This is a genomic window from Pedobacter gandavensis, assembly GCF_032677645.1.
In the GTDB taxonomy this organism is placed as follows: domain Bacteria; phylum Bacteroidota; class Bacteroidia; order Sphingobacteriales; family Sphingobacteriaceae; genus Pedobacter; species Pedobacter gandavensis_A.
In genome coordinates this window covers 288,358-346,028 of record NZ_JAVTSB010000008.1, presented here as the reverse complement: position 1 = coordinate 346,028, position 57,671 = coordinate 288,358, and the positions used below count along the sequence as shown (strand labels likewise).

Here is a 57,671-nt window from a genome sequence, read left to right as displayed (position 1 = left end):
CCGGAGATACCGATAGCATTGCCAATGGTGCGGATGATGATGCTTCGGGAACTACTGCGGTCATCGCCCTTGCGAAATATTACAAAAAACTAAATAACAACGAGCGTACCTTGATATTTGTGGCCTTTACTGCGGAAGAGATTGGTGGTTTCGGCGCGAAACATTTCTCAGAAAAACTAAATCCTGATGAGGTGGTTGCGATGTTCAACATTGAGATGATTGGTAAAGACAGCAAGTTTGGTAAGAACACTGCTTTTATCACCGGGTTCGACAAATCAGACTTTGGCAAGATCTTACAGAAAAACCTGGAGGGTACAGAATTTAAGTTCCATCCGGACCCATATCCACAACAAAACCTGTTTTACAGAAGCGACAATGCGACACTAGCGGCATTGGGCGTTCCTGCACATACCATCAGTACCGACCAGATCGACAGTGATAAATTTTACCATACGGTAAAAGATGAATTTGAGACCCTGGATGTGGACAATATTTTATCGACTATTAAAGGGATTGCCAAAAGTGCGAACAGCATTATTAAAGGCACAGATACCCCTACCAGAATCCCCAAATTGAGTAATTAACAATAGATCTTTTTTATGACCTTCCTCAAACCTAACAAACTATCCTTTCTAGCCGCTGCTGCATTATCGGTCACGATGACCCTTGGATTAACCTTCCCTGCACATGCGCAAAAACCAGAAACCCTTTTAATCCGCAGTCCGGCAGCAAGTGCCAATAATTTAGCCTTCGTTTATGGTGGCGACATCTGGATTTCCGACAAAAACGGTGGCAATCCAAGACGCCTGACGGTAAATCCGGCAGTGGAGCAAAATCCGATGTTTTCTCCGGATGGGAAACAGATTGCCTTTACCGGAAATTATGATGGCAACACGGATGTGTATGTGATCCCAATTGAAGGTGGCGACCCGAAGCGGGTTACTTTTCACCCATCGGCAGATGTGCTGAGGGGCTGGCTGGGCAATAATCAGTTGTATTTTACTTCTACCAGAGACTTTCAGTTTGCTTTAAGTCCGAGGTTACACCAGATCAATCTTGATGGCAGCGGAGAAAAAGCCTTAGCTATGCCGGAAGCCGTTCAGGGAAGTCCTTCTGCTGATCAAAGATATTGGGCTTATATTAAAAACACAGACCCTACGGAGCGTTCCAATGTAGCGTTTAAGCGTTACCGTGGTGGTGGTATGCCGCAAATCTGGATTTTTGATACCCAGACTAAAAATATCGAAGTGATTCCAGGTGTAGGTTCCAACAATGTGAAGCCACAATGGATGGGCGATAAAGTATATTTCTTATCCGACAGGGATCTGACGATGAATTTATTCAGCTATGATGTGAAGAATAAGAAAACGGAGAAGCTGACGAATTTCAAGGATTACGATATTAAAACGCTGACTGTTGGTCCGGGCGTTGTTGTTTTTGAACAGGCTGGTAAAGCACATATCTTAGAAACCGCAAATAATAAAGAGCGCAGTGTGGCGATCAGTATTCAGGCAGATGCGCCTTACAAAAGGCCGCATTATGTGGATATGGCTGCTGACATCCGCAATTCGGAGATCTCCCCTACCGGAGTCAGGGCTTTATTTGAAAGTCGCGGGGAAATCTATTCTGTCCCTAAAGAAAAAGGCGATGCGAGAAACTTATCGAACTCACCAGGCAGCTATGAGAAATTCCCGGCATGGTCGCCGGATGGGAAATATATCTCTTACCTGTCGGATAAGAACGGTAGTTACCAATTGGTACTTCTGAATCAGGCGACAAAAGAGGCTCCGATTTATATCCCACTAGGGAAAACAGCATTTTACTACCAGCCGGTATGGTCGCCGGATAGTAAGAAACTTTACTATGGCGATGCCCACTTAAATTTATTTTATATCGACATCAATACCCGCAAGCCAATATTGGTGAAAGCGGATACCCAGAGTTCTTCAGCTGGCCGGTCATTTAGTGCGCTACAGCCTACCTGGTCTCCGGATTCTAAATGGATTTCTTATGTGGCTACTTTACCAAATGCGGTAAGTGCAGCCTATTTATACAATCTGGATACGGAAAGCCATACCCAGGTAACTGATGGCATGAGCGATGTTAATGGTCCGAGTTTCAGTAGAGATGGGAAATATTTATTCTTCCTGGCGAGTACTGATGTCGGTTTAACCAATAGCGGATTACACATGTCTGCTTACCAGCGTCCGGTAAATTACAATGCTTATGCCTTGATTCTTTCTAAGAAAACACCTTCCCTATATAAAACGGAAAGTGATGAAGAGGTGATTAAAGCTGAGGATAGTCCGAAGAAAAAAGAAGAAGCCTCTAAAAAAGAGGATTCAAAAAAGGACAAAAAAGATAAGAAAGGAAAAGAAGAAGAAAAGCCAGCTACTCCTGCGGCAAAGAAAACCATTGAGGTTGATCTTGCTGATTTGAGCGGCCGTATTATTTCGCTTCCTATTCCTGCCGGCGGACTTCAAGGTATTGATGGTAGCGTAGATGGACAGGTGCTTTATTTTAGAAATGGCGAACTAGGTTCCCTGGATTTAAAGAAAATGGAGACCAGCACTTTGATTACCGGTCTTTCCAGTATGAGTGTGAGTGCAGATGGAAAATCTATGCTTTACGGTTCCAGAGGAAATTATTATATCGTTGATGCGGGTAAAAAACCAGGTAGCTCAGAAAGTGGCAAGCTGAAACTGGAGGGCATCAAAGTATTGGTAGACCCTACCGCAGAGTGGAAGCAGATGTTTGATGAGGTCTGGAGCATGGAGAAAGACTTTTTCTATGTAGAAAACATGCATGGTGCGGATTGGCCAGCCATGAAAGTGAAGTATGAGAAATTCCTTCCTTATGTAAACCACCGTTCTGATCTTTCTTATGTTTTCAATGAAATGATGGGCGAGATGGTTGTTGGACACAACTACATTTCCCCTGGTGATGAGCCGGGTAGTCCTTCGGTTTCTGTTGGGATGTTGGGTGCAGATTATGAAATCAACAATGGTTTATATCAGATCAAAAAGATTTTCACGCGTTTAGATTGGAATCCAAGCTTTAAGGCACCATTGGCAGAACCTGGATTAAACATCAAAGAAGGTGATTACATTGTAGCTGTGGACGGTGTTCCGTTGACCTCAAAAACTTCTATTTACAGCCTTTTTGATTTCAAGGTAGGTAAGCAGGTTGCGATAAAAGTGAACAGCAAACCGAGTTTAGATGGCGCCAGAGAAGTGGTAGTGGTTCCGGTTGGTGTTGGACCAGAGTTCGAATTGAGAAAGATGGACTGGGTAGAAAACAACCGTAAGCGCGTTGATAAGTTAAGTGATGGCAAAATCGCTTATGTGTATATGCCGAATACAGGCCCTGATGGCTATTCTTATTTCAACAGGTATTATTTCTCCCAGATGGATAAAAAAGCTTTGTTGCTGGACGAAAGAAACAATGGCGGTGGATGGGTTGCAGATTATGTGATCGATTTATTGAGTCGTGAGTTGATGAGTTACTGGGGCATCAGAGATGGGAAAAGTTTCACTACGCCAGGCAACGGTATTTTTGGTCCGAAAGCCATGTTGATGAATGAGAACGCAGGTTCTGGTGGTGATATGATGCCTTATATGTTTAAGAAAAAAGGTCTGGGTAAATTAGTTGGTCGTACTACGATGGGAATCCTCGTCGGGATCAGCGGTTATCCAAGGTTGCTGGATGGTGGAAGCATCACCTCCCCTAACTTCGGTGTGTATGATACTGATGGGAAGTGGATCATCGAGAATGAAGGTGTGGCACCGGATATTTTCGTAGAGCAGACGCCTAAAGATTTACTGGAAGGCAGAGATCCGCAGCTGGATCGCACGATTAAAGTGTTACAAGACGAAATGAAGACTTATAAATATCCGAATGTAGCGAAACCTAAAGACCCGATACGCGGTCAGTAAGGTTGTAAAATACAACAGCTCCTGAGCTGGAAATTCAATGCCCCCAAATATTTGGGGGCATTTTTTTTTATTATAACTTTTCGCTGATGAACAGCCAGGCGTTATTGAAATCAAAGGTGACAAAGCCATCATTGATCACTACAAAATCTCCGTTTTCTTCTTGTTTCAGGTTACTGGTTTCGAAGTAAGAAAGCACTTCAATGTGGAAGACACTTCCTTTTGGTTTCCATACCGAGAATCCTGATTTTATCGCATACGCTTTTTCCGTTGCGGTGAATACCACGATATTGATTTCATCGATATAACTTCCCAGTTCTCTGAGGGCAGTTTTGGTATCGATCACATTGACTGCCGAATATTTCTCTTTGATCAGGTAATCGAGTACTGCATCCAGTGGTTCTCCTTTTGCAGGAATCACTTTCGTGTTTTCCTGAGAAAACTCCTGGTCCACAGGATTCACTACGATGTCTACTTTTAACCCAAGGCTAATCATTTTCTCATAAAGCGCCGCATTGACGATTAATGTAGGGCTCCACTCCAATAGCTGGCCCAGATATTCCTCATTAAACTCACCCAGATCATGAATATATAATGCTGGTTCTTGTTTTTCTCTAACGATGTGATGTGATGACATAAAGCAAATATATTGTAAATACCCATAAAACAAAGGAAGGCCGGTAAATACCGGCCTTCCTTAATTATTTAATACGATTGTTGTGACTATTCCGGGTTTTGAACCAGTTTAGGGTTAACCGTTAATTCATTCTGAGGAATGTAATAAATCACACGTGGAGAAGTGTAAGGAATCTCCTGAGTAATTTGTCCAGAAGGTAAGTGTGTACCTGGATAGTCTCTAACCATGGTACGTTTGTTTCTGAACACATCGAATTTACGTTGTGCTTCGAAAGCAAATTCTAATCTTCTTTCGTCTAGTACTACATCTAATACATTGGTATATCCCATCATGTTTGAAGCAGAAAACAATTCATTATTTTCTAATCCCGCACGTTCTCTGATGATGTTTACATCATCTAAAGCGGCACCGATGTTACCTCTTACAGCAGAAACTTCAGCTCTGATCAGGTACATTTCTGCAAGACGCAAAATCACTGGAGAACTTAAGGTTTCTACCTTATCCTGGTAAGAATACTTCATCACATAGTAAATCGGATATCCGTTACGGTTGGCTACAATCGGATTACCATTAGCATCGTACTTTATGTTTCCATTTTTATCTTTTTCGTAATTGACACGAACAAAAGCACGACGCAAATCGTTAGGGAATTTATTCAGCAGTTTTCTATAGCTTTCAGAAGCATACATCTCGCCGTAACCCATACCACCAGAAGTAAAGTACATTGATCCGATAGAATCATCGCCACGGTCATCCTTCAATTCATGTTTAATGGCAAAAATTGTTTCCTGAGATGTCTCCGGAGCTGCCCTATAGTAACCTTCAAGGTTTGCGGAACCAACCAAAGCATATCTTTTTGATTTAATCACTTCATCTGCGTATTTATAAGCGTTGTCATAATCGCCCATGTACAGGTATACTCTACTTAAAAGCGCCATTGCCACTTCTTTTGAGGCGAAGATATTAGATTTAGTACTACCCATTAAGTCAATCGATCTTAACAAATCTGAAACGACTAAAGCATAAACGTCTTTCACTTTTGAACGTGCACTCAACTGCTTCACATCGCTGTTTGTTTTGATCACGATCCCTAAAGATTCGCCATTATCGTCTGTATACGGGCGACCGAAGAACTTCACCAAATCAAAATGGATCATTCCTCTCAGGAAATAGTTTTCACCAAGCAATTGATTCATGGTTTTGTTATCACTTTCAGTAACTCTTTCAATCACCACATTGGCACCATAAATTGCCTGGTAGCCTTTGCGCCAAATCTGCTCTGTATTGCCCTGGTTTTTCAGGTGACGGTAATTGTAGGCATAGAATAAGGCATCCGTAGTGGTACCACTTAAGGATACGTTATCACTGGCATACTCAGAAAGCATGTGTAAATTACGTGTGTAATAAGAGTCTTTGATATAGTTATAAGTACCGATAGTTGCTGCCGATAGCCCTTCTTCCGTATTTACAATCTGCTCCGTGGTTAAAGCATTATAGGGCTTTAAATCCAGGTCATCTTTGCAGGATGAAGCAGTCAGTGTCAATAATACTGCTACAGCCAATTTATATTTTTTAATCATCATTGTTCTGTTTAAAATAATTATTAGAAAGTAACATTTACACCAAATAACACCTTCTTACTGATCGGGTATTTAGTACCACTTACACCAACAGAATTACTACCTTCTGAAACCAATGAAACTTCAGGATCCATTCCAGAGAATTTGGTTAGGGTCAATAAGTTGTCACCACTCACAAAGAAGCGAACGTTAGACATCTTTAATTTTTCTGTCAGTTTATCAGATAGCGTATACCCTAAGGTTACGTTACGTAATCTGATGTAAGAACCATCTTCCAGGTATCTTGAACTTGGTTTATTGGAGTTTCTATTTCCATTTGCTACTGCTTTTGGGTGTGTAGCGATATCACCTGGTTGCTCCCAACGGCTCCATCCACTTTTCAGGATCATGCTGTTGTATTGCGGATATGCACCATCAGCATCAAAAAGCTCACGTGCAGAATTATACACAGTACCTCCTGAAACAAAGTTGAAGAAAGCATTCAGCGTAAAGTTTTTGTAAGAGAACTCATTCCCGATACCACCGATAAAATCAGGTGTTGAAGCGCCTACATATTGTCTGTCTGCGTTATCGAAATTGTTTGTCGTTACTCTGGATTCTACCCCATTAGCATCTGTCTTGGTCATGTACCATAGTGGATCTCCATTCTTTGGATCTACACCGGCCCACTCTTCCATATACCATGAATTCAGGTCGCGGCCAACATCTACCCTTTGGTATCCTCTATCGATAGACTGATCTTTGTAAAGGCTCAATACTTTGTTTTTGTTGATACCGATATTGAATGAGGTACTCCATTTGAATTCACCAGTAAGGTTTTTAGTATTCAATTCAATGTCAATACCTCTGTTTCTTACGGATCCGATATTCTCTGTAGAATAGTAGAAACCAGATTCTGAAGCCAATGGCACATCAAGAATTAAGTCTTTATTGGTACGTTGGTAAGCATCAATACTCAAGTCGATTCTGTTGAATAAACCGATATCAATACCTGCATTGATCGTTGTAGGCGTTTCCCAGGTTAAGTTAGGGTTTGGCAAACTACGCGGGAAAGCTCCCGGAACACCACCGTATTGTACGTTGGCCAGGTAAAGATCCAAATGGGCATAATCGCCACCTGGTGTATTTCCTGTTACCCCATAACTACCACGTAATTTTAAGGTATTGATGATTTTAGATTCGAAGAAACTTTCATTAGCAATGTTCCATCCAGCTCCAAAAGAGTAGAATAAACCATATCTGCTATTGGCACCGAATTTTGAAGATCCATCATTTCTCATGGATACGGTTGCAAAATAACGGTTATCATAGTTATAGTCTCCCATGAATAACTCCGAAACGAATCTGCTCATTGATCTGTTACCTGAAAGGCCTTTTGCAATTGCAGTAGCATCCATTGAGCTTAGATCAGGAAGGATTCCTGTTCCGGTACCTGTAAGGCCATCCACATAGTTCTGCTGAAATTCAAATCCGGCAATACCCGATAGGTTATGTTTACCGAATGAATGTGCCGCATTGAACAAGTTAGAGGTAATGAAAGAGTTGGTATAACCGTAACCATTGTACAATTCACCTCTATTTCCTTTTCCTGCTGGTGTACGTGGATCAATTAATCTTTCTGCACGTGAATTGGTTACTGTATAACGGTTAGAGGTTGCAAAATTCAACCAATCCGTGATTTTGTATTCCAGTTTAACATCTGCCGTCAGGTTTTGTCCGCGGGAGTTATCTCTGTTATATTCACTTACATACAAGAAATTGCTTTTATCTCTACCATACCATTGAGAATTGGCATCCACATATTTTGGGGTACCATCAGCATTATATGGGTTATCCCATGGCATGTTGGTATAAGACTGATCTAAAGCACCACTTGGATCATTGTTTGTTTTCGTGAAACCAGCGTTAAGTCTGGCCGTTACTTTAAAACGATCGTTGATTTTATGCTCCAGATTGGTACGGAAGTTAAAGCTTTTATAGTCTGTATTTACTAAAGTACCTTGCTCATCATAATAGTTGGCTCCAACATAAAACTTCGTTTTTTCGTCACCACCAGAAATACTTAATGCCTGATTGTTGGTAATTCCTTGTCTGAAAGCTAAATCTCTCCAGTCTGTATTACCTGGTTCTACCGGCATAAAGCGTCCTAAATAACCAGGAACGTTTAATGGCAGATCCTTTTCTGTCAGGAAGTCATCAATCTGTTGTGGCGTTGGATTAGGAATCGTTTTCTGCAATTCTTTGATGAATGCTGCACGTTTCCCGGTATAGTCATTGGTATACATGTACGCACTATAATCGCGTAACTGTTGTCCGTCCATCACTTTAAAGTTTCCTTCTGAAGCCGTGTTCAGGCCAAAAGCGCCACTATAATCGATTTTCGTTTTACCCGCTTTACCTTGTTTGGTCGTGATTACGATGACACCATTTGCTGCTCTTGAACCATAAAGTCCTGTTGCTGCCGCATCTTTAAGGATACTTACCGATTCGATATCACGAGGATTTGCAGTTCCACCAATCACACCATCTACTACCATTAAAGGTTCAGATCCTGAGCTTAATGTACCTGTACCACGAATACGAATACTTGATGATGCACCAGGTTGTCCGGAAGGAACACTTACGTTTACGCCGGAAGCTTTACCCTGTAACATTGCAGAAGTACTATTGCTGGTTACATCCAATAATTTCTTTGCAGAAACTGTGGACACAGAACTCACCAATTGTGATTTGTTTTTGGTTACATAACCAACTACAACCACTTCATCCATTAAGTTTTGGGTTGGTTTCATGCTGATTTTGAATGGACCTTTTCCTGCAGCGCTGATCTCCTGAGGATCGTAACCCAGGTAAGAGAACTGAAGAATGCCATTGTCATCCACTTTGACACTGAATTTACCATCATTATCTGTCATCGTACCACCGCTGGTGTTTTTGATTTTTACAGATACACCTGGTAAAGGCAGTCCGGTTTCGTCAACCACCGTTCCGGTTTTGACGCTGGTCGTCTGACTCATCCCTGTAAACACAGATAGTGCCACCAGGATTAAAGTCATTACAGATTTCCTGAAGTAAGGAATCCAATTAAATAAGTTGTAATTCTTGGTCATGAATTATTCTGATTAAATGAGTTAGTTGTCTGATTTGCCCAACTTTGACGGCAGGCATTTTTGAGAGTCGAAAGTTAGAGACTAAAAAGACCATGCCTCCGACAGAAAGCTCATTAAATTCACGCAAACGTTTGATATTTACTTAGGAATGGTTTTTATTTGGGAAGTGATTTTCAAATATTTAAAACAAAAATTTGCCTTTATCTTAAAAAGGCGCAATTAAGTGTTTCTATTCCCTGGAAAAACAGCGCAAATTCGCTTAATACCTCCAATTAACTGGAAAATATCAAACGTTTGCGTAATGTTTAAATGGAATAAAGCGGGTTTTTGAGCTTTAGAGAACGTTTATAGAAAATTCGGCTCCTGTGGTCTCATTATCAGTCAGATAAAAAGGGAACTCATGTTTGAGGAGCACATCTTTGATTAAAGTGAGCCCTATGCCCTGTCCGTCCCCTTTTGTACTAAAAAACGGGCTGAATAGGAAGGGAGCGGCTTCTTTAGAGATTCCTTTACCATTGTCGATCACACGGAGTCTTTTCGGCTGGCTCTCTGTATGGAAAGTAATGACTCCCTGCGGCTTGTCTCCAATTGCTTCTATGGCATTTTTAACGATATTGATCAATACCTGCTCCATTTGCAACTGGTCTGCGAAGATGATCAAGGGCATTTGAGCCAGCTTAAATTCGAAGCTTATATTTTTCTCTTTCCTGGTTTCCGACCATAAGGTGGCTACAGAGAAAATCAATTCATGGAGATCCAGGTATTTTTTATCCGGTTCCGGGATCCGAACCAGGTCTGCCAGGTTGCGCATAAAGATATTCAGGTTGTAGTTCCGGTCTATCGCTACCTGCAATGCATTGCCCATGCTGCTGTCTGGTTTCCGTTCCTTTTCCATCCCCAGGGCCGAGTCGAGGATGGAGTTTACCGGTCCGATGGTATTGTTCACCTCATGGGCCATCATGCGGATCACCTTGCCGTAGCTCTGCTTTTCTGCGAGGAGCAGTTCGGTGGTGAGCTCCTGAATGATCACAAAGTTTCTGGAAAAGCCCTGGTCTATAAATTCGGAGACCTGGATTTTATAGGATTCCGCTCCCCCTTTGAGGGTAACCGCTCGTTTTCGTTCCTTTAACAGGATTCTTACTTCATCTATAATGGGATGTGTGATGTCTTTTAGCAGCCAGCCTTCCATCGGAAGGCTATGCATTATTTTTTTAGCCACCGGATTCACCATCTGAATTCTTTGGTCGTGATCCAGGATGATGATGCCTACCGGAGAATGGTCTATGAGCTTATCTAAAAAGAAGTGTTGCTGTTGCTGTAATGTTCTTTCTGTTCTCAATTGATCGATCATCTGGTTGTACACTTCAATCAGCTGATCCATTTCATAGGTGCCGGACTTGACAAACTTGATGGTAAAATCCCTGTCTTTAATCGCATCGGCACCTTGCACCAATAAGTTTAAAGGCCGGATCATTTGATTGTATAATTGCCAGGAGATGAACGCTGAAATGAGAATAACCACCTCTGCCAGGAGGAAATATAACTTATTCTTTTCGAACACAAAATAGCTTAAAAACAGGGCTGTCGCATGTAAAATACAGACGAACAAAAGGTATTTAGTCCGAAGTCTCATCGTAGGGAATGTTAAATTTTTCCAGTCGGCGGTATAAGGCGCTTCTGGTGATCCCCAAAGCCAGTGCGGCTTTAGAAATACGGTTCTGGTGGAATTGTAAAGCGCGTTTGATCATCAATATCTCCGTTTCTTCCAGGGTCATTGCCCCCACATCGGGTAATTTGCTCGCTTGCAGCAAGGGTGTTTTTTCCAGCTGCGCACTAAAATCAGCGATCTCCAGCTGGTTTGTTCTGCTCATCAGGACAGCTCTTTCGATCATGTTTTTCAGCTGGCGGATATTTCCCGGCAAAGGCAGTTGTTTCAGCCACTTGGTTGCCTCAGGACTCAGTTGTAAATCCGGACGGTTATACAGCTGCCTTAAATTGTCCATCATAAAGTCTAACAGCAAGGGAATATCTTTGGTTCTTTCCCTTAATGGCGGAAGTTTCAGGCTGATCAGGTTGATGCGGTATAACAGGTCTTCGCGGAATAATCCTTTTTCTACCATTTCTGCCAGGTTCTTGTTGGTGGCGCAAATCACCCGCACATCTACTGTTTTGGTGCGACTGTTTCCCAGCACTTCATAACTCCGGTCTTGCAATACCCGCAGCAGTTTTACCTGACTACCGGCATCGAGGTCACCGATCTCATCCAGAAATATCGTTCCCTTATTGGCCATTTCGAACCTGCCGATTCTGTCGTTCCTCGCATCGGTAAAGGCTCCTCTGACATGCCCGAACATTTCGCTTTCAAACAGCGAGGTAGAGATTCCGCCAAGATTTACCTTGACAAAAGGCCTGTTTTTACGCAGGCTGTTTTGATGGAGGGCTTCCGCGATCAGTTCTTTCCCTGTACCACTTTCTCCGGTAATCAATACCGAAGCGTCAGTTTTGGCTACTCTGCCGGCAATTTCCAGGAGTTCCAGCATCTGCGGATCTCCGGCTATGATGGACTGAAAATCGTATTCCTTATCGAGTTGCTTTCTACTGAACGGCTTTAGGTGCTCCTGATCCTTTTGATCTTTTAAACTGATCAGCGTTTTTATCGATTGTAAGAGGTGGTCGTTACTCCATGGTTTATTGATGAAGTCATTTGCACCGAGTTTCATGCCCTGAACGGCAAGATCGATGCTTGCCCAGCCGGTGATCAATACCACCGGCAAAGCGGGCTCCAACACCTTTATTTCTTTCAACAAAGCCATTCCTTCCTTACCGGAAGTATCAATTGAAAAGTTAAGATCCAGAATGATCAAAGAAATAGCTTCTTTTTTCAGCATGGCGATACCATCCGCAGCATTGGAGACGGCAGTGACCGGATAATCTTTCTGCTCCAGTAACAGCATCAGCGAAGTACGAACGGCTATATCATCATCAATTATCAGGATCATCGGCTAAATATTTATAAGGCAAATCAAAAATATCTTTATTCTTCATGTAAAGCAACAGCCGGGTAGATAGATGCCGCTTGTTTGCCTGGATATAAAGCACAGATCACCACCAGCAGGTAAATAAACAGGATGGCCAGAAACTGTGCCTGGAGATAAACGGAGGCCGGTAAATCGAAAACTTTCAGTAGCGGGAATTGCACTGCGAAGAAAGATCCGATGATTAAAGAAAAAGTGGCAATCACCAATGCTTCTCCCACCAGCTGTATGGAAACAGACCTTGCCGTTGCACCAATAGCTCTTCTCAATCCAATTTCGGCCCTTCTTTTATTGATGTTGTACCAAAGCACACCAAAAATTCCGAGCGCTACATTGATAATCAGAAAGCCTGCGACAATGAAAAAAATGATCATGGGAATCGTACTTTCCTTATTTTTATCCGCCTTCATGTCCACCAGGTGTTTGATTTCCAGATTTGTGCTTTTTATCGTGGAGGCAATCAGCTTGTACATTTTACCTTCAAAGGCAGCATCCATTCCCGGCGCTAACCGCACCAGCATTTGAGACATCCCCCTGATCCTTCCGGTATCTATTCTTTGATAAACTCCTGCGGTGGCCACTTTAAAATCACTTTGACCCTTTATATTTTCAACCACACCAATCACCTTCATCTTATCATCAAACTGGGTAATCACTTTTCCAATTGCATTTCCAGAACCAAACAACTGTTGTTTAGCCTCCTCATTAATAATGATGGTTGATTTTTCCCGGCCATTGTCTTCCGGAGAAAACCACCTTCCCGAAACTAAGGTTAACCGAAGTACGTCTTTATAACTATCCTCTACACTATAGACATCCGGGTATATATCCTTCTTGTTATAAGTCAGGCCCATGCTAATATAATTATCTGCAAAAGGAACATTCCCATTGGAAAAACTAATGCTTTTTACCTGATGCAGGTCTTTCATGACATTCCTTAAATTCTCATGAACTACGCTTGCCGAATCTTTATGCTTGCTGATATTCATGACGCCCAGGTCAACAGACCATACATCTTCGGCATCAAAACCTGCCGGCAGTTTATAGTTCTGATAATTATAGACCAATAAAGTAAAAACAGCGAAAATGACCATAAAGGAGATCAGGATCTCAGAAATGAGCAGGAAATTTTCCTTCTTTTTATTCCAGATCAGTTTAAATAAGTGCTTTAACATATCTTTTATATTTTAATTATTGGCTTTTAAAGCGGTCACTACGTTTAGTTTCGACATCCTCCAGGCGGGATACACACCTGATATAAAACCGAAAACCAAACAAGCCAACAGGCTATAGCACAATACAGTGAAGTTAATTTTTAGGTCCAGATTGGAGATGACCTCACTGGAGTTGAGGATACTGATGATGGCCAGGGCCATTACCAAACCGATGAATCCACCAATTACCGTCAGGATCAGATTTTCTACCAAAAACTGGCCGACGAGCGTCCTGCTCGATGCCCCAAAGGCTTTCCTGACGCCAATTTCTGAGGATCTTTCCATGATTCGGCTCACATTAATATTCATCAGATTTACGGTTGGCAGTAAGAGAAAAATGAAGATCACCGCAGCCATGACCAGAAAAAACCGATCTCTTCCAGAGCTACCAGACTTGCCAAATACATCACGGGTAAAGCTTTCCAGATAGGTATCTGCATAGCTAGTCAATATATCATGATACTTCTCAGGATGCGGAACTTTTTTCAGCAGCTGCTGATATTCTGCCTGAATTGCGGGAAAATCAGCCGAAGAACGGGCAAGTAAGGTCACTACGTAACCTCCCGTTAACGAGGTTCCCTTCAAAGTATTAGCGGCCAGGGTATAAGGAAGGTAGATGTCCGAATGGACGTAAAATAATGTGGAGGGAACCGTTTTAACCACACCAATCACCCTGTATTTTAAATTATTGACTTCCACCTCTTTTCCAAGAGCAGAGACACCTTCTCCGAAGTATTTATACACCATATCCTCAGAGATCACCACCACCTGTTCCGCATTTTTCAATTGCTGTGCATTAAAAGGTTTGCCTTCCAAAAACTTAAACTGATAAACTTCCCAAAAAGCCAGATCGGAGTACATGAGGTCTACGGATAATTTCCGATCATTCGGATAAGCATTGGTGGTACTTCTGCTGGAATGCATAGTCAACTTTTCCGGAGTTTTCATTTTAGACACAAAATTGTTCACAAAATAGAAGCTTGCCCTACCCTTCATCATGTAACTCCCGTCTTTATTGGTTAGCTCCACAGAATTGATAATCAATTCCCTGTTACGGTTTACATCCGGATAGGTCGGACTCAACAAGACCTCCATAAAGGCAGTCAACACGATCAGGATGGTTAGCGTAAAGCTGATGCCAAATAAACTGATGAAGGTGAAAAACTTCCTTCTTTTCAGGACTGCAATAGCGATTTTAAAGTAATTCTTAAACATAGCTATCCCCCTATTGAACTTGTGAACCATCAAATAAACGCAATAAGCGATGCGTGCGCTCAGCCATATTCGGATCGTGGGTAACCATGACGATGGTGGTTCCTTCTACCCGATTCAACTCTAAGAGGATGTTCATGATTTCATTACCCATGGCACTGTCCAGGTTTCCGGTAGGTTCATCGGCAAGAATGATCTCCGGCCGGCCCACAATGGCTCTGGCAATGGCCACCCGTTGTTTTTGTCCGCCGGAAAGTTGTGTTGGAAAATGATGGATTCTGTTGCTCAGTCCTACTTTTTCCAATGCCTCCGTGGCCAGCATCCTTCTTTCTTTAGCTGATGAATTCCGGTACAACAAAGGCAATTCTACATTATCGACCACCTGCAAATCATTGATCAAATGATAACTCTGGAAAATAAAACCAATCTTACTGTTCCTGAAATTCGCCAGCTTGCGGTCGTTCAGGGATAAGGTTTGCTGTTCATCAATCAGGATATCTCCTTTGGAAGGGGCATCCAGCAAGCCCATGATATTCAGTAAAGTGCTTTTCCCACAACCTGAGGGGCCCATAATGGATAAAAACTCACCTTTAGCCACCCGAAGGTTGATGTTATTTAATGCCTGCGTTTCTACAGTGTCGGTTCTGTACACTTTTTCAATATTTGTTAATTGTATCATAGCTATATTAGGTTATAGTTTTATTTTCTCATTCTTCTCAAAATCGAAAAGTGATAAGTAACGCAACTGGTAATAGGCGCCCCAAAAATCACGTAAAGAATTGATATAATCCCGCTTTGCCTGATCGTTTTCCTGGAAAGCGATACTCAGGTCTGTAATGCTCAAATCCCCAAGGACGTAGCGCTCTTTAGCGATCTGATATTTCTCGGAGGCAATTTGCTCTGCCCTTGCGTTTAACAGCAATTGCCCTTTCATCATTTCAAATAAGTTGACTTCCGTAATGATTTTCTGTGTGAAGTTCTGTTTGTCCTGCGCCACTGCATATTGGGTAAACTGCTGATTGGCCATGGCCGTTTTTCTTCTTGATTTTTGTCGGCCCCAATCCAGGATGGGAATTTCTATGGCCAGTTCTAACAGCTGCTGATCCTTAGGGCTTTGGTACACGCTGCGGATACTGGTGCCACTTTTAGCAAAACCAAGGTTTGCATTTAAGGTGGCATTGATGCCGTTATCCCCTTTTGCTTTGGCCACATCGCGTTTGGCTTCTTCCAATTTCCGGTTGAAGGCAATGGCATCAGAGCGATTTTGAAAAGCTTCTGTCAGGGCTTTTTCTATGACAACCTTCATCGCTACCGTAGATTTAGGGAGGGATAGCTTGATCTTATCGGTGTTTTGTAAACCAGTATAAGCTTTTAGGTTATAGGTAGCCACTTCCATATCGCGCTTGGCGATACCCACCGCTTTCTCCGCTTTTAAGGCTTCGAGTTGCAGTTGGAGGATCTCGTTTTTGGAGACTTTCCCCATTTCGAATTTAGTATCTGCAATTTTCTGGATGGCATTGGTGTTGTTAAGGTTGGTTTCCGCAATTTGCAAGTCTACCTGAGCAAGCAGTAAATCGAAGAAATAAGTGCTGGCATTGATGGAAATCTGCTCCATAGCTTCAATATAAGCCTGCTGACTTTCGGTATATTTTAGTGGCTCTATTCTGCGGTCCCACTTTAGAGCATTAAACTGAAATAGCGGCTGAACTAAGCCTACCCCATAGGGAACGCCATTATAAAGCGTGTTGTTCCGGTCAAAATCATCAAAGCGTTGCAAAGAAGTACTACCATAAATGGTACCTCCGGTTTGTGAAATCCGCTGACTAAAAGAAAGGTCCAGCGAAGAGTTGTTGTTGTGAACCGAACGAAAATCTATCGTACCGTCTGGTTGCTGAACCGAGATCGAAGATTTACTGTATCCCGGCAGGATTCCTTTTAAAGAAAGCTGCGGCTGGTAGTTGGATTTATAAGTCATCCATTCCCAGTAACGGGTTTCTTTTAAGGTTGCCGCCTGTTTTGAAGCAATAGATTGCTCTTTTGCCATGGCCACAACTTCTTTTAATTCTAAACGGAGGGTATCAGCCGGAGCCGGGGGTTGCACCGACTGTACCAATCCCGGGGCTTGTAGATCTTTTGCAAAAGCCTTCTCAAATGAAAACAATGCTGCGATGCAAAATGCAGCAATAAAGAAAGGTTTATTATTCATCGCGCTTATTTCTTTATGGTGATTTGATCACTATTTTTGAAAGCACGCATATCGGAAGTAATGACTACATCTCCTTCTTTTACCTGATCTTTCAGCTCTACAAAATCGAAGTTGCTCAAGCCGATCTGTACGTTCTTTTTGCTGGCCACACCGTTCTTCAGCACATAGATAAACTGAGCAGGTGTGCCCAGAAAAGCAGGGCCATTACTTACCCTCAGTACTTGTTGCTGCTCATCGGTAACCAGGAAAACGTCTGCTTTTAAATTAGGTCTGAAAAGTTTATGGTGACTGCTATCGGGTTTGATATCAAAAGATACGGTTGCGTTTTGCACTGCCGGATAAATGTTAACCACTTTACCCCGCACCTGATGGTCGCCTATGCGGATGATGGCGATCATCCCGTTTTTCAAAAGATCAATATTCTGATCAGAAATTACTCCTTTTACTTTAAAACTGGAAAGGTCTGCGATTCTGGCGAGCACTTCTCCCGGTTGCACGGTTGCCCCTATGTTTTTATTAACCCAGGTCACTACCCCGTTTCTGCTGGCAATAATATCTGCCTGTTGCAATTTCTTTTGTAAAACATCCAGGTCATTTTGCTGAATGCTTGCCGCCAGTTCCACTTCTTTCATTTGCAGGCGCATACTTTGCTGCTTGCTATTGATTTCATTTTCCAGCTGCTGCTTTTCCAACTGCGCCACTTTCAGGTTCAATTCTGCCTGTTCCACATCTTCGCGGGTGCCACCTCCTGCTTTTAACAGGCGTTTTGCATTGTCTACCGAAGCTTTAAGGCTGTTGATGCGCAATTGTTTGATGTCATTGTTCGACTTGATATCGTAAAAACTCTTATCCAGATCCAGCTTAATTTTGCGAATGTCATTCTTTTTGGATTCCAGCTGGAACTTCAGTTTTTCGAAATCCATTTGTGCCGCAGATTTATCTAAGGTCAGGATCGACTGACCGGCAAGGATTTTACTTCCCCCATCTAATAAAACTTTCTGAATAGAGGCTGCAATCGGACTACTGATCACCTCTTCAAATTCCGGCAACACTTCTCCGGAGGCATTGATGGTGTTTTCTATGTTGCCACGGTCTACAATTGAAGTGGTAATTTCCGAAGCGTAAAGGCTGGTATGGAATAAGCTCCGCAAAGCAAAAATCCCTGCGATCAGCAGCAAAATTCCTATCAGCAGGTACCACAAAAGCTTTTTTTTCTTACCCGATAAAACCGCCTGTTCGATATTTCTGTCCATTTAATCTATTTTCAACTGCTTATCCAAAGGATATGCCACAGTTAATCAGCTAAAATTCAGCGAATTAAAGATTTTGTTGAAATAAAAAACGTTCGATATCGGACAAGCTGTTCTATATCAGACAAATCTGGCCCATTAATCTTGTTTGCTTAGGTTTTCCAGCTGGTGCATACTGTCTTGCAGTGCCGGATAAAGCTGCTGGTAAATGCCAAACAGCTGCTTATAGATTTTATGATGACCAGCATTGGGTTTAATAGACTCCTTTTCCCCCGCAGCGCCCGGATATTCCGCAGCCAGGCCTATTGCTTTAACCGCCAGATAAGCCGCGCCAATTGCAGAAGCATCTTCGGTTTGTACCAAAACAACCTCTTTTCCGGTAATATCAGCCAGGATTTCCATCCAGATCTTTGCATTTACAAAGCCTCCACTCACATGGAGCCCTAAAATCTCATCTGTATGTGGCTCAAGCGCAGCTAATACCTCATTTAAAGCATAACAAATCCCTTCTAACACCGCTCTCGATACATGATGCTGATCATGATGAAGTTTAAGTCCGAAAAATGTGCCGCAGCTTTCAGAATCCCATATGGGTGCGCGCTCCCCGCTGAGGTAAGGCAGAAAAATCAAGCCATTACTGCCGGCTATTGTTTTCTTTATATTCTCAAATAAAGCGGTATAATCTGCTGATGATAATTCCGTTTTACCCAGTACATTTTTTAATAACCATTGCAGGGCGATGCCTCCATTATTTACGGGACCGCCGCAAATAAAAGTTTCTTCATCTAAAATATAGCTGAAAGTCATGGCCTGGAGATTGAAAATTGGCTTCGGACTGGAGATCCGCACTGCGCCACTCGTTCCAATCGTTAATGCCGCAATTCCTTTTTCATTGGCATCGCTACCCAGATTTGCTAAACAACCATCACTAGCCCCTATGACAAAAATGACCCCTTCAGAATCTTCATTTTGATAACTGGTATGGACAGGATCCGATAAATGTGCATTAGTAATTCCGCTGAGCGATAACGCTTCTTTACTCCAGGTTAAACTTTTCCAATCAAACAAACCGGTGCAGGAGGCAATGGAATGATCAATTTTAAACTCTTTAAACAATCGGAACCAGAGGTATTCTTTAATAGAGATGAATTTATGAGTCTCGTTGAACAGCTCTTCCTCGTTTTCCCGCAGCCAGATCAGTTTACATAAAGGAGACATCGCATGAATCGGGGTTCCGGTTTGCTGGTAGAGCGCCATTCCGGAAGCAGATTCAAAGATGCGTTTCGCAATGTCCGAACTTCTGGAATCCGCCCAGGTCATCATCGGAGCTAAGGAATTACCCGCCTCATCCACACAAATCAGACTGTGCATTGCGCTACTCAAGCCTATGGCTACTGCTGATCCGCCCATGCGCTCCTTCATTTCTGAAATACATTGACTGAAAGCCTCCCAGATCAGTAAAGGATCCTGTTCACTATATCCTGGTTCCGAAGAAAACAAAGGGTAATGCCGCTGAACCGAATCTACAGGTTCATAATTAAGGTTTAGCGCCACCGCTTTAGTACTTCCCGTTCCAATGTCTATTCCCAGAATATATTTCATGCCTCTAATTTATTTAAATTGAATCTGCTAAAAACACCTGCTTTTCTTGATCAGGCAGGATCCGAAAAAACAAAATAGAAAGAATAATTTACAAGCTGTCCTTCTCTGGGTAAATCAGCAATCTCCCTAAACTATTTGGATCAATTATAAATAACTCTATATTTGCAGGCATTCGCATTTTATTTTGTCAGAATCAGCCACAGACCATTCCAACGACTCCATTACAATTGATGAAAATACTTTTTTTCAGTTGTATGAATGCTATTGGAAAAAGTTATACCAGATTGCCTTAAAATATCTTGGAGATCGCTTTGAGGCAGAGGAGGTGGTTCAGGAATTATTCACTTCTTTATGGCAACGCAAAGATACTTTGGTTTTGCAACGGGCAACCGTAGAAAACTACCTGGTACGGTCTGTACGCTTTAAAATTGCGCGGATGTACAAAGATGAAATCCGGAAAACCGGAAAGATCAACGAAATCAAAGAGCAGCAGGTTTCCTTCAATAACCACACGGAAAAACAGGTCTTATATCATTTTTTAAAGCAGGATATTGAGAAGCTGGTGGTTTTACTCCCCGACCGATGTAAGGACATTTATAATTTAAGTCGCGAGAGCGGACTTAACAACAAGGAAATCGCTTTAGGCCTTTCCATTTCAGAAAAAACAGTAGAAAATCAATTGACAAAAGCATTATCATTTCTGCGCAATGGGCTTAAAAAATACCCGAGAACATAACATGCATAGGGGAAAATCAGTTCATTTGATAATATATATAAAACCACGCCATGAATCCTGACCTGTTAAAAAAGTGTTTATCTGGCCAGGCATCCGATGCAGAATGGGAATCTTACCAAAGCTGGATCAACGGAGATGCCGAAGAAAATGACCTGGAAAACCTGGATCAGGAAGCTGAACAGGTAAAAAACAGTATTCTAGCCAGTATCCTGCATAAAAAAGAGCAACAGCATAGCTATAGCGAACGAAAAAGATCATTCGCCATTGCGGTTGGTATTGCGGCCAGTTTATTCTGTGTCCTTTACCTTTCATTTTTGTTTCATAGCGGACCGGAATTACAACAGGCACAGGTCTACAAATACGATGATCAGTCTGCCCATTTAGAGAACAACTTTAACGGCATCATTGTGCAATTGGCAAAAAACAGTCAGGCCAGTTTAAACCAGCAAAGTAGCGCCAACATCAACCTCCACTTTTTAGGATCAGTGATGTTGAGCAACCGTTCTTCAGAAGATCAGCACCTGACCGTTCAAAATCACAAGGATGAGTTTAAAAAAATATGTCTGCGTAAAGGACATTCCTATTTTTTGAGCTACTTAAACTTTAATTTTGAGGAGATCATCATGGTTGATAAACAGAGCATGAATGAGATCCCTCCTGCAATGGCCATGAATATGATACAACAATTCGACCTTTAATTAAAAATACTGTGAATTTCAATCCCTCAAAAAAGCAACATTTAAAAATTTCCTTCCCCTGGTTAGGGCTGCTATTTTTAGGACTGCTATTTTTGTCGGCTTGTCAGCAGCACCCAAAAGAAAGCAGTTATAAATACGGGCTGCTCAGTTACGACAGTCTGGAAAACAAGGTTCATCTAACCCGGGTAAATTCTTTGATGGAGCCGCAGAAAAGTAACCGCGGACCAGAAATCGGCTACAACGGCTTTATTCTGGCGCAAAAAGATTCCAGATATTACATGATGGACCCCGAAAACCAGGCTTTTATCTGCTACCAGGCGGATGAAACAGGGTTTAAAAAGATCAACGAACTTTCTATGAAAGGGACGCCCTGGGAACCTTATATGTCCTGGGTAAACTGGGTTAATCCGCATACGATCCTGATTGGAACCGTGAACGACCATAAATTCAACTACATCGAGATTGACCTGGACGAGATGAAAATCAAGCGCAAAGGTTTATTGAATGTTCCGGAAACTGCTATCGAAAACAACTATGTAGGTGTTTCCGGCCAACTGGTTAAAGACAAACTGTTCGTCAGCTATACTTTTCAAAAAGGGATGATGAGAGAGCATATTGTGCCTTGCGAGGAGACCATGTATGTGGCACAATTCGACTATCCGGAGTTAAAACTACAAAGTACTACTCAAGACCGGCGGACTACCTGGCCGGGATCCTACGCGATTCTAGCGCCAAATTCCCTGATTTACCAGGATAATATTTATGTATTAGGACAACCCGGAGGAAGAACCGGCAACCGTAAAGGGACACCATCTTCCATCTTGAAAATAGATACGGAAACTAACAAATTCGACCCTTCGTATAATTTTCAAATCGCCGATGGCTTAAAAGAAGAAGCTTATATGCTACAGGATATTGGCGGTGGCATGGCCATCAGCAGTGTTGTACAGCTGAACAAAGTCCATAGTTTCGAAAATTACATGGTCAACAGGGTCGCAAATTATGTGCTCTTAGACTTAAGACATCAAAAGAAAACAGAACTCAACCTTCCGGATGTTCAACTGGATTGGATCTTTAATACAACATGGGACGAGGATTTCGCCTATATCTCCGTCTACCAAAATGACGGCAACAGCCAGATCTGGCAATATAACCGCAAAGACTTTACGCTTAAAAAAGGAGCCCTCCTTAAAGGCGCCATCCTGCGTATCGACCGGTTAAAAAACTAAACATAAAAAGCTTATTTAAAAATATTCTAAATAGCATAGGGGAAAAGTCCGGGTTATGCTAATTAGTATATAGAGGGCCATGCAGTTCGTACCTGCATGGCCCAAACCCTACGAAAGGGTTACTCTTAAAAATCGAAACATCTAAAAGTAATGCAAATTAAGAAAATCTTGCTAATGGGCATATTATGCGCCAGCGTATTTTATGTGCAAGGACAAACATTAAATAAAAGTAGTATCAAAGGACAGGTGTCTGATGATCAAAAAGAGGGCATTCCGACCGCCACCATCCGGTTGCTTCCCATCAACAGAACTCAGGCTACCGATCATAATGGAAGATATGACCTAACAGGTCTTCCTGCCGGGAACTATACCATCGAAATCTCTGCTATTGGTTTTAAAAAGATCGCACAAAAGATCAGCCTGCTTGCCAACCAGGATCTCCGCCAGAACTTCTCCATGAAAGAAGCTCAAAATGAACTAAACGACGTTTCGATCAGTGGCAAAACAGAATCCCGTAAGGCTAAAGAAGCAGGTTTCGCCGTCAACTCTATCGACCTGAAGCCATACGCCAATACCACCAACGACCTGAATCAGATCCTGAATCGCTCTGCGGGGGTTAAAGTAAGAGAACAAGGCGGATTAGGCTCAGACTTCGAATTCTCTATCAACGGTTTATCCGGCGGACATATCAAATTCTTTATAGATGGCATCCCTATGGAATCTTATGGAAGCGGCATGACGTTGAATAACTTCCCGGTAAACCTTGCTGAACGCGTAGAAGTCTATAAAGGTGTGGTTCCTGCCTACCTGGGATCAGATGCTTTGGGTGGTGCAGTCAACATCATCACCAAAAAGAACAAAGGAAAATCGCTTGACCTCAGCTATAGCGCCGGTTCCTTCAATACCCACCGAGCCGGATTAACCGGAAGTTTTACCGATCAAAAAACAGGAATCACCACCAATATCAGTTCCTACTATAATTATTCGGACAATAATTATTACATGTATAACAATCCGGCTGCGAATGCGCTGGTTAAGGTTCCCTACAATGGAAAATTCAAAGAAATAGATAAAGCCCGTCGTTTTCATGACGATTACGAATCCTTTATGGGGCAGATTGAAGCCGGTGTTTCCAATAAAAAATGGGCAGATGTATTTGTTGCAGGGATTACCTATACCTCTAATTACAAGCAACGACAAACCGGTGCCACACAGGAAAAAGTGATTGGAAACATGACCAGCGATGGCCATAACCTGATTCCTTCCATCCGTTACCGCAAAGATAACCTGTTCATCAAAGGCTTATCGGCAAGTGTTTTCGCCAATTATTCGTCCAATAAAAATACCCTGACGGATACCAGTGCCAGAGAATTCTTTTGGGATGGCACCTCGCAACCCAGAACCATTGGAAATATCGGAAGCGAGCTATCAGGCGAGAAAAAATCTATAGCCCATTTCACCGGTCATAGTGTATTGGCGCAACTAAACCTTGGTTATACGATCTCGGAAAACCACATGTTCAACCTGAACAACAACTACAACAGCACTTACAGGGAAAGTTATAATGAGATTGATCCTTACAACCATTCTTACGACAAGTCCAACCGCCTAAATAAAAACATTACCGGCCTCAGCTACCAGCAACAGGTATTTAATGGTAAAATGACCAATAACATTTTCGGAAAGATGTATGGCTTAAGCGGAGAAACTTTTGATAAAGATGGAAAAGGAACCAGCAACAGCAAACAATACTATGGTTACGGTATCGCTTCCAGCTATAAATTAACACCTGTTTTAGGTATCAAAGGTTCTTATGAACATGCTTACAGATTACCTGGTCTGGTAGAGTTATTCGGAGACCGCGAAGTGGTGCGGGCAAATCCGAATCTGAAACCGGAGAGCAGTAATAACTATAACCTTGGCTTGTTTTTCGACAAGAGATTAGGCAAAGGAAAGATCTGGGCAGAGGCTTCAGGGTACTATCGTGATGCCAATGATTACATCTCTACCGGACAATCTGCCGCAACTAGTGATGGTAGCTATGCGCAATACAGCAATTCTGACGGGATTATCATCAGGGGATTTGAAACAGAAATCCGCTACGATTATAACAACCTGTTTTCGGTGCTGGTTAACATGACTTATCAAAGTGCAATCAACAGACAGCAATTTGAAAAAGGATCGGTTCGTAAAAACGTGAACTACCTGAGCAGAGTTCCAAATGAGCCTTGGTTGTATGGAAATGCAGATTTCAGCATTGGTAAAGACAACCTGATCGGTAAAGATACCCGCGTTCAGTTCAACTGGTTTACGCAATTCATCAACGACTACTCTGTCACCTGGTCTAAACTAGGCGACAAAACCACCAAATCCTATATCCCACGCCAGTTTATACACAATGCGACCCTGACTTATTCGATGCATAAAGGCCGGTACAATGTATCGCTGGAAAGCAGAAACCTAACCAACGTGATCGCTTACGATAAGTTTAAGCTGCAAAAACCAGGAACCTCTTTCTTCGTCAAGTTCCGTTATGCCATTTCTCAATTCAATTAAAATAAATAAAATCTATGAACATGTTTACTACATTAAAAACAAGACTGCTGGTGTTGGCCACGGCTCTGGTCTTTATTACCGGCCTCCATTCCTGCAAAAAAGACAATAAAAACTCCGGTGGCGAAACAGAAAATGGCGAATATGCTGTGATGTATTCTGTCGGCGACAATAATTACCTGTTAAACATCAAGTCACTAACTGAAGGTAAAGTAAGCCCGATAGGTAGCGGAATCGATGTTTCTACCATCTTCACCTGGGGAGAAAATGTAATCCAAAAAGGCAGACATTTCTATTTCTTAAACCCTACCGGAAGATTTAGCAAGCATTTATACCAGGATGGTAAACTGACCATGGTAGACGAAATCCCGTTTGGCTCCTTTCCAAGCCCTTATGTAGGCTGGTCTTTATGGTTAGATAATAACCAGGTGATGTTTGGCCCAAGAGGAAGTAACCTTTACGCCATCATCAATGTTGCCAATATGAGCATCGTGAAAAGCGGTGAATTTGATCTTCCAAGTGTTCCTGCAGACCACAGCAGAAGGGTATATTCTGCTTTTACCAGCGGTAATAAATTAATGATCAGTTACGGTATTTACAATGAAATCACCAAACTGACGACTGATGAATCTTACCTGGCTTCTATGGATCTACCTTCTTTAGGCAACTTTAAAGTAACCAGCAAAGACGGTCGCTCTGCCCCTGCTGGTCCGCTAAGAAATGGTTATTTCAGTCATTTTACAGACAATGGCAACGATTACCTGTTAACACACCCAATGCCGTTCTTAGGTGGTAACAAACCGAATATGCCGACTGGTTTCTTCAAAATCAAAGCCGGTACGGATACTTTTGATTCGAGCTATTTCTTCAATATTTCTGCGTTAACCAATGGTGATAACCAATTAGGTGTATGTTATGTAGGAAATGGAAAAGCGATCCTTGCCAATGCAAAAGATGCTAAAAACAGGGTAAAAGTAAAAGACGACTGGTGGTATGCCGATATGTGGGAATACCTTGTGGTTGATGTGAACACGCAGAAAGTGATTAGAAAATTAGACTTTCCGCCTTTATTGAACTCCCGCTCTGCAATTGTACTAGATGGCAAAGCTTATATCGCAGTAAACGACCCTAAAGCTGATGCGATCTACGTTTATGAATATGATCCGATTGCTGATACGCTTAAAAAAGGTTTAAGAATCGAAGGTGGATCAGACAATACCCCAATCCTTTATAAATTAAATTAATAGCGTTCTCCGCTAATGTTGATATAACCCCCGGAGCTTTCCTCTAATTGCTCCGGGGATTTATCCGGCCTATTACCATTAAAACTTTATGTTCAACAAAATAAACGCATGGCTACACCTTTGGCTGGGACTAGCCTCAGGAATTGTAGTGGTTATTCTAAGCATCACCGGATGTGTGCTGGTTTTTGAGCAGGAAATCAAAAGCCTTACCTCCCCATGGCTGCATGCCGAACAACCTGCAAACGCAAAAATATTGGCTCCTTCTATATTACACCGTGCCGTGGAGCAGGCATTACCAGGCCAACATATCGAATCCGTATGGTATCATGGTGCCGGCAGAACCGCACATTTTAATGTCCATGATTCGGATTCTGCGGTCTATGTGAACCCTTATACTGCCGAGGTGGTGGCTATGGTAGATCAGGAAGATTTCTTTCATTTTATGGACGAAGGACACCGACACCTTTGGATCCCCGGCAAGTTAGGTCGCCAGATTGTTGGCTGGTCTACCTTCATTTTCTTCTTACTCACCATCAGTGGCATCGTATTATGGTGGCCAAAAAAATGGAATAAAAGAAGTCGTGATCAAAGTTTCAAAATCAAGTGGAAAGCACGATTTAAGCGTGTCAACTACGACCTACATAATGTGCTGGGATTTTACTCCCTGTTACTCGCCATATTGATGGCCGTTACCGGTTTAGTGATGAGCTTCTCCTGGTTCGGTCAGGGTGTTTACTGGTTAACCGGTGGAGAAAATAAACCCAGACAAAAAAGACAAAAGGTAGAAGTTTCAGGGCCTTCGGTGAATACTTCCCTACAAAATGCCGATCTGATCTGGTATAAGGTGGTCAATGAAATTGCCAGGTATAACAAAGATCAGGTCATTATTCATTTCGCAGAAGAGCCGGATGAGGCGATTTATGCCTGTACCGATATGACCAAAGGTTTTTGGCGAGACCTGAATTTTGATCCCTTAACGCTGGAACTTCTGCCAAACTCAACCAAACGTCTGGAAGACCTTAAGTTTCCTGATCAGGTAAGAAAACTGAATTATGCACTCCATGTAGGTGCTATCGGTGGATTAACCACCAAAATATTGTACTTCCTGGCCAGCTTAATTTGTGCCAGCTTACCCATCACCGGTTTCTATATCTGGTGGGGGAAAAAGAAAAAAACTAAAAAACCAGCAGTAAAAAAGCCTGAGCAAGTTCTAAGCACTACTTAACATGATGAAAACATATATCGTTGCCCTTCTTTGTACGCTTTCCATTTCTATCACTGCCATGGCGCAGAAAAACATCTATGGTAAATTACTGGATGAAAAAGCACAGCAGATTCCTTTCGCCTCTGTCAGCGTATTACGCGCTGTAGATTCGGTAAAAGCCTATGCCGTGATGACGGATACCGCCGGAAACTTCGCGCTATCGGGTGTTAAACATGGCAAATACCTGGTGAAAATCAGCTATATCGGTTATGAGGATTATTATTCTCCTTTGATAGAACTTACGGCATTGAAAAGTTTACACCATCTGGGCGCTATCCGTCTAAATACTGACAGCAGGCTTTTAAACACGGTAAACATCAGCGGTCAGCGCCCACTAATTGAGCAGACCATTGATAAAACGGTGATGAATATTGAAAAAAGCATCTTCGCAGAGGGTAATACTGCCCTGGAATTGCTGAACAAAGCACCTGGTGTAACGGTAACAGAAAACGGAGAAGTGTCGCTAAAGGGAAGGTCGGGAACGGCAGTTATGATCAACGGAAAGCCAACTTACCTTTCTGGTGATCAGCTGGCCAATTTATTGAGAGGAACGAACTCTGCTTCTATCTCCAGAATTGAAATCATGGCTAACCCGGGCGCACAATTTGACGCTTCGGGCAGCGGTGGAATTGTAAACATCATCATCAAAAAGAACCTGCTTATCGGATTTAACGGCAGCATCAACGGAAATATTGGTGCTGGTAAAGACATCAGACACGGTGAAGGCTTTGCATTAAGTTACCAATCGGCCCTGCTGAATACCTATGGAAGCTATAATGCCAACAATCAGAATCTGGAAAGTAATAGCAAAGCCAGCCGCCTGTTCTATGATGATTCCCGGGGTTTATTGCAAAGTATCCAGCAGGAAAATCAGGAAAAAGCAAAATTGCGCTCTCATAATTTTAGAGTCGGGATAGACTTCAATCTGGGCGAAAAGAATACTTTAGGTTTTCTAATGAATGGTGCGATCGGGAAATATCCGACGCAACAACCCAGCAGCAGCATTTTGAGGAATGCCAATGGCGAAACAATATGGACTGCCTTAACGCAAACCAATAATCAGGAAAACTGGAAGGACCTGCTCTACAACGCAAATTATGTACATAAGTTCAATAAAGACGGACATGAACTGAAAGCCGATGTAGATTATGTGTACCATTATTCGAAAATGAATCAACAGTTAGATACACGATATCTGCTCCCTGATGGTGGAGCGAACAGGCCGTCTTCTGGTCGCAGGGGGAACATCCCTTCTAACGATGATGTGTATGCAGCAAAAATAGATTACAGTCTGCCTTTAAGTAAAAAATCGAAGCTGGAAGCAGGCTGGAAAGGTAGCAATGTGCGCACAGAAAACAACCTGCAATATGATACGTTGCAAAATAATTCTTACCTGCCGGATGCCAGTACCAGCAATCATTTTGTGTATAAAGAACAGATCCAGGCCGCTTATATTAACCTGAATACCGCCTGGTCCGAATACCAGTTGCAAGCAGGTTTACGTGCCGAATACACGAATACCAAAGGGGAACAGCTTACTTCCAATATGGTCTTTAAAAAAGATTACCTCGGACTATTCCCAAGCTTGTTTATCACCAGAAATTTTCAGGAAAAGCACCAATTAAAAACCGGATACAGCAGACGAATTAAGCGCCCGGGTTACTGGGATCTGAATCCTTTCCGCGTATACGACGATCCTTTTGCTTTTTATGAAGGAAATCCACACTTAAAACCGGCAATCGTAAACGCTGTTGAGTTAGGCTATGGCTATCAATCGCGCTATTTTGCCACCTTAAGTTATAACCATACCGGTAATGTGATCGCAGAGCAGGTCGGCCGACTGAATGATGGGACGACTACTTTTCAACGGCCGGAAAACATCGGATCATTTGATAACTTCGGATTGAGCATCACTGCTTCTACACAGATTTTCAAATGGTGGACGGGAAGTCAGTTCCTGAATGTCTACCACAACAGGTACAAGATCAATGGCAATACCGGAAGGACTATAAACAGTGGAAATACGCTGAGTCTGAACTCCCAAAACACGTTTAACCTGGGTAAAGGATGGAAAACCGAATTAAGCGCCTTCTTTATTTCTGAAGAAGTATCAGGCATCACCACCACCCGACCTTACAGCATCATCTCTTCGGGTATCCAGAAGGAAGTTCTCAAAGGAAAAGGTAGCTTGAAATTTATGGTCAATGATATTTTCGAAGGATACCGGATCAAAAGAAAAATGGCCTATGAATCGGTGGTGTTTTTAAGTCGCCATAATTCCGACAGCAGGTATGGATTGCTGTCTTTCAGCTACCGCTTTGGCGCAAAAGCTACGCCATCAAATGAAAGAAGTACCAGTAGTGAGGATTTAAAAGAAAGGATGTAGAAAGGATGAAGGCGCCGCAAGGGATTTCCGGAATCAGTAAAATCATCCTACAATATCTGGAAGAGAACGAAGATGGCCTGGATGCAGAAGCCTTATGGCTCGAACTCCGGAAACAAGGGCACCAGATGTGCGTTTGCTCCGTTTACCTGAATCTGAAGAAACTGGCGAAACTCAACCGGTTACAAAAAACACAAACCGCAGCGCGGAAATATGTGTATGCTTTAAACACCAAATGAGCTTGTCCTATTTAGCATGCCTCGTCATTATACTTTTTTGTCCCTTATCCAGGGACAAAAAAGTATAATGCTAATTTTTAAGATTTGAACAAATCTTTCATTGTTATTTCATTTTGAACCAGTCCGGTTTTATATATATTATCCTTAGTACCATAAGTGGTGACCATCGTCAGGAAAAGTGTCTTCTTTGTTTTCGTCTGCTCTTTAAAAATATTCAGCCTATCCTTAAGTTCTGTTGCATAGGACTTATCGATAGAGAACTCCTTATTAGAAAATTTCATCTCACATACATTAATACACACATCATGCCTATCCAGCAACAAATCTATCTGAGCCCCCTTACCACTTTTCCCGGGCGCAAATCTCCAGGCAGATTCTTCGGTATAAACCCCTGAAATACCTAGTGTATACTTAATCTGATTCGTATGCTTTAAGCAGATGCTTTCAAAGGCTGTACCGCTCCAGCTTTTCCATGACTGAGAGGTTGCCAATTTTAGCCATGTCCCCTGACCTGTAGCCCTGGAGTGTTCAATGAATTTAAGGTAAAACAAACTGTATTCATCGGACAGTTTATAAATTGCCTCCTTAACATTTTTCTGAAATGGGAAATAAAGACTGACAAAACCGGATTCAATCAATTCTTCCATCAGCCTCGTAGTACCACCACCGCTTTGCAGCTTACATTCCTCAATGATCTCCTTACGGGTTAAACCCGAAGGTTTTGCGGCCAATGCCCTAACCACACTAATATGTCTATCGGCCATTTCGAAGAGAGATTCATACAAATTCTTGAATTCATGAGCCAACAGTCCATCTTTTAAGAAGCAAAGCCGGTCAATGACTTGTGTTGCACTTTCTCCCGTATTGATATCTTTCAAATAATGAGGGATACCCCCCATAGCCATATAAACTTGTAAAATCTGATATTGATCCAGGTTTACGGATTTACTTTTCAGGAATGCCTCTGTTTCATAAAGCGTAAATGGCAGCAGACGTAGTCTTTTAGTGATCCTGTTGTGTAATCCTCCTCTATTGTTTACTATTTTTTGAATCATCCATGAGGCCGCAGAACCACATATGGTAACAATCAAATTAGATTGCTTTGATCCCCATGAATTCCAGAAGTACTCAAATGCAGCCAGGAACCCCGACTTATGCGAACTCAACCAGGGAAGCTCGTCAAAAAAAATGACCGCTTTCTTATTTAGCAAAGGCGTGGAGAATTTAATTAGTAGCATAAACGCTTCTGTCCAGCTTTTTGGAATTTCCGGCAGTATAGCTGAGTCCATTGCTAAAGCAATTGCATTTCTGAAGTTTTCAAGTTGCTTCTGAGTGGAAGCATGATGTACCCCTGAAAATTCACAAATTAGATTTTGTTGATAAACCTGCCTGATCAGAAATGTTTTACCAACCCTTCTTCTTCCATATACCGCAACCAGCTCTGCTTCCGTCGATACAAGGGCCTGTTGCAATGTTTTTTTTTCGCTTTTTCTACCTATTAACTTCTCCATTCAGACTACAAATTAGTTACGCCGTAATACAAATATAATAGATTTGGCGTCGGATACAAATCTATCCAACGCCAAATCTATATAAAATTAGTCGCATTTGGCGTTGGATATATTTGTATCCGACGCCAAATGTTACGTTTTAGCGCCGTTTTGGCGCGATATAAAAATCTATATCGCGCCAAAACCAATATGGAAAAAAGCAAGGTTCAGTAATTAACAAAAAAAGCCTTCAGATTTTCATCTAAAGGCTTTTAATTAATTCCCCTTGTTATTCCCATGGTGGGAAAAATCTTGTGGTCCCGACGAGAATCGAACTCATATCTAAAGTTTAGGAAACTTCTATTCTATCCGTTGAACTACGGGACCCGGACTTACCTGATCACACTACCATTACCATGGTTTGCGACAGGAGCCACAAAAGTAAGTTTTCCATCTGAATTTTCAGACATTAAAATCATTCCTTGTGACATAATTCCTTTTATTTCTCTTGGTGCAAGATTTACCACCAAACTCACCTGCTGACCAACGATATCTTCCGGTTTAAAAAACTCAGCGATACCTGATACCACCGTACGTTGATCAATCCCTGTATCTACTGTTAATTTCAGCAGTTTCTTAGTTTTCTCTACTTTCTCTGCAGCGATGATGGTTGCTACGCGAATATCGATTGCCCCAAACTGCTCGAACTGAATGTCGTCCTTTGCAGGAGCTACTTCCACAACAGCATTTAATAAGTTATCAGATTTACTCTTATTTAACTTATCAATCTGCGCCTGAACCTCTTCATCTTCAATTTTTGCAAACAACAATTCTGGTTCATTCAACTGGTGACCGCGGTGCAATAAATTAACCTTACCGGCATCTTCCCACTGGTGACCGCCATAATTCAGCATCTTCATCAGTTTATCCGCTGTAAACGGCAGGAATGGCTCAATCAGAATCTCAATATTAGCTGCAATCTGCAAACTGATAAATAAGATTGTACGCACCCTGTCTTCGTCTGTTTTGATTACTTTCCATGGCTCAGTTTCTGCCAGGTACTTATTACCTAAACGCGCAACATTCATCACCTCCATTAAAGCCTCTCTAAAGCGATAGTTTTCAATTGAAGCGCTGATCTTCGCCGGATAAGCCGCAAGCTCATCAATCACAGCCTGATCAACCGGAGTGATCTCCATACACATTGGCACCTTACCCGCAAAATACTTATGCGTCAGTACGGTTACCCTGTTGATGAAATTACCAAGAATCGCAACCAGTTCATTGTTATTTCTTGCCTGAAAATCTTTCCAGGTAAAATCATTATCCTTCGTTTCCGGAGCTGTTGCCGTCAATACATAACGCAACACATCCTGTTTATCTTTAAACTCTTCCAGATATTCGTTCAGCCAGACTGCCCAGTTTTTAGAAGTCGAGATTTTCTCCCCTTCTAAATTCAGGAACTCATTTGCCGGCACGTTATCCGCTAAAGTATAACCTCCATGCGCCATTAACATCGCAGGAAAAATCACACAATGGAACACAATATTGTCTTTACCGATGAAGTGAACTAATTTCGTCTCTTCATCCTTCCAATAATCTTCCCAGTTGCCTTTAGTTAAGTTATTTTTATTGATATAATATTCTTCTGCTTTAGGGTTCCATACATCCAGGCGGGCATATTCGAACAACTCTTTGGTGGCAGAAATATAGCCGATAGGCGCATCAAACCATACGTAAAGTACTTTTCCTGCTGCATCTTTAACCGGAACTTTTACACCCCAGTCTAAATCTCTGGTCATGGCACGTGGCTGTAAACCGGCGTTTAACCAGGACTGACATTGTCCGGAAACATTCGGTTTCCATTCCTTATGACTCTCAATATAAGTTCTCAATTGATCCTCATATTTATCCAGTGGCAGGAACCAGTTTTTAGTCTCTTTTCTAACCGGTTTCTCACCAGAAAGTGTAGACTTAGGATTGATCAGGTCAGTTGCATTTAAAGTACTGCCACAGCTCTCACATTGATCGCCATAAGCATTCTCATTGCCACATTTCGGACAAGTACCGGTGATATATCTATCCGCCAGAAAAGTCTGTGCCTTCTCATCATAATATTGCTCCGTCACCTCTTCGGTAAAAACCCCTTTTTCATAAAGGTTCTCAAAAAATTCTGAAGCAGTTTTATGGTGCATCAAAGAAGAAGTACGGTGATAAATGTCAAAAGAAACACCGAAATCCCTGAAGGAATCTCCAATGATTTTATGGTATTTATCAACGATCACCTGAGGACTAACCCCTTCCCTTTTAGCTTTAAGGGTAATAGGCACACCATTCTCATCCGATCCACAAATAAACTTCACATCTCTCTTATTCGAACGCAAATACCTTACATAGGTATCCGCAGGCAAATAAACACCCGCTAAGTGTCCAATATGCACTGGCCCATTTGTATAAGGCAAAGCGGCCGTAACCGTATATCTCTTTATTTTACTATTATCCAAAACTATTTTTATTATTTTGTCAAATATAAGTGTTTTACCTATGATTAAGCAGCCGCCATATTTAAAAAAAGGAGACAAAATTGCAATCGTCTCCCCTGCCAAGAAATTAACCTCAGACCTGAGCAAAGCGATCGGCGTTTTAGCACACTGGGGACTGGAAATCGTGATGGGGGAACATGTTTATGCAGCGCATGATCAATTTGCCGGCACCGATGAACAAAGGCGCAATGACCTGCAAAAAGCCTTAGATGATCCGGAGATTAAAGCCATTTTTGCTTCCAGAGGTGGTTATGGAACGATCAGAATCATAGATGAATTAGACCTTAGCAAATTTCAGGAACAACCAAAATGGATCATTGGCTTTAGCGATATCACCATCTTATTGTCGCATGTTTTAGCAAAAACCAATACCCAAAGCATCCACGGACAAATGCCGAAAACCTTTGAAACCGGCACAGCAGAATCACTGGAATCTTTAAGAAAAGCACTGTTCGGAGAAACACAAACTTATACCTGCGAAAGCAAATTCGAAAACCGCGAAGGAAAGGCAGAAGGCATCCTGATCGGTGGCAACTTAACCCTTTTAATCGCAGCAGAAGGTTCGGATTCCGCATTCGATTATACAGATAAGATTCTGTTTATAGAAGATGTTGGAGAACATGAATATGCCATAGACCGGATGATGCGGACGCTCAAAAGGAGTGGTAAACTGGCTAAATTAAAAGGACTGATTGTAGGCGCTTTTAATGGCTATGAAGTAGAAGAATTACCCTTCGGACAAAGTCCGGAGCAAATCATACAAGAGCTCGTCAAAGCGTACGATTACCCGGTAGCCTATAATTTTCCGGTAGGCCATATTGATGACAACAGGGCCATGATTGTCGGAAAATCAGTAACGATATCAGTTAATAAAAGCAAGGTTTCTCTAAGCCTGTAGTTAATAAAAAAAGCATTCGAACCCATTCCGCCTCCCTGATTCCTTTAGAGATAGGCGCTAAGAGCCCGGTATTAGTTTCATGACAATGAATTGTAGTATTTAACGACCTCGGCAAAATCATTATCTGATTTAAAATTCAATTTATTTTTAGCAATAAATTCATTGATTTCTTTCTTATAGTCTCCCATATACTTCAGCAGTTCTTTAGGACTGCGCTTAATGCGGAAGAGCCTTTTATTCATCACAAGATAGTAATAAACCCGATCTTCTATCAGCTTCTCAGCAACAGCAGAGCTATAAACTTTTCTTTCATAAATCACCTTTTTTAATCTCTTAACAAATTCTATCTTAGAAGAAGCCCCGGGATCAAATACCTGATAGTAAGATTTATCTGTACCACCATCAATAGCTGGAAATCCATTCACAAAGCTTTGCACTGTCTTATTCCCTTCCAAATCGAAAACAATGATATCAAAGGCCTTGATAGGCATGGCAAAAGTCATCGGTTTCCCTTCTTCTAACTTAAAATTCAGTTGGTCATTTAACTGATCGTATTTTAGTTGTACATTATTATAATTTTTCCCGTTCTCTAGCTTAATCACCCCGTTATGCCAATCATTGAATAAAAAGATGGAGCCGATTACTTCGGTATAAGTAGGTGCTCTGTCAAAACCAGTCCCGTTCCAAATATAAGTCTGCTCAGGTTTTTCCTGAGATTTTGAATCCAGCGAGGAACCTACCAGTAACGCAAAAGCACAGTATACAAAACAAACTTTATTCATGATTTTTTTAAATTAATAATGCGGAATAGAACTAAAAAGCAACCTTAGTAAATATATAAATTAAGCCCAACAAAAACATAATTAATTTCCATATAAAGAGAATTAAAATACCTGATCAGGATGAAGATATAAGCCGTTTTTAACTTTCAGTTTTTGATAGACATAAAAAAAGGGGTTAGAAAACACTTCTAACCCCTTTTCAAAAATTAATAACTAGTATCCTTTATTCTGAATCAGATTTTTGTTAATCTGAGTTTCACGGAAAGGAATTGGGAAAGGAATATAATCCGATCCGTAAGCCTGTTCTTTTACCGTAGCATGAGCTGGGATATTGCGTCCTGTACGAACAAAGTCAAACTCGCCCTGACCTTCAAAAGCTAATTCAATCCTTCTTTCCACAAGAATTTTAGCGATTAAATCATTTTTGTCAGTTGCAACAATAGGAGCTGCTAACGATCTTGTTCTAACTTCGTTTACTAAAGCTAATGCCGTTGGATCTACACCAGTAGCAATATTTGCTAATGCTTCCGCTTTAGTTAACAATATTTCAGAATATCTGAATACCGGAACCCAATCAACGATATTAGTGAACTTTGTTGTCCAGTAACTTCCACCCTGGAGAATAATCAGATTTTTAAATCTTAAATCCGTAGTCTGGTCCATTAGGGCAAGGTAGTTTGCCGCTACAGTAATGTCACCACGTTTAGATGGCGAATAATGCTGGCCTAAAGCGTTATTTGTATTTGGGTTATCACCACCATTCATAGCCACAGAGAAAATGCTCTCATTAGTGTTGTAGATACGGAATGCTGTTGATGGGTCAGTATTTAACTTATATTTAACGCCAATCAGTTTATTTGAATAAGTCAAAGCATTTGGAAAATCACCTTTATACAAATAAAGTCTTGCTAATAAAGCCTGAGCAGCACCTTTAGTACTACGCGCAACATTTTGCAATGCTGGATCTCCGTAATCAACCGGAAGGTTAACTTCAGCGTCTTTCAAATCTGTCTCGATTTGATTGTAAACCTCAGCAACAGTAGACCTCGGAATCATGGTGCTTTCTGAAAAAGGATCGTCCGCACTCTTCAATATTAGTGGAACTCCTAAATGAGTTGCACCTGCAGTAAATTTATAAGGCTGAGCATATAAGTTTACCAGGTAAAAATAACACAAAGAACGGATAAATTTAGCTTCAGCAGTATATTGCGTTACCTTATTGGCAGGCACAATACTACCGGCTTTTTCCATATTCTTTAAGAATAGGTTGACCTCACCGATCGTTCTATAAGCACCTTGATAAGCTCCAGCCGCATAAGTGTTGTTCGCTGTTACCGGAGTAAATAATGCAATATCACCAAAGAAAGTAGCAGGATTTGTATCCGCCCCACGTTGATCAACATAGATAAGGATCCTACCTCCAAAAAAGTCAAGATTCTGCAATTGATCATACATACCTATTGCTGCTTTTTCTACACGTTCCGGAGAATTGAATGCCTGCTCTGGGGAAAGGTTTTCGAAAGGCTCCTCAAAGAGAGACTTTTTGCAAGAACCCATTGTCAAAATCATGACAAGCGCTAATGCAATATTGATTGTTTTATGTCTATTAAAAATTTTCATAAGATCTTCTAATTAAAATGATGCATTTAAAGCTAAAGTAAATGTTCTCGGCTGAGGAATTGCACGGTTATCATATCCAGTTGCAATATTTGAATTGTTTCTATTAGAATTCACCTCTGGGTCAATACCACTGTAACCTGTGATTACGAAAGCATTATATACTTGTGCAGAAAGTCTCAAGTTAGATAATCCTGCTTTTGCAGCCCAAACAGGCTTCAGGTTATAACCTAAAGAGATCGCTCTCATTCTTAAGAAATCACCCTTTTCAAGGAATCTAGTTGAAGCCTGGTTCGTAACATTGTCATTGCTTGATAAACGAGGAATATCTGTAGTCTGACCTGGAGTAGTCCAACGGTCCATGATACGCACCTCATTGTTCTGGAAAGAGTTAGTTAACAATCCAGAAAGTGTAGCATTGTAAAGGTAGTTACCTCCCTGGTAAACGAGAGAGAAATTAAAATCAAAATCCTTGTATCTGAAAGTATTGTCCATTCCACCATAGAAAGTAGGAGTTCCGGTTTTACCTTCCTGATATTGTTGATCTGTAGCAGTAAGTGCAGGAGCAGGTGTTCCGTCCGCATTCACATATCTTAACGCCACCTGATCCCAGGTTCTGGTTGTTCCATCAGCAGCATACCACATTGCATAACCCGTTTTTGGATCTACACCAGCCGAATTGTATAATTTGTAAGTTCCTAAAGCACGACCAACACTAGCTACTGCCGAATTAGCAAGAATATCAGCATTATTGTTGGTAGAAACTAAGGTAAGCACCTTGTTTTTAACATGAGTATAGTTGAATGAAGTACTCCATGAGAAGTCATCATTTTTAATGTTGACCGTATTTAAAGTAAGCTCAATACCTCTGTTTCTCATTGATCCAATGTTCGTAGTAATGGTTGATCCCGGTACTCCTGTAGAATATAAAACCGGAGCAGCTAAGATCAGATCAGTTACTTTCGTGTTGAAATAATCAACAACTAAACCAATTCTTTTGTCAAGGAAGTTAATGTCAAATCCAACATTGAATTTTTTAGAAGCCTCCCATTTTAAGTTTGGATTTCCGATCTGAGAACTAGAGAAACCATTTAAGCTGGTATAAGAACCACCACTATAAAGTGTTCTTGCAGCATACGAACCTACACCTCTTGAGTTACCTACTAAACCGTAACTACCTCTTATTTTTAAGTAATCCACAACCTTATTGTCTTTAAGGAATGACTCTTGTGAAGCCACCCATCCTGCAGACACACTTGGGAATTTACCCCATTGGTTGTTAATACCAAAGCCAGAATAAGCATCTGCTCTGAATGCACCTTCAATAAAATATTTATCATCGAATGTATAACCTGCACGGCCGAAATAAGACTCGAGACCATTACTGATCATCCTTCCACCTGAGGAAAGGTTAACGTCTGTTGTTCCTGGAATAATACCAGTAAAAGTTCCGTCAAGAATAGCCGTGAAGAATGGATCTGCAAAGTTATTACCACTCGCAAAAAGTTCCGTTCTTTTGGTGTATTGATATTCCGCACCAGCAATTAAACTAATTCTATGTTTCTCAGCAATCGTTTTATCATAGCTGGCGAAATTCTGCCAAACCCATAGATTGTTGTTTAAAATGTTATTCTGAACCAATCCAGCGAAAGACTGACCTAATCCTGCAATTAGCGGAGTAGAGTACTGATCTTCAAAATTGGAAAGGTAATCAATACCGAATTTTGAAGTTACTTTCAATCCCGGGATTGGAGAGGCCTCCATATAAACATTACCTACGATGTGTTGAGGCGTATTTTGATTTCTCTGTAAATCAATAGTAGCAATTGGATTATAGATTCTGTTACCAATTAAACTAGTGTTGTTAACAACCGTGATGTTATTTCCCAGTCCCAGGTAACCCGCAAGAGCTCCAGTGGTTAAGTTATATCCTTTTGGACCATTAGGGTTAAACACCGGTACAGTAGGAAATGCATTGTAACCAGCAATAGCGGTACCTGCTAAGTAATTATCTGTTAATAAACCGTAGTTCTTTGTTTTGGTAAATGACAATTCTATTCCTGAACGCAACCATGTCTTAGGTTTAACATCCAAGTTAAGACGTGCCGACCCGGTTTTTAAACGGTTTCCATAAAGGATACCTTTTTGATCAATATATCTTGCTGATGCATAATAAGTAGCTTTTTCACTTCCACCTGATAAGGAAAGGTTATTGTCATAAGAAGTTCCAGTCTGGAAAATTTCGTTCATCCAGTTTGTTCTATCTGGTACACCATCTCCATTAATGTCACTTTCTACGGCTACAACAGGAGCTGTAGCACCAAATTTGTTTCTAACCTTCTCATTATTGATGGTCATAAAATCCTCAGCACCTAATACATTTGGCTTAGATGCAGCATTTGAAATGCTCAGTTTTGAACTTACTGTGATTTTTGAAGTTCCTTGCTTTCCTTTTTTGGTTGTTACCAAAATTACCCCGTTAGCAGCGCGTGAACCATATAGTACAGCAGCACCCGCATCTTTCAATACCTCAATAGATTCGATATCGTTAGGATTGATTAAGGCCAATGGATCAAAACGTGTTCCATTACCACCATTGAACACACTTACGTTCTCAATAGTACTGGTTGGAATACCATCGATCACTATTAATGGCAATGAACTTGTCGAAATTGAGTTTACACCCCTGATTCTAATAGAAACTCCATCTCCAAGTGTACCACCTGCACTCGAGATCTGAACACCAGCAGCCTTACCAGAAAGTGCTTTATCAAAACTCTCCACCGGCTGGTCAGCAATATCGCTTCCCTTAATAGTAGACTGAGCTCCATTTACTTCTTTCAGACTTTTAGTTCCATAACCCACAACAACAACTTCGGTTAAGGCTTTTGAATCTGAAGCTAATGCTACATTAATCACATCACCAGCACCTACTGGTCTGGATTGTGATAGATATCCCAAATATGCAAATTCGATTGAGGTAGTACCATCTGGTAAAGTCAGGCTATACTTTCCATTTCCAGAAGTTTGGGTACCTACTTTGGTCCCTTTAATTCTTACGGTTACTCCAGGTAGCGGCTTACCATCTTCCTGATCCGTAACTGTACCAGTAATTGTCCGATTCTGAGCCATCGCAGATCCTGCGATAAACATCAAAATGAACAAACTTTGTAAAAGTTTTTTCATAAAAAATAAATTTAGGTTAGTTAATAAAGCTGAATATAGGCCATTTAGCCGCGCTACAAACAATAGAATTTAGCATAAAACAACAAATGACAGTAAAATGACACAGCAAAATGCAATAAACGGCAATAAATTGCAGACAAAAAACCTGCTTAAATGGCAATTAAAGGAGGTTTAAGAACAGATATTCCCAACACTGCTAATAAAAAACAGAATTGTGAACAGATTTAACATTTTTTAACTTTTCAGCCAAAGTCCCCATTTCCGGGGATTTTTATATGAACTAAAATATTAACTCATCCTAAACAGATTTATGTTTTTACGCTAAAGGAAAGATCGGAAACCTGGTATTCAAGCGCCCGGATCCGGGGATAAAAGCTATCAAAAGAAATCCGATAAACGCAAAACAGCCAGGCCCCTGACTCAGGAAACCTGGCTGTTAAATTCCGGATCATAACAACCCGGATATTGCTTTTCTTTACTATTAAATCTGCTTAATGGTCATCCTCAGGGAATTTAGTCCGGTGATAACCAGAAAGTTGGTAAATCACCCCCGGTGCATCTGAAAATTCCACTTCCAGTGAAATCCCATCGGATACCGCTTTAGACTTCGGCCCTACATAGGCGTTTTTCGTGACTTTACCTTTGGTTACATTGAAGGTCATTGTTGGATCGTAATAGGGTCCGGCATTCTTCGCTTTATCCGCGGAAAAGGACAGATCGCCCACATTTGTGTTAACTTTTGCAAAGACCATTTCATTTTTCGCCGGATTGGCCCAGATCGAACTCACATCAAGCCACATTTGCGTGGCCGAATTCTCCGAAGTATTATACGTGATCACCTTGTAGTAATCCTCTCCATAATTGGAATCAAATTCACCACCCACCTTTAATTGCACCCACCATTCTCCGGAAAGTGCCTCAACAGCAGTCCCTCCAACGGCTTCCTCCTTCTTACAGGCAGAAAGGCTGATCACAAAAAGCGAGAGTATATATATGTATTTTTTCATGTTACGCTGTTTTAATTACTGTTTTACAAAAAACCTTAATGAGTCGCCATAGCCTGCATTTATCACTACCCAGGAATAAGTGTTTGTCGACAGGTCATAATTCTCATTCAATGAACTCCAGCTTCCCGAGTCCGCATTCTGTTGCGGGATAGAAATGACAGATCCAGTAGGATTGACGGCGACTACAAGGATGCCATCGGCACCAACTGCACCTCCAGGGTTGGCTACCAGATATACTCCGGGGCCAATTTTCTTCCAGGTTGAGGCTACGCTATTTGTATTACGCAGGTATTTACCTGAGAGATCTCTGGCTGCAGCATCAGCTTTTGTATCGTACACGATCACCTGTCTGGTTACTGTAGCAGAAAAACCATCTGCATTTACTGCCGAATAGGTTACCCCGTATATTCCGGCTACTGCAGTGTTTACCGCTCCGGAAGCCACTACCGGCGCATCATCAGATCCTGCTTTTGCTGTTGCTCCGGGATCCGTAAAAGCCGTGCCCTTTGCGACAAGAAAGTACTTTTCCCCCTTCATGGTGATGATCGGGAAAAAGGTGACCTTAGAAATCCCCACCATTCCTGGTGGATAATCAAAGGATTCCTTCTTACATGACCATACCGTCATGGCGAGAATCCCTATTACTATGATACTTAAATATTTTTTCATGACTCTGGTTTAAATTTAAAATCAAACACTTATTTGCCCCACCATACTTTAACATAGATTGGAACTTCGGTAGGAACATTAACGTTTCTATCCCTTGAAGAAGCAGGCCACACCAATCGTTTAGGGAATCTACCAGCACCGGTAACCCCATTTCTCGCATACACCCACTGTCCGGGAATATAACCAGCTACCGTAGAATAAATTGGAGATGTTACCGGATACCCAGTCCTTTGTTGCTCAAAAAATGCTTCTAAAGCGTGTGATCCTGGCAATGAAGCCCATTTTTGCGTAATGATAGCCTCTAGTTTGGTCTCAAAATTACCAGCTACGGGATAAGCATAAAGTCCGGTTGTGCCTACGAAACCATCAGAAGATGCTCCCGATGCAGTAAACGATGCCTGAACGCCTTTGTCGTACAACGCCTCAGCACCTGCACCTCCGAAATAACGCTCTAAAGCTTCCGCCTGCATAAAGAAAGATTCCGAATCAGAGATAAACCAAACCGGGTCTGTCGCCTTTTGAGCAGCAACACTTGCATTTGCATAAGTTGGTTGCTCCTGTTGTGTAGCGGCAAAATCACCCTGGTTTTGTCCGATTGGACTTGCTGAACCAAAATATGCACTGGCTCTTGGATCCTCATTATCGATCAACCAGCTGGTAAAAGTATAACTCGCTCTTAAATTAGTCGTGGTATTTAAGCGCCTCACATTCATCTCATACATTGGATTACTATTGTTCGGACTATCTTCAAATTTAGCGATACCAGCACCAACGGATAAGAACTTAGCACCGGCAGTATACAGCCCTCTGATTCCGGCTTCGGCTTCTGCAGGTTTCGCATTCACCATTCGCAAATACATTTTTAATTTTAAGGTATTGGCAAACTGTACCCATAAATCCATATCTCCATTGAAAAGGAAATCTCCTTTTTTCTGACTTGAGGTTAAAGGGACAGTGGTGAAATCTTTGGCTAATGCCGCATTAATTTCAGTCAGTAACGCCTGGTAAATGAAATAGCCATCGTCATATTTAGGTTGCAGATTTGCTGATCCCTGAAAGGCTTCCGTATAAGGAAGTTTATCATACACATCTACCAACACCTGATAAGTATAGGCCTTCATCACGGTCGCCATTAAGTTGTAACGCCAATCGCCAGAGGCTTGTGCCTTAGAAATTGCCAGCTGATAATCGGCAAGTGCACCAGCATAAAGCTGATCATAAGCCCCGGTAAAATCGGTTCTGGTTAAGTTATAGGCATCAATGGTCTTGTACTGATTGGAAGCGAAAGCTTGTGTCCAGTACTGGGACCAGATCCCACCTAAAATTGCGAGGTCACCACCTACCCGACCAGCGGTAGACATAATCGCAGATGGCAACAGTACTTCCGGGGAAGCCGTTTCAATAGGCGGGTTATTTGGATCAACATTGATATCCAGGGTCTTCTTACACCCAAAGGTCAGGAAGAATAAACCGGACAGGATCAATGGCCTTATGTAATTAGTTATATTTTTCATCGCTCAAATAATTAAAATGAAACTTTTAATGATGCCCCAAAGAATCTAACTGGTGGTGCGGTTCTAAACTCACCAAATTCACCTGCAAGGTCATTTCCCTGATTGGAAACCTCCGGATCTATCGTGCCGTTAGATTTAGGCAACCAGGTAATCAGGTTTCTTCCAAACACGGAAACAGTTGCCCTTTTTGCAAGAATCTTACCTGCAATATTCTCAGGCAAACTGTAACTCAAGGTTACTTCTCTTAGCTTAAGGAAGGTTTTATCCAGAATACGATTGCTATAAACCAACGCTTTATTGGTAGTTGGATAATAATAATCATCAATTTTTCCTTCCAGAATAGGCGTTACATTTTCTTCATATCTGATTAAGTTTCCATTTGCATCAGTCACTTTTTGTACCGAGTTAGGCACAATAAATGGTTTACGATCATTGTAAAGCGTTTTCTTATCCGCACCAACGAAATTTAACAAATCTGCTGTTCCAGAGTAGAAAACACCGCCTTTTTGATAATCAAAAGTAAAACCAAGACCAAAACGTTTGTAAGAAAGCATATTCGTTAATCCCATGGCAAAATCGCGCTGAATACTACCGTATTTTTTATTCTCAGCAGCCACTACCGGGAAACCAGTAGCATCCACTACGATACGTCCATCTGGCGCATATTCCGGACCCGGAGCTTCCAATACCCCTAGAGGTTGTCCTTTTTCTGCAATTAAATTAGCTTCATAAGCACCGTTAATGATTACTTTATCTAATCCTGCTGGTAATTCCAGTACGGTATTACGCGCTCTGGAGAAGGTGTAAGTCATGTTCCAGTTGAAATCTTTACTCACTACTGGTTTCAGATTTAAAGCCATCTCAATACCGCGGATTCTTACTTTACCAAAGTTTAATATTTTGAACTGGTAACCTGATGCCGGGTCAATTGGAACCGGAAGAATCTGGTCATTTCTGTTTCTATTGAAATAAGTAACATCTAAACCAATTCTCTCTTCCAGGAACCTGATGTCCATACCGAATTCATACTCTTTAACTCTTTCTGGTTTCAGATCTTTATTGTTTAAAGTATTCGCGATGCTAAATCCTGCTACACCAAAGATTGGGAAACCAATACTTCCAAATCCAAGCGGAACATTTGTTGGGTTTAACACATCATAAATACGGTAAGGTTGTGTATCACTACCTGTTTCACCATAACTGGCTCTTAATTTTAAGAAGCTGATCGGTGTTTTTTTCAAGTCAAAAGCATCTGATACCACATAGGCTAAACTCACCGCTGGATAGAAATAACTGTTATTTCCCGGTGCCAGGGTAGAAGTCCAGTCGTTTCTGCCGGTTACCGTCAGGAACAGATTGTTTTTGTAACCTAAGGTTGCCGTCGCATAAGCACCAAATAACCTGCGGTGGGATTCTATCTCCGTACTTGTTGGTTTATTGGCACTATTACTCAAATTGAAAAACCCTGGAATGGCCAGATTTTCCACTTGGGTGGTTAAGAATCTTGAACCCCTGTCGTTGTAATTCACTCCGACTAATCCATCTAACTCAAAATCCGAGAAGGTCTTTTTGAAGATCGCATTAAACTTAGAGTCATACTCGAAAGTCTTAATCGATTCTTCTACTACACGACCTACATCGGCAGCTCTGCTTTGTCCTTCCACGTTTCCACCGGCATTATAACTACCAATGGAAGGTGCATTTTTATTGTGCCATTGCTTATCTCCTGCATTGTCCACATCCGCTCCCTGTTGGAATTGTAGCGACAACCAATCGTTCACTTTGTAACCCATATTTACGTTTCCATAGATACGGTCGTTTTTGTAACGGCTACCATTCTCATAAATAGAGTAATAAGGGTTCTCCGCGTATGGCGTGAAATAATTGTCTACGTTAAAGAACTTGTTCTTATAATTCTGCAAATCTCTGATTGGAATATCTCCCGGAATTTGTAGAATATCCTCATAAAATGAAGAACCAACACCAGATATCCCTTGTCCCTGTGCCACAAATCTTTGTGTTTTGGTCACATAGTTCATCGTCGCATCAATTGAAAAAGCACCCAGTTTAGTTGATCCTTTTAACGTTACGTTGTTCCTTTTATAAGAATCTGCATCGGTTGGTAAATAACCATTACTGTAAACATTTCCATAAGAAAAGTAAAACGTACTCAGGTCATTACCACCACTAATGGCGATGTTACTGTTCAGTTCCAAACCATTATCCAAAGCATCTCTCACGTTGTTTTTAATGTAAGAGAAAGGTTTTAACAGTTGAGAGTTATCCACGATAGCTCCCCATGGACGTACTATACCATCATATTTAGGACCCCAGTTACCATTCTCCGAAGGGATAAAAGTACCATCCCAACCTTGTCCGAATACATCCTGAACCTTAAATATCGTAGCCACCTGAGTAATTGTACTGGCATGAGAAAACTCGACCACTGTTTTTCCTGCTGCACCTTTTTTAGTGGTGATCAGGATTACACCATTCGACCCTCTTGAACCATACAATGCGGTAGCCGCTGATCCTTTCAGGATACTCATGCTCTCAATTGAATTCGGGTTAATGTCATTCGCATTGTTTCCAAAATCATAATTGCTGTCGGAACCAATACTTGAGTTATCCAAAGGAACCCCATCAATTACATAAAGCGGCTGATTGCTTCCACCAATGGAAGTAAAGCCCCTCAGGATAACTTTTGTGGAACCACCCGGAGCACCGGAAGAATTGGAAATCGTTACACCGGCTACTTTACCTTGTAAACCACCAAGCATACTCACCGGAGCTGCTCTGTTGATTTCTTCAGACTTGACCGTTGTTTCCGCATAACCAATGGTTTTCTTTGACTTGTTGATTCCGAGTGCAGTTACCACCACCTCATTCAAGGCTTTGGAATCAGAAGCTAAAGCTGCGTTTACTACATTTCCAGCGGAAATGGGTTTTACCTGAGTGATATAACCCAGATAAGAGAATTCGAGTTCCGTTGCACCAGTTGGCGCTTGTATAGCATACTTACCATCGCCACCACTTTGCGTACCAATTTTAGTGCCCTTTACTCTGACAGTTACTCCGGGAAGTGGCTTGCCATCCTCCTTGTCGGTAACTACACCAGTAATTGTTCGATTTTGAGCCATCGCAGTTCCTGCGATAAAAATCAAAATGAGCAAACTTTGTACAAGTTTTTTCATAAGTTGATTAAATTTAGGTTGTTAAATCATTACTTGAATTTAAGTATAGTTATGCCCAAGGAGTTCAAAGAAAATTGAGGCTAAACATAAATTACAATCAAATGACATAACTTTTTGATTACAATAGCCATTTTGTCAAAAAAACAGTTTGCCATTTCCACAAACAACATAAAGCCGATATTTTATACATTTACCCGAACAGTTTTAATCCATTTAGGAATGTTTTCTAACTAAAACTGAATAATGAGCCATTTACCTTTCCTTTTCAAATGCTATAAAAACCTATCAAAACAGATAAAAACGAGTATTTTTCTCTAAAATCAGGACGAAAAGGTTTAAAAAACACGGCCATAAAAGGAGCTCCAGCCTAAAAATAAGTCGTTAATTATTGCTTAATTATTTATCAAAACTTTGTGATTTTGAAAGAAAATAAGAGCCTGAGTTATAGCTTAGAAAATAGAAGAGGTATCAGATTTATTCTTTCCAGGCCTTTTTTTTCCGGCAAACAAAATAGGAGTAACCAAATTACCTGGAGAAGAAAAACCACAAGTGCGTTACAAAAAAACCGGCAAATAAGAATTTTTTATACTTAAAAGAAACCGCGATAAAACCCAATCAGAAGGGCATCAAAAATCAGATCCGGCCACAATAAGTACGATCTGGACGCAAAACTGGCAATTTAGTCGGCCAAAAACAGCGCATTTAGGAAGAGTTGCTTCCCGTTTTCCCAGAAAGATCGGAATAACACATTCGTTCCGATATAAATTATAGTCCCCTTTCCCAAAGATTGCACGCCCAATGTCATTCCGGAACTTAAGGTTTTAACCACCTTTTTCCCTGCCACACCAGCCATATAACTGTCTGATTTAAATAAACCTACATTCCAGCCTCTGCTTAAAGGCGCATAAATATGGTCGTCGGTTTTTAAGGCGTAATAATAGCGTCCTAAACTGGTAGCAAGCGGGTGGCCTGCATCTAAATGGACTTTAAAGATTGCTCCGGGGATGGCATCAGACAGGTCGATACTGTTCCGGTTCGCATAGAGTGCCGGATTGATCGACACTTCCTCTTCTTTAACTTCTTCCTTCTTTTTTACCTCAAAAAGTTTGGAATCGGTTACACTTTGAACGGCATCTTCCATCAGGATCACTTTCCCTCCTATTTTGATCCAATCCTCCAGTTTTTCCAACGTTTCCTGCGGATAAGCACCGTCAGGTAGGATCAACACGTTTATTTTGTCCAGATTCAGGTTTTCGATACTCCTCAAAGGAATCAGGCTTACAGGATAATTTAACTCTTGCTCCATATAATGCCAGATTTCTCCTACACTCTGCGAGGAGCTTTCCGGACCGGCTACCATAGCCACTTTCGGCATTTTCAAAATCCGGTAGCTGGAAGAACCGAAATCCTTTCCACGGTCTACAAAGCCACTTGCTGCAGGATAAAAGGCCTTTTTCGTCTTCTTTTCTATCGCGCTCATTTTTGCAGTTAAGGTTGGAATCAGCCGCTCGTTTTCTGTACGGTAAACTAATAAAGTCCCAATTCCGAACTTGCGCCCGGCAATGGTAAAAGGCTCTTCGGTAATCCTGACCTTGATATTTTCCTTTTGCAGCTCCATTAATAGCTGCGCATCTGGTAATCCCGCCCAGGAGAAAATCCAGGCATAAGGTTTCTGTACCACAGGAAAAACTTCCTTATTTTCTTCGGGTTCCGCAAAGCGTCCTTTAATGGGCTCCAGGCTTGCAAAAGCCGGTAAACCGTAAGCATAAGGCAATGCCCAGGCCGTAATGTCGTAAGTATTAGAGTCGCTCACGGTGGTTTGAGGCTCCATGAGCACATTTGCCAATACGCCTCTGGGCTGGTTTAAATTGATGATCAGGTCGTTCCGCTCCACTTTAAAACGCTCCGTTTTACGGCTCTCATAATTATAACCCGTCAGCTCTTTATCTAAGCCATAAGCGAACTGGATGTTGTTTTTCTTCAAAAGACCCGCCAGTTTTTGGAGTCTATAAGGATTTTGTGCCTTGATCACGAAGCTTTTATAAGTGCCCGGAGGATTCAGTACTGCCTTTTCAAAATACTTTCCAAACTCATCCAACAGTTCGTCTGCATGATTGGAAACCGTTTCTAAGGTGGCCATTCCCGTCGTAAAATGATGCGCGATTCTGTCTTTTAAGGTCAGCGTATCCCCGTCAATCGTGGCCACGGACAATCCGGCACCAATGCCGCCCTGCTCATAAGTCATCCCGATAGCCCCGTTATATAAAGGATAGGTATCGCCATAAGAAGGATAGAGTAAATCAAACTGTTCTTTCGTAAAATATTGCCAGCCGTTCTGGTCAAAATACTTCGCATTGTTCTTCCCCACTGTAATCTGAAAGTTCCGCTGCCAGGGGGTAATATCCTGATGAATCGGCTCGGCCGCAGGTGCAAAATAATAAGGATCGTTATAGCTTTGTTCATGGAAATCGACATGCACTTCCGGCATCCAGTCCTGGTATAAATCCAGTCGCTGCTGCGTTTCTATTTGCGATTGCCAGGCCCAGTCTCTGTTTAAATCGAAATAATAATGGTTAGATCGTCCACCTGGCCAGGGTTCTATATGCTCTCTCGACAATGGATTTGGGTTAGGCTGAATGCCCACCGTGGAGCCAAAAAAGTTCAGATAGCGCTCCCTACCATCCGGATTGAGGCATGGATCAATGATCACGACCGTATTCTTTAACCAGTTCTGAATGTTCGGTGATTTTGCCTCAGCCAAGGTAAACAGCATTTTTAAAGCGGTTTCTGTAGAACTCGCCTCATTGCCATGTACATTATAACTCAGCCATAAAATGACCGGTTGTTTCCCTTTAAAGCTGGTTTTCTCTGTGTTTTGGTTTTGTTTTTCGGTGTTCTGAACCAGTTTATCTGCATTACTCAGACTTAGATTTTGCTTCCTGATTCCCTCCAGATTGTCCATATTCTCCTTTGCGGAGACCATAGCCACTAAAAGCTCCCTGCCTTCATAGGTCTTCCCGTATTTCTGAATTTTGATGTTTTTATTGGCATTTCCCAGGTATTTGAAATATTCGAGCACTTTATAATGAGGGGTAAATTTGCTGCCCAATGGGTATCCCAAAAACTCTTCAGGCGACTTTAACTGCGCTTCCGCAGGCTTTAGTCCAATCAGCAACAGCAGAAATGAGAGCAAATAATACTTCATAGCAGGGATTTATTCTCCAAAATACTAAAGAATATTTTTAGTTTCTCTTTCATAGTGTAATTTTACCATATCATTTAGATTTAAGCACATGTCAGCCAGCAATTCCCTGTATCAACATTTTTTAAACCATCCTACGGTATGCACCGATACAAGGAGCATTGCCAAAGACTGTCTGTTTTTTGCTCTTAAAGGGGAAAATTTTGACGCCAACTCTTTTGCCGCTAAAGCTTTAGAACTTGGTGCTGCTTATGTCATCATCGACAACCCTGACTTTTCAATTGATCAGCGCTGTATTTTAGTGCCGGATGTGCTGACCGCCTTACAGGAGTTAGCCAAATACCACCGTGAACAATTAAACATTCCGGTGATTGGCTTAACCGGTAGCAATGGAAAAACCACTACCAAAGAGCTGATCAACGCGGTTCTTTCTGAAAAATACAAAACTTTTGCCACCAAAGGCAACCTCAATAACCACATTGGCGTACCACTATCCCTGCTTTCTTTAACTGCGGAGACAGAAATTGCAGTCATAGAAATGGGTGCAAATCACCAAAAAGAGATCGAATTTTTATGCGAACTCGCACAGCCTACTCATGGTCTGATTACCAATATCGGTATGGCTCATCTGGATGGTTTTGGTGGTTTTGAAGGCGTTAAAAAAGGTAAAGCAGAGCTATTTACCTACCTGAAAAAGCACGATGGCACCGCTTTCATCAACCGAAACAACGACTATATATTGGAAATGACAGCGGCAGCTGGTTTAACGAAAACCGTCTATTATGGTACGGAAACCAACAACACCATCTCCGGAACGCTGTTAAAAACAGATCCTTTTCTGGAACTTTCCTGGAGCGATCAACAGGAAAACTACAAGGTTCATACCCAGCTAACCGGTGCTTACAACTTCGAAAACATCCTTGCGGCTATTGTGATCAGTCATTTCTTCGGATTGACGCCAGCACAGATTAATGCCGGTTTATCCGGATATCAACCCAAAAACAACCGCTCACAACTGAGTAAAACGGATAAAAACACCGTGATCTGTGATTTTTACAATGCCAATCCAAGCAGCATGATCGCTGCATTAGCCAATATCGCCTCCCTTGCTGCGGATAAAAAAGTAGTCATCATCGGAGATATGTTTGAGCTGGGCAATGAAGCTGCGGAACAACACCAACTGATCATCGCTGAAGCCGAAAAAGCGCAGGTAAACACGCTTATCTTCATCGGAAAGCACTTTTATGAGGTAAAAGGACAGCATATCGGTCATTTCTTCGAAAGTCCGGCAGAAGCCAAAGAATTCCTCGAAAAAGAAGGGATTACTGATAGCCTGGTGTTATTGAAAGGTTCCAGAGGGATGGCATTAGAACAGTTGCTTCCACTCTTGTAAAATCTTTTTTTCTGTTTTTCAGGAAATTTTGAAAATAAAAAAATGCTAAGAAAGGCTGCCTGTATTGGTTGTCCTTTGGCCGGTGCTGCTGCGCTTTTAGTAGGGTGCTGGTAGGGCCCTGTAGGGCCAAATCCCCCTGCAATGGCTGCGGCAACAATCCTTTAATTGCAGTGTTTTATTCTGCTAACCACACCCAGTATACGATTTCTATTTCGAATACAGCAAGATTATCAAATAATTAATTTGTTTCTTTAGCTATTGTTAAACAAATAAATTTATTTAAAAATCATGGCTACACTAACAAACACTCCGCTCGGAACTCCCCGCGGAAAAATCGACGGCTACGTCTATTACAACTCAAAAGGAAAGACCATTTTCAGGAGATCCGGAAAATCCGGACCACAAACCCCCTTGCAAAAAGCAAATTGTCAGGCCATGGCGGTCACCATGAAACTACTCAAGCCAATGCTCAAATACATCAATCTGGGCTATGGGTATCAGGCCAAAGGAACCGATAAAAACCCACACAATCTTGCAACGGCTTACCACAAGAAACATGCTTTAAAAGGGGAATACCCCAACATTCAGGTAGATTACTCCAAAGTAATACTTAGTGTAGGCGACTTATCAAAAATCAGGGATATGCAGTTACAGAAAGTGGCCACAGGTCTTCAATTTACCTGGGACCCAAAGTTGAACTATAAACCTGAAGAATACGATGACCTGGTGATGATCCAGCTGTATTATACCTGTACAAAAAAAGCGGATCATTTTTTAAATGCCGCAAAGAGATGCGATGGGACCTATTTTATCGAAATGGATGAAGAATATCTCCAGGCAGAAATAGCGGTCTATACCAGCGTTAAATCTGCCGATGGCTGCAGGATTTCAGACAGTAGCTTTCTTGGAATGATCAACGAGAAAGCCGAAATTCCGGAAATGACCGTAAAAGCCCTGGAAATCAAGACAAAAAAAGAAGAAAAAAAGAAAGCGAAAAAGGAACTCAGCGATTTAAAAATCAAGCTTGCAGTGGTAACGACCAGCTATATACAACAACTGACAGAGATCAATGCAGGAACAAGAACTGAAGACAAGGCTTTTATAACCCTGGAAGCGGAATTTTTAACCCTCAAATGTAAAATGCAGGGGATGCCTAAAGCGGTAAAACCCGACAACTAAATTTGATGTTATGGCGCTATTGAAGATACTTTTATACCCGCATCACTGATTCCTTTCAGGGGATTATCGCGCATATTCTGCTCCAGTTCCAACTCATATTTTCCCGGCGAAGGGAATTTATAATTGGTTAATAAAGGCAAAGTATAGGTGTAAAGGTTGCCTGAACCGGCGCCATTCCATTGACCATCAGGTTGTGCCAAACGGTATTCATAACGTCTGCTTTGCTTTTTTTCGCCTTGCTTGCGCAGGTGCATTAACACAAAGATGTTGGAATAGCCATAATCAGCGGTATGGCGAAGCTTGAAATAGATATTATAGGGCTTGCTGCTATCGGTAATGTCGATTACCGCTTTTACATTATGGTCGTAACTCCAGTTTCTGGAGGGCATAGAAACATTATTGTCAATCACATTATTGGTATCACAACCGCTCAAAAGAGTGGTTATGATACCCGTAATCAGCATTAAAACTGCTTTAAAATTATTCATCTGCAGGCTTATCCGTTGGTTTTTTTCTGCGGTTATTATTTCTGTTCCTGTTGTTACGACTTGGCTTTGCAGCAGGCGTAGTTCCATCTGCTGCCGGTGCTGAAGCATCCGTAGCTGGTGTTTCTCCTGTGTTTGCTGCTGAACTGGCTGTATTTGATACATTTCCAGCTGCTTTTGGCTGTGTCGGCGCTTTAGGTTGACCTGGTGCTTTTGGCTGTCCCGGAGCCTTAGGTTGCCCTGGCGCTTTCGGTTGACCCGGCGTTTTTGGCTGTCCTTGTGGCCTTGGTTGTCCAGCTGCTTTCGGTTGCGCGGCATTACCCGGTGTTCCTGCAGTTTTATCACCAGGAGTTCCTGCAACTTTCGCCGGGCCCCTGTTTTGACCTTTCGGCTGACCAGCATTACCTGCCGACTGACCTTGACCCTGACCTACATTTGTACGTCCTTGTTGTGCTTTCGCAGGAGCTGTACTTGCCTCTCCTTCTGTCGCAGGAGCGTTTTTATTACCTTCCGGACGTGGTCTTGCCGGTTGTCCGGGTCTCGCCTGTTTCTCCGGTCTGGCCGTTTTATCGTTCCTGTTAGGATTGTTATTTGTTCTCGGCTCGCCAGTACGTGGCGCGCTGTTTCTGTTATTATTATTGTTGTTGTTGCGTGTGCCTTTATTTCTAGGCTTATCATCCAGACGCGTTAAGCTGTCCTGGCCAACCACATTTTCGTAATCCGGGATCTTCTCTACCAGCGTATTCGAAACCAGTTCTACCGCTTCTTCTTTCAGATTATTCGGTTTCAAACCTTTCTTATTCATGGCCATGATCTCTTTCACACGGTCCACTTTTAAAGGAATCCAGTCTTCCATATTCGGATAGCTGAACCACATCAGTTTCTTAAAGATATCTGTCTTCTGGTGACGGGCAACGCCAACCTCCGTTTGCAGGTTCTCGATACGATCCGGAATGTCTTTTAAAGCGTCCAGGTAAGTATCCAGCTCATAGTTTAAGCAACATTTCAACTTTCCGCATTGTCCGGCAAGCTTCAACGTGTTTAACGATAGGTTCTGATACCTTGCTGCGGCAGTAGATACCGTTTTAAAGTTCGTTAACCAGGTAGAACAGCACAATTCACGACCACATGAGCCAATTCCGCCCAATCTGCCCGCTTCCTGTCTCATTCCAATCTGGCGCATTTCGATCCTGATTCTGAACGTTTCCGCCATTTTCTTGATCAATTCCCTGAAATCTACACGCCCTTCAGCAGTATAAAAGAAAGTAGCCTTGGTTTTATCACCCTGGTAATCTACATCGGAGATTTTCATCGACAAACGTAGGTCTAAAGCCAGCGTACGGGCCTTATGCATGGTTTCCCATTCCAGGCCTTTTGCCAGTTTCCACTTGTCTACATCTGCTTCTGTTGCTTTTCTGTAAATCTTTCTGGTAATCTGATCAAGCGGGGTCTTACGACGTTTCATTTGAGCACGTACTAATTCTCCGGTAAGAGAAATGTGCCCAATGTCGTAACCTCCTGTAGCGCCTTCTACGGCCACTAATTCACCGATTTCAAGATAGATGTTGTCGTTGTTCAGGAAAAACTCTTTCCTCGCACCTTTAAATTTAACTTCTATTACTTGAAACGGTATATAATTTGAGGGCATGTCTAAATTCGACAGCCAATCGTAAACTTCTAATTTCTGACATCCTCCGGTAAGGCATGAGCCATTACTTTTGCAGCCTGAGGGGGCGCAACCGCCACCTGTAGAACAACTTCCACATCCCATAGTTAATTGTATATATAGTGAGTCCCTTTCGGGAGCGTTTTAAACTTAATTATTTTTACCAATTGTAAAGATACATCTAAAAACAGAATTTTAGGATTTGCGTTCCTTTCAATATGGTAATGAGCACGTTCCAACTCCTGGATAATGGCCTCCGCCATCGGTAAATCCAGCACCTTTTCACTGAGCTTTTTTGCAGTTTCTAAGGTTCTTGCGGGCAGTTTTACCAGCACTTCTGCATCACTCAGCAGCAAGCTACATTCCCGCAGAAAATTAATCCCGTATTTTAAAAAATTCTTTTGATTTTCTCTTCCCCAACCTGCGGCCTGATCCACAAAAGTGGTCAGTTCTAACACCCGGTTGCCATAGCCCATCCTCAGCCATTCCGCAAACTTATCGGCATTGCCATTCTGGGTATTCGCTAATAATAGTTTCGCTTCAATCAGATTTCCATCCGCCAGGAAACTATATTCTGCAGCCTGCTCTTCCGGCATGCCATGTTTTTCGGTCAGATAATTTTCAATCGTCTCATGTGATAACTTCGGAATTTTCACAATCTGCGTACGCGACAACAGGGTGGATAAAATCTGCTCCTGATTATTCGCCACCAACAGGAATAAGGTGTTTGCAGGCGGTTCTTCAATGATTTTCAGCAAAGAGTTGCCTTCTCTATCCAGATATTCGGGCAACCACATGATCAAAACCTTCGTCTCCGCCTCAAAAGCTTTATAACTCAGCTTTTTTATAATGTCATGACATTCGGCAATGTTGATGTTGGCCTGTTTATTCTCCGCGTTTAATTTAGAACGCCAGATTTCCATGTCGAAATACGGATCTTCCAGCAGCATACTGCGCCACTCATCAATCACATCAACGGCAATTCTGGCATCTTTAGAAGCGAAAAAAGGATAGGAAAAATGCAGATCGGGATGGATATAACGCTCGTACTTCCGGCAGGAAGAACAAGCCCCACAGCTATCATCATCCTGCTTATCAAGACAATTGATGTACTGCGCATAAGCGATAGCCAACGGCAAAGCACCACTCCCCTCAGCAGACAAAAATAACTGGGCATGACTCACCCTGTTTTCAGCAACGGTTTGCACCAACTGCGCCTTAATCTGTTCCTGTCCGATGATGTCTTTAAATTGCATTTGGTGCAAAATAACAAATTTTTAGATTATTGATTTGCATATTTGCATTTATGCCTAGAATTCTAGCTTTTGATTACGGAACAAAACGGATCGGAATTGCCGTTACAGACCCCCTGCAAATTATTGCAACCGGCCTGGATACCATTCATCCGAAGGATATTATCGAATACCTGAAAAAATATATGCTCACAGAAGCAGTGGAAGCCTTTGTTCTGGGTGATCCCATCCAAATGGACGGCACACCTTCGGAATCGAAACAACATGTCAAAGGTTTTTCGAAAATCCTGAAAAGAACATTCCCCGATATCCCACAATTCTGGATTGATGAACGGTTTACCTCTAAATTAGCCCATCAAACCATTATGCAAAGCGGACTTAAAAAACAAGATCGTAGAGATAAAGATCGCGTGGATACCATTGCTGCGACCATCATCCTGCAATATTTTATGGAATCGCCCCGTTTATAGTGCAATCCAGGTTTACACCACAGATCAAATGATACCAGAAATCTGTGGCCAGAAAGATCAAATGAGAGAAGATCAAATGAGAAGAATAAGAATGCTGAATAAATAAAATATGAGCCTGATTAATGACGATATGCAGCAATTGCTGCTCAATTACTGCGAACCTGAATCAGATTTACTGAAGAAAATAGACCGGGAAACCAACCTTAAAGTATTGATGCCGAGAATGATTTCCGGCCATTATCAAGGTCGCGTATTGAGCTTCTTAAGCAAAATGATCAGTCCGACCAGAATTTTAGAAATTGGTACGTTTACCGGATATGCCACCATCTGCCTGGCAGAAGGACTTCAGGAAGGCGGGATTATTTATACGCTGGACAAGAATGAGGAGCTGGAAGAAATGGTGATCCGCAACCTTGCAGCTGCACCAAATCCGGAAAGAATCCAGTACATTTTAGGAGATGCGACGGAAACGATAAACGACCTGGACGAGACTTTTGACCTGGTATTTATTGATGCGGATAAAAAAAATAACGGCACTTATTACGACCAGATTTTCGACCGTATACGTCCCGGAGGACTGATTATCGTAGATAATGTGCTTTGGAGTGGAAAGGTATTGAACCCGGATCAGGATAAAGGAACTAAAAATATAAGTACATTTAATGATAAAATAGCGGCCGACGACCGCGTAGAAAAACTGATCCTCCCCATTAGGGACGGACTGTTTATCATCAGAAAAAAATAAAATATGGTTAAAAAACTATGGTCGATTTTGCTCAGTATCACGCTTTTTAGTGTTACTGCGCAGGCCCAAAGTACAGAAGATTATATTGCAGAACGCGTAGATCATGCACAAGAGCTGATGCGCGACAATGGGATTCCGGCCAGCGTGATTATTGCAGTTGCCATTCATGAATCGGCAGCCGGACAAAGCAAGATTGCCCGTTATATGAACAACCATTTCGGGATTAAAGGGCCCAACAGCAATACGGAAATCCG

40 protein-coding genes and 1 tRNA gene (2 of these 41 only partly in view) are annotated in these 57,671 nt (G+C 41.8%); 16 read left to right on the top strand and 25 right to left on the bottom strand.

Annotated elements, in window-relative coordinates:
* Positions 1-584, top strand: the end of a protein-coding gene (locus R2Q66_RS15450) for a M20/M25/M40 family metallo-hydrolase (protein ID WP_316750538.1). Its footprint begins 724 nt before the window's first position; only the last 584 of its 1,308 coding nucleotides appear in the window; the start codon falls outside the window, past its left edge; it ends in the stop codon at positions 582-584.
* 15 nt (positions 585-599) lie between these two features.
* Positions 600-3,935 (top strand): PDZ domain-containing protein, encoded by a 3,336-nt coding sequence (locus tag R2Q66_RS15445; RefSeq protein ID WP_316750536.1) that lies wholly within the window; start codon positions 600-602, stop codon positions 3,933-3,935.
* A 70-nt stretch (positions 3,936-4,005) separates the two neighbouring features.
* Here R2Q66_RS15445 and R2Q66_RS15440 read toward each other — a convergent pair whose 3' ends face one another.
* From R2Q66_RS15440 to R2Q66_RS15390, 11 genes are all read right to left on the bottom strand, one after another.
* The gene (locus R2Q66_RS15440; protein WP_316750534.1) at positions 4,006-4,569 is read right to left on the bottom strand and encodes a thiamine pyrophosphokinase; all 564 of its coding nucleotides are present in this window, start codon (positions 4,567-4,569) and stop codon (positions 4,006-4,008) included.
* Positions 4,570-4,655: 86 nt separating this feature from the next.
* Positions 4,656-6,152, bottom strand: coding sequence for a RagB/SusD family nutrient uptake outer membrane protein (locus R2Q66_RS15435; RefSeq protein WP_316750531.1), 1,497 nt, complete (start codon positions 6,150-6,152; stop codon positions 4,656-4,658).
* 20 nt (positions 6,153-6,172) lie between these two features.
* Entirely contained in the window at positions 6,173-9,259 is a 3,087-nt protein-coding gene (locus tag R2Q66_RS15430) for a TonB-dependent receptor (RefSeq protein WP_316750529.1), read from the bottom strand.
* A 334-nt stretch (positions 9,260-9,593) separates the two neighbouring features.
* Positions 9,594-10,892 (bottom strand): sensor histidine kinase, encoded by a 1,299-nt coding sequence (locus R2Q66_RS15425; RefSeq protein WP_316750527.1) that lies wholly within the window; start codon positions 10,890-10,892, stop codon positions 9,594-9,596.
* On the bottom strand, positions 10,876-12,258 hold the full coding sequence (locus tag R2Q66_RS15420; protein ID WP_316750525.1) for a sigma-54 dependent transcriptional regulator: 1,383 nt from the start codon (positions 12,256-12,258) through the stop codon (positions 10,876-10,878). Before R2Q66_RS15420 ends, R2Q66_RS15425 begins: the two co-directional genes overlap by 17 nt.
* A gap of 35 nt (positions 12,259-12,293) precedes the next feature.
* On the bottom strand, positions 12,294-13,469 hold the full coding sequence (locus R2Q66_RS15415; protein WP_316750523.1) for an ABC transporter permease: 1,176 nt from the start codon (positions 13,467-13,469) through the stop codon (positions 12,294-12,296).
* Positions 13,470-13,481: 12 nt separating this feature from the next.
* A complete protein-coding gene (locus tag R2Q66_RS15410; RefSeq protein ID WP_316750522.1) occupies positions 13,482-14,723 on the bottom strand; it encodes an ABC transporter permease in 1,242 nt (413 codons plus the stop codon).
* Positions 14,724-14,733: 10 nt separating this feature from the next.
* Complete coding sequence (locus tag R2Q66_RS15405; protein WP_316750520.1) at positions 14,734-15,399, bottom strand: ABC transporter ATP-binding protein; 666 nt, start codon at positions 15,397-15,399, stop codon at positions 14,734-14,736.
* Positions 15,400-15,411: 12 nt separating this feature from the next.
* Complete coding sequence (locus R2Q66_RS15400) at positions 15,412-16,926, bottom strand: TolC family protein (protein WP_316750518.1); 1,515 nt, start codon at positions 16,924-16,926, stop codon at positions 15,412-15,414.
* 5 nt (positions 16,927-16,931) lie between these two features.
* Positions 16,932-18,179: an efflux RND transporter periplasmic adaptor subunit gene (locus R2Q66_RS15395; RefSeq protein WP_316750516.1), complete on the bottom strand. Its 1,248-nt coding sequence runs from the start codon at positions 18,177-18,179 to the stop codon at positions 16,932-16,934.
* 135 nt (positions 18,180-18,314) lie between these two features.
* The gene (locus tag R2Q66_RS15390) at positions 18,315-19,778 is read right to left on the bottom strand and encodes a gluconokinase (RefSeq protein WP_316750514.1); all 1,464 of its coding nucleotides are present in this window, start codon (positions 19,776-19,778) and stop codon (positions 18,315-18,317) included.
* A 184-nt stretch (positions 19,779-19,962) separates the two neighbouring features.
* Between R2Q66_RS15390 and R2Q66_RS15385 the strand changes: the two genes are divergently transcribed.
* From R2Q66_RS15385 to R2Q66_RS15350, 8 genes are all read left to right on the top strand, one after another.
* Positions 19,963-20,514, top strand: a complete 552-nt coding sequence (locus R2Q66_RS15385; RefSeq protein WP_316750511.1) for an RNA polymerase sigma-70 factor — start codon at positions 19,963-19,965, stop codon at positions 20,512-20,514.
* A gap of 50 nt (positions 20,515-20,564) precedes the next feature.
* On the top strand, positions 20,565-21,212 hold the full coding sequence (locus R2Q66_RS15380) for a hypothetical protein (protein ID WP_316750508.1): 648 nt from the start codon (positions 20,565-20,567) through the stop codon (positions 21,210-21,212).
* Between the two features lie 11 nt (positions 21,213-21,223).
* On the top strand, positions 21,224-22,441 hold the full coding sequence (locus R2Q66_RS15375) for a hypothetical protein (protein WP_316750505.1): 1,218 nt from the start codon (positions 21,224-21,226) through the stop codon (positions 22,439-22,441).
* Positions 22,442-22,591: 150 nt separating this feature from the next.
* Positions 22,592-24,997: a TonB-dependent receptor gene (locus R2Q66_RS15370; protein WP_316750502.1), complete on the top strand. Its 2,406-nt coding sequence runs from the start codon at positions 22,592-22,594 to the stop codon at positions 24,995-24,997.
* A 20-nt stretch (positions 24,998-25,017) separates the two neighbouring features.
* Positions 25,018-26,238 carry a DUF4374 domain-containing protein gene (locus R2Q66_RS15365; protein ID WP_316750499.1) on the top strand — a complete coding sequence of 407 codons (1,221 nt, stop codon included), beginning with the start codon at positions 25,018-25,020 and terminating at the stop codon, positions 26,236-26,238.
* Positions 26,239-26,326: 88 nt separating this feature from the next.
* The gene (locus R2Q66_RS15360; protein ID WP_316750497.1) at positions 26,327-27,463 is read left to right on the top strand and encodes a PepSY-associated TM helix domain-containing protein; all 1,137 of its coding nucleotides are present in this window, start codon (positions 26,327-26,329) and stop codon (positions 27,461-27,463) included.
* Between the two features lies 1 nt (position 27,464).
* Positions 27,465-29,888, top strand: coding sequence for a TonB-dependent receptor (locus R2Q66_RS15355; RefSeq protein WP_316750495.1), 2,424 nt, complete (start codon positions 27,465-27,467; stop codon positions 29,886-29,888).
* 5 nt (positions 29,889-29,893) lie between these two features.
* A complete protein-coding gene (locus R2Q66_RS15350; RefSeq protein ID WP_316750493.1) occupies positions 29,894-30,124 on the top strand; it encodes a transcriptional repressor in 231 nt (76 codons plus the stop codon).
* Between the two features lie 77 nt (positions 30,125-30,201).
* Here the strand turns inward: R2Q66_RS15350 and R2Q66_RS15345 are convergent, their stop codons facing one another.
* The 3 genes from R2Q66_RS15345 to metG all read right to left on the bottom strand — a co-directional run bounded on the left by R2Q66_RS15345 (position 30,202) and on the right by metG (position 34,118).
* Positions 30,202-31,635 (bottom strand): AAA family ATPase, encoded by a 1,434-nt coding sequence (locus R2Q66_RS15345; RefSeq protein WP_316750491.1) that lies wholly within the window; start codon positions 31,633-31,635, stop codon positions 30,202-30,204.
* Positions 31,636-31,929: 294 nt separating this feature from the next.
* Positions 31,930-32,001: transfer RNA gene (locus tag R2Q66_RS15340), tRNA-Arg, on the bottom strand.
* Positions 32,002-32,006: 5 nt separating this feature from the next.
* Positions 32,007-34,118: a methionine--tRNA ligase gene (metG, locus tag R2Q66_RS15335; protein WP_316750489.1), complete on the bottom strand. Its 2,112-nt coding sequence runs from the start codon at positions 34,116-34,118 to the stop codon at positions 32,007-32,009.
* Positions 34,119-34,158: 40 nt separating this feature from the next.
* Between metG and R2Q66_RS15330 the strand changes: the two genes are divergently transcribed.
* Entirely contained in the window at positions 34,159-35,055 is an 897-nt protein-coding gene (locus R2Q66_RS15330) for an LD-carboxypeptidase (protein WP_316750486.1), read from the top strand.
* A 77-nt stretch (positions 35,056-35,132) separates the two neighbouring features.
* On the opposite strand, the gene R2Q66_RS15325 is transcribed toward R2Q66_RS15330, so the two are convergent.
* The 8 genes from R2Q66_RS15325 to R2Q66_RS15290 all read right to left on the bottom strand — a co-directional run bounded on the left by R2Q66_RS15325 (position 35,133) and on the right by R2Q66_RS15290 (position 50,229).
* Positions 35,133-35,837: a hypothetical protein gene (locus R2Q66_RS15325; RefSeq protein ID WP_316750485.1), complete on the bottom strand. Its 705-nt coding sequence runs from the start codon at positions 35,835-35,837 to the stop codon at positions 35,133-35,135.
* Between the two features lie 213 nt (positions 35,838-36,050).
* Positions 36,051-37,457 carry a RagB/SusD family nutrient uptake outer membrane protein gene (locus R2Q66_RS15320; protein ID WP_316750483.1) on the bottom strand — a complete coding sequence of 469 codons (1,407 nt, stop codon included), beginning with the start codon at positions 37,455-37,457 and terminating at the stop codon, positions 36,051-36,053.
* A 12-nt stretch (positions 37,458-37,469) separates the two neighbouring features.
* Positions 37,470-40,640, bottom strand: a complete 3,171-nt coding sequence (locus R2Q66_RS15315) for a TonB-dependent receptor (protein WP_316750481.1) — start codon at positions 40,638-40,640, stop codon at positions 37,470-37,472.
* A gap of 491 nt (positions 40,641-41,131) precedes the next feature.
* Positions 41,132-41,647 carry a lipid-binding protein gene (locus R2Q66_RS15310; protein ID WP_316750479.1) on the bottom strand — a complete coding sequence of 172 codons (516 nt, stop codon included), beginning with the start codon at positions 41,645-41,647 and terminating at the stop codon, positions 41,132-41,134.
* A 15-nt stretch (positions 41,648-41,662) separates the two neighbouring features.
* Positions 41,663-42,316: a DUF5011 domain-containing protein gene (locus R2Q66_RS15305; protein WP_316750477.1), complete on the bottom strand. Its 654-nt coding sequence runs from the start codon at positions 42,314-42,316 to the stop codon at positions 41,663-41,665.
* 29 nt (positions 42,317-42,345) lie between these two features.
* Positions 42,346-43,830: a SusD/RagB family nutrient-binding outer membrane lipoprotein gene (locus R2Q66_RS15300; protein WP_316750475.1), complete on the bottom strand. Its 1,485-nt coding sequence runs from the start codon at positions 43,828-43,830 to the stop codon at positions 42,346-42,348.
* 11 nt (positions 43,831-43,841) lie between these two features.
* Positions 43,842-47,024 (bottom strand): SusC/RagA family TonB-linked outer membrane protein, encoded by a 3,183-nt coding sequence (locus tag R2Q66_RS15295; RefSeq protein ID WP_316750473.1) that lies wholly within the window; start codon positions 47,022-47,024, stop codon positions 43,842-43,844.
* A 679-nt stretch (positions 47,025-47,703) separates the two neighbouring features.
* The gene (locus R2Q66_RS15290) at positions 47,704-50,229 is read right to left on the bottom strand and encodes a M14 family metallopeptidase (RefSeq protein ID WP_316750471.1); all 2,526 of its coding nucleotides are present in this window, start codon (positions 50,227-50,229) and stop codon (positions 47,704-47,706) included.
* 88 nt (positions 50,230-50,317) lie between these two features.
* On the opposite strand from R2Q66_RS15290, the gene R2Q66_RS15285 reads away from it, so the two are divergent.
* Positions 50,318-51,619: a UDP-N-acetylmuramoyl-tripeptide--D-alanyl-D-alanine ligase gene (locus tag R2Q66_RS15285; protein ID WP_316750469.1), complete on the top strand. Its 1,302-nt coding sequence runs from the start codon at positions 50,318-50,320 to the stop codon at positions 51,617-51,619.
* 288 nt (positions 51,620-51,907) lie between these two features.
* On the top strand, positions 51,908-52,798 hold the full coding sequence (locus R2Q66_RS15280) for a DUF6266 family protein (RefSeq protein ID WP_316750467.1): 891 nt from the start codon (positions 51,908-51,910) through the stop codon (positions 52,796-52,798).
* 8 nt (positions 52,799-52,806) lie between these two features.
* Here the strand turns inward: R2Q66_RS15280 and R2Q66_RS15275 are convergent, their stop codons facing one another.
* Genes R2Q66_RS15275 through R2Q66_RS15265 form a run of 3 tightly spaced genes read right to left on the bottom strand, consistent with a single transcriptional unit; the run spans position 52,807 to position 56,205 of the window.
* Positions 52,807-53,286, bottom strand: a complete 480-nt coding sequence (locus R2Q66_RS15275) for a gliding motility lipoprotein GldH (protein WP_316750465.1) — start codon at positions 53,284-53,286, stop codon at positions 52,807-52,809.
* Entirely contained in the window at positions 53,279-55,054 is a 1,776-nt protein-coding gene (gene ricT / locus R2Q66_RS23915) for a regulatory iron-sulfur-containing complex subunit RicT (protein ID WP_410479435.1), read from the bottom strand. Before ricT ends, R2Q66_RS15275 begins: the two co-directional genes overlap by 8 nt.
* A 2-nt stretch (positions 55,055-55,056) precedes the next feature.
* Positions 55,057-56,205: a hypothetical protein gene (locus R2Q66_RS15265; protein ID WP_316750463.1), complete on the bottom strand. Its 1,149-nt coding sequence runs from the start codon at positions 56,203-56,205 to the stop codon at positions 55,057-55,059.
* 50 nt (positions 56,206-56,255) lie between these two features.
* Here R2Q66_RS15265 and ruvX point away from each other — a divergent pair, with 50 nt between their 5' ends.
* The 3 genes from ruvX to R2Q66_RS15250 all read left to right on the top strand — a co-directional run.
* The gene (gene ruvX / locus R2Q66_RS15260) at positions 56,256-56,672 is read left to right on the top strand and encodes a Holliday junction resolvase RuvX (protein WP_316750461.1); all 417 of its coding nucleotides are present in this window, start codon (positions 56,256-56,258) and stop codon (positions 56,670-56,672) included.
* 109 nt (positions 56,673-56,781) lie between these two features.
* A complete protein-coding gene (locus R2Q66_RS15255) occupies positions 56,782-57,417 on the top strand; it encodes an O-methyltransferase (RefSeq protein WP_316750460.1) in 636 nt (211 codons plus the stop codon).
* 3 nt (positions 57,418-57,420) lie between these two features.
* On the top strand, positions 57,421-57,671 hold the beginning of the coding sequence (locus tag R2Q66_RS15250) for a glucosaminidase domain-containing protein (protein WP_316750458.1). 433 nt of this gene lie beyond the right edge of the window; only the first 251 of its 684 coding nucleotides appear in the window; it begins with the start codon at positions 57,421-57,423; its stop codon lies beyond the right edge, outside the window.

Bases quoted from the DNA above. Each gene is read 5' to 3' on its own strand.
- R2Q66_RS15360 (WP_316750497.1), top strand. From the start codon at position 26,327: ATGTTCAACAAAATAAACGCATGGCTACACCTTTGGCTGGGACTAGCC.
- R2Q66_RS15445 (WP_316750536.1), top strand. From the start codon at position 600: ATGACCTTCCTCAAACCTAACAAACTATCCTTTCTAGCCGCTGCTGCA.
- R2Q66_RS15285 (WP_316750469.1), top strand. From the start codon at position 50,318: ATGTCAGCCAGCAATTCCCTGTATCAACATTTTTTAAACCATCCTACG.
- ruvX (WP_316750461.1), top strand. From the start codon at position 56,256: ATGCCTAGAATTCTAGCTTTTGATTACGGAACAAAACGGATCGGAATT.
- R2Q66_RS15275 (WP_316750465.1), bottom strand. From the start codon at position 53,286: ATGAATAATTTTAAAGCAGTTTTAATGCTGATTACGGGTATCATAACC.
- R2Q66_RS15310 (WP_316750479.1), bottom strand. From the start codon at position 41,647: ATGAAAAAATACATATATATACTCTCGCTTTTTGTGATCAGCCTTTCT.
- R2Q66_RS15290 (WP_316750471.1), bottom strand. From the start codon at position 50,229: ATGAAGTATTATTTGCTCTCATTTCTGCTGTTGCTGATTGGACTAAAG.
- R2Q66_RS15415 (WP_316750523.1), bottom strand. From the start codon at position 13,469: ATGTTAAAGCACTTATTTAAACTGATCTGGAATAAAAAGAAGGAAAAT.
- R2Q66_RS15410 (WP_316750522.1), bottom strand. From the start codon at position 14,723: ATGTTTAAGAATTACTTTAAAATCGCTATTGCAGTCCTGAAAAGAAGG.
- R2Q66_RS15350 (WP_316750493.1), top strand. From the start codon at position 29,894: ATGAAGGCGCCGCAAGGGATTTCCGGAATCAGTAAAATCATCCTACAA.
- R2Q66_RS15430 (WP_316750529.1), bottom strand. From the start codon at position 9,259: ATGACCAAGAATTACAACTTATTTAATTGGATTCCTTACTTCAGGAAA.
- R2Q66_RS15345 (WP_316750491.1), bottom strand. From the start codon at position 31,635: ATGGAGAAGTTAATAGGTAGAAAAAGCGAAAAAAAAACATTGCAACAG.
- R2Q66_RS15390 (WP_316750514.1), bottom strand. From the start codon at position 19,778: ATGAAATATATTCTGGGAATAGACATTGGAACGGGAAGTACTAAAGCG.
- R2Q66_RS15380 (WP_316750508.1), top strand. From the start codon at position 20,565: ATGAATCCTGACCTGTTAAAAAAGTGTTTATCTGGCCAGGCATCCGAT.
- R2Q66_RS15365 (WP_316750499.1), top strand. From the start codon at position 25,018: ATGTTTACTACATTAAAAACAAGACTGCTGGTGTTGGCCACGGCTCTG.
- R2Q66_RS15395 (WP_316750516.1), bottom strand. From the start codon at position 18,179: ATGGACAGAAATATCGAACAGGCGGTTTTATCGGGTAAGAAAAAAAAG.
- R2Q66_RS15280 (WP_316750467.1), top strand. From the start codon at position 51,908: ATGGCTACACTAACAAACACTCCGCTCGGAACTCCCCGCGGAAAAATC.
- R2Q66_RS15305 (WP_316750477.1), bottom strand. From the start codon at position 42,316: ATGAAAAAATATTTAAGTATCATAGTAATAGGGATTCTCGCCATGACG.
- R2Q66_RS15255 (WP_316750460.1), top strand. From the start codon at position 56,782: ATGAGCCTGATTAATGACGATATGCAGCAATTGCTGCTCAATTACTGC.
- R2Q66_RS15420 (WP_316750525.1), bottom strand. From the start codon at position 12,258: ATGATCCTGATAATTGATGATGATATAGCCGTTCGTACTTCGCTGATG.
- R2Q66_RS15265 (WP_316750463.1), bottom strand. From the start codon at position 56,205: ATGCAATTTAAAGACATCATCGGACAGGAACAGATTAAGGCGCAGTTG.
- R2Q66_RS15370 (WP_316750502.1), top strand. From the start codon at position 22,592: ATGCAAATTAAGAAAATCTTGCTAATGGGCATATTATGCGCCAGCGTA.
- R2Q66_RS15325 (WP_316750485.1), bottom strand. From the start codon at position 35,837: ATGAATAAAGTTTGTTTTGTATACTGTGCTTTTGCGTTACTGGTAGGT.
- R2Q66_RS15320 (WP_316750483.1), bottom strand. From the start codon at position 37,457: ATGAAAATTTTTAATAGACATAAAACAATCAATATTGCATTAGCGCTT.
- R2Q66_RS15400 (WP_316750518.1), bottom strand. From the start codon at position 16,926: ATGAATAATAAACCTTTCTTTATTGCTGCATTTTGCATCGCAGCATTG.
- R2Q66_RS15300 (WP_316750475.1), bottom strand. From the start codon at position 43,830: ATGAAAAATATAACTAATTACATAAGGCCATTGATCCTGTCCGGTTTA.
- R2Q66_RS15425 (WP_316750527.1), bottom strand. From the start codon at position 10,892: ATGAGACTTCGGACTAAATACCTTTTGTTCGTCTGTATTTTACATGCG.
- R2Q66_RS15315 (WP_316750481.1), bottom strand. From the start codon at position 40,640: ATGAAAAAACTTTTACAAAGTTTGTTCATTTTGATGTTTATCGCAGGA.
- ricT (WP_410479435.1), bottom strand. From the start codon at position 55,054: ATGGGATGTGGAAGTTGTTCTACAGGTGGCGGTTGCGCCCCCTCAGGC.
- R2Q66_RS15295 (WP_316750473.1), bottom strand. From the start codon at position 47,024: ATGAAAAAACTTGTACAAAGTTTGCTCATTTTGATTTTTATCGCAGGA.
- R2Q66_RS15435 (WP_316750531.1), bottom strand. From the start codon at position 6,152: ATGATGATTAAAAAATATAAATTGGCTGTAGCAGTATTATTGACACTG.
- R2Q66_RS15405 (WP_316750520.1), bottom strand. From the start codon at position 15,399: ATGATACAATTAACAAATATTGAAAAAGTGTACAGAACCGACACTGTA.
- R2Q66_RS15330 (WP_316750486.1), top strand. From the start codon at position 34,159: ATGATTAAGCAGCCGCCATATTTAAAAAAAGGAGACAAAATTGCAATC.
- R2Q66_RS15355 (WP_316750495.1), top strand. From the start codon at position 27,465: ATGATGAAAACATATATCGTTGCCCTTCTTTGTACGCTTTCCATTTCT.
- R2Q66_RS15440 (WP_316750534.1), bottom strand. From the start codon at position 4,569: ATGTCATCACATCACATCGTTAGAGAAAAACAAGAACCAGCATTATAT.